Source organism: Vibrio sp. L85, assembly GCF_963871815.1.
GTDB lineage: Bacteria > Pseudomonadota > Gammaproteobacteria > Enterobacterales > Vibrionaceae > Vibrio > Vibrio harveyi.
On the sequence record NZ_CAWMYL010000112.1, the window covers coordinates 1 to 57,671 of the forward strand.

45 protein-coding genes and 1 pseudogene (1 of these 46 running past the window's edge) are annotated in these 57,671 nt (G+C 43.8%); 27 read left to right on the plus strand and 19 right to left on the minus strand.

Going from position 1 to position 57,671, the window contains the following annotated elements:
- On the plus strand, positions 1-4,331 hold a 4,331-nt coding region (locus tag AACR11_RS11415; RefSeq protein ID WP_079324735.1), incomplete at its 5' end, for a beta strand repeat-containing protein.
- 50 nt (positions 4,332-4,381) lie between these two features.
- Here AACR11_RS11415 and AACR11_RS11420 read toward each other — a convergent pair.
- Positions 4,382-5,575 (minus strand): class I SAM-dependent methyltransferase, encoded by a 1,194-nt coding sequence (locus AACR11_RS11420; RefSeq protein ID WP_005446769.1) that lies wholly within the window; start codon positions 5,573-5,575, stop codon positions 4,382-4,384.
- 186 nt (positions 5,576-5,761) lie between these two features.
- Positions 5,762-7,165, minus strand: a complete 1,404-nt coding sequence (locus AACR11_RS11425) for a methyl-accepting chemotaxis protein (RefSeq protein ID WP_005446771.1) — start codon at positions 7,163-7,165, stop codon at positions 5,762-5,764.
- 90 nt (positions 7,166-7,255) lie between these two features.
- Here AACR11_RS11425 and yccX point away from each other — a divergent pair, with 90 nt between their 5' ends.
- Positions 7,256-7,528, plus strand: a complete 273-nt coding sequence (yccX, locus tag AACR11_RS11430) for an acylphosphatase (protein WP_005446772.1) — start codon at positions 7,256-7,258, stop codon at positions 7,526-7,528.
- A 73-nt stretch (positions 7,529-7,601) separates the two neighbouring features.
- On the opposite strand, the gene AACR11_RS11435 is transcribed toward yccX, so the two are convergent.
- The 6 genes from AACR11_RS11435 to AACR11_RS11460 all read right to left on the minus strand — a co-directional run bounded on the left by AACR11_RS11435 (position 7,602) and on the right by AACR11_RS11460 (position 13,488).
- The gene (locus AACR11_RS11435) at positions 7,602-7,931 is read right to left on the minus strand and encodes a TusE/DsrC/DsvC family sulfur relay protein (RefSeq protein ID WP_005446773.1); all 330 of its coding nucleotides are present in this window, start codon (positions 7,929-7,931) and stop codon (positions 7,602-7,604) included.
- Between the two features lie 353 nt (positions 7,932-8,284).
- Complete coding sequence (locus tag AACR11_RS11440; RefSeq protein ID WP_005446774.1) at positions 8,285-8,947, minus strand: Bax inhibitor-1/YccA family protein; 663 nt, start codon at positions 8,945-8,947, stop codon at positions 8,285-8,287.
- Between the two features lie 354 nt (positions 8,948-9,301).
- Positions 9,302-10,051 carry an amino acid ABC transporter ATP-binding protein gene (locus AACR11_RS11445; protein ID WP_005443945.1) on the minus strand — a complete coding sequence of 250 codons (750 nt, stop codon included), beginning with the start codon at positions 10,049-10,051 and terminating at the stop codon, positions 9,302-9,304.
- Between the two features lie 23 nt (positions 10,052-10,074).
- Entirely contained in the window at positions 10,075-11,172 is a 1,098-nt protein-coding gene (locus AACR11_RS11450) for an amino acid ABC transporter permease (protein WP_005443946.1), read from the minus strand.
- 1 nt (position 11,173) lies between these two features.
- Positions 11,174-12,379, minus strand: coding sequence for an amino acid ABC transporter permease (locus tag AACR11_RS11455; protein WP_005446776.1), 1,206 nt, complete (start codon positions 12,377-12,379; stop codon positions 11,174-11,176).
- Between the two features lie 80 nt (positions 12,380-12,459).
- Positions 12,460-13,488 (minus strand): amino acid ABC transporter substrate-binding protein, encoded by a 1,029-nt coding sequence (locus AACR11_RS11460; protein ID WP_079324737.1) that lies wholly within the window; start codon positions 13,486-13,488, stop codon positions 12,460-12,462.
- A 461-nt stretch (positions 13,489-13,949) separates the two neighbouring features.
- On the opposite strand from AACR11_RS11460, the gene AACR11_RS11465 reads away from it, so the two are divergent.
- Positions 13,950-14,870, plus strand: a complete 921-nt coding sequence (locus tag AACR11_RS11465) for a precorrin-2 dehydrogenase/sirohydrochlorin ferrochelatase family protein (RefSeq protein ID WP_005446778.1) — start codon at positions 13,950-13,952, stop codon at positions 14,868-14,870.
- A 157-nt stretch (positions 14,871-15,027) separates the two neighbouring features.
- Here AACR11_RS11465 and AACR11_RS11470 read toward each other — a convergent pair whose 3' ends face one another.
- Both AACR11_RS11470 and AACR11_RS11475 read right to left on the minus strand, forming a co-directional pair.
- Positions 15,028-15,510 (minus strand): YajQ family cyclic di-GMP-binding protein, encoded by a 483-nt coding sequence (locus AACR11_RS11470; protein ID WP_029788161.1) that lies wholly within the window; start codon positions 15,508-15,510, stop codon positions 15,028-15,030.
- A gap of 32 nt (positions 15,511-15,542) precedes the next feature.
- A complete protein-coding gene (locus AACR11_RS11475; protein ID WP_005446791.1) occupies positions 15,543-16,595 on the minus strand; it encodes a 3-deoxy-7-phosphoheptulonate synthase in 1,053 nt (350 codons plus the stop codon).
- 396 nt (positions 16,596-16,991) lie between these two features.
- Between AACR11_RS11475 and AACR11_RS11480 the strand changes: the two genes are divergently transcribed.
- A complete protein-coding gene (locus AACR11_RS11480; RefSeq protein WP_005446793.1) occupies positions 16,992-17,483 on the plus strand; it encodes a DUF4442 domain-containing protein in 492 nt (163 codons plus the stop codon).
- Positions 17,484-17,508: 25 nt separating this feature from the next.
- Here the strand turns inward: AACR11_RS11480 and AACR11_RS11485 are convergent, their stop codons facing one another.
- Positions 17,509-18,861 (minus strand): hypothetical protein, encoded by a 1,353-nt coding sequence (locus AACR11_RS11485; protein ID WP_005446794.1) that lies wholly within the window; start codon positions 18,859-18,861, stop codon positions 17,509-17,511.
- Positions 18,862-19,044: 183 nt separating this feature from the next.
- Between AACR11_RS11485 and AACR11_RS11490 the strand changes: the two genes are divergently transcribed.
- Positions 19,045-19,881 (plus strand): CvfB family protein, encoded by an 837-nt coding sequence (locus tag AACR11_RS11490; protein WP_029788162.1) that lies wholly within the window; start codon positions 19,045-19,047, stop codon positions 19,879-19,881.
- Between the two features lie 616 nt (positions 19,882-20,497).
- Here AACR11_RS11490 and rsmF read toward each other — a convergent pair.
- The 4 genes from rsmF to AACR11_RS11510 form a co-directional block, all read right to left on the minus strand.
- Positions 20,498-21,937 (minus strand): 16S rRNA (cytosine(1407)-C(5))-methyltransferase RsmF, encoded by a 1,440-nt coding sequence (rsmF, locus tag AACR11_RS11495; RefSeq protein WP_079324739.1) that lies wholly within the window; start codon positions 21,935-21,937, stop codon positions 20,498-20,500.
- Positions 21,938-22,071: 134 nt separating this feature from the next.
- The gene (locus AACR11_RS11500; RefSeq protein WP_038898058.1) at positions 22,072-24,726 is read right to left on the minus strand and encodes an MlaD family protein; all 2,655 of its coding nucleotides are present in this window, start codon (positions 24,724-24,726) and stop codon (positions 22,072-22,074) included.
- Positions 24,719-25,966 carry a paraquat-inducible protein A gene (locus tag AACR11_RS11505; RefSeq protein ID WP_026000329.1) on the minus strand — a complete coding sequence of 416 codons (1,248 nt, stop codon included), beginning with the start codon at positions 25,964-25,966 and terminating at the stop codon, positions 24,719-24,721. Before AACR11_RS11505 ends, AACR11_RS11500 begins: the two co-directional genes overlap by 8 nt.
- A 24-nt stretch (positions 25,967-25,990) precedes the next feature.
- Positions 25,991-27,787 carry an ABC transporter ATP-binding protein gene (locus tag AACR11_RS11510; RefSeq protein ID WP_005446800.1) on the minus strand — a complete coding sequence of 599 codons (1,797 nt, stop codon included), beginning with the start codon at positions 27,785-27,787 and terminating at the stop codon, positions 25,991-25,993.
- A gap of 91 nt (positions 27,788-27,878) precedes the next feature.
- Here AACR11_RS11510 and AACR11_RS11515 point away from each other — a divergent pair, with 91 nt between their 5' ends.
- The 14 genes from AACR11_RS11515 (at position 27,879) to rmf (ending at position 49,107) form a co-directional block, all read left to right on the plus strand.
- Positions 27,879-28,352, plus strand: coding sequence for a GAF domain-containing protein (locus AACR11_RS11515; RefSeq protein ID WP_005446801.1), 474 nt, complete (start codon positions 27,879-27,881; stop codon positions 28,350-28,352).
- 98 nt (positions 28,353-28,450) lie between these two features.
- Positions 28,451-29,077 carry an RNA chaperone ProQ gene (gene proQ, locus AACR11_RS11520; protein ID WP_005446802.1) on the plus strand — a complete coding sequence of 209 codons (627 nt, stop codon included), beginning with the start codon at positions 28,451-28,453 and terminating at the stop codon, positions 29,075-29,077.
- A gap of 17 nt (positions 29,078-29,094) precedes the next feature.
- Positions 29,095-31,089 (plus strand): carboxy terminal-processing peptidase, encoded by a 1,995-nt coding sequence (prc, locus tag AACR11_RS11525; RefSeq protein ID WP_005446803.1) that lies wholly within the window; start codon positions 29,095-29,097, stop codon positions 31,087-31,089.
- Positions 31,090-31,298: 209 nt separating this feature from the next.
- Positions 31,299-31,964 carry a hypothetical protein gene (locus tag AACR11_RS11530; protein WP_029788431.1) on the plus strand — a complete coding sequence of 222 codons (666 nt, stop codon included), beginning with the start codon at positions 31,299-31,301 and terminating at the stop codon, positions 31,962-31,964.
- Between the two features lie 232 nt (positions 31,965-32,196).
- Positions 32,197-34,803 carry an aminopeptidase N gene (gene pepN / locus AACR11_RS11535; protein ID WP_029788432.1) on the plus strand — a complete coding sequence of 869 codons (2,607 nt, stop codon included), beginning with the start codon at positions 32,197-32,199 and terminating at the stop codon, positions 34,801-34,803.
- Positions 34,804-34,869: 66 nt separating this feature from the next.
- A complete protein-coding gene (locus AACR11_RS11540) occupies positions 34,870-35,088 on the plus strand; it encodes a DUF2835 domain-containing protein (RefSeq protein ID WP_005446806.1) in 219 nt (72 codons plus the stop codon).
- Between the two features lie 199 nt (positions 35,089-35,287).
- Complete coding sequence (locus tag AACR11_RS11545; RefSeq protein ID WP_029788433.1) at positions 35,288-40,129, plus strand: NAD-glutamate dehydrogenase; 4,842 nt, start codon at positions 35,288-35,290, stop codon at positions 40,127-40,129.
- A 304-nt stretch (positions 40,130-40,433) separates the two neighbouring features.
- Complete coding sequence (pyrD, locus tag AACR11_RS11550; RefSeq protein ID WP_017190185.1) at positions 40,434-41,444, plus strand: quinone-dependent dihydroorotate dehydrogenase; 1,011 nt, start codon at positions 40,434-40,436, stop codon at positions 41,442-41,444.
- Between the two features lie 169 nt (positions 41,445-41,613).
- A complete protein-coding gene (locus AACR11_RS11555) occupies positions 41,614-42,156 on the plus strand; it encodes a cell division protein ZapC (RefSeq protein ID WP_005446810.1) in 543 nt (180 codons plus the stop codon).
- 511 nt (positions 42,157-42,667) lie between these two features.
- The gene (gene rlmKL, locus AACR11_RS11560; protein ID WP_029788435.1) at positions 42,668-44,791 is read left to right on the plus strand and encodes a bifunctional 23S rRNA (guanine(2069)-N(7))-methyltransferase RlmK/23S rRNA (guanine(2445)-N(2))-methyltransferase RlmL; all 2,124 of its coding nucleotides are present in this window, start codon (positions 42,668-42,670) and stop codon (positions 44,789-44,791) included.
- 18 nt (positions 44,792-44,809) lie between these two features.
- Positions 44,810-45,061 carry a glutaredoxin family protein gene (locus AACR11_RS11565; RefSeq protein ID WP_079324741.1) on the plus strand — a complete coding sequence of 84 codons (252 nt, stop codon included), beginning with the start codon at positions 44,810-44,812 and terminating at the stop codon, positions 45,059-45,061.
- Complete coding sequence (locus tag AACR11_RS11570) at positions 45,039-46,958, plus strand: ABC transporter ATP-binding protein (RefSeq protein ID WP_017818127.1); 1,920 nt, start codon at positions 45,039-45,041, stop codon at positions 46,956-46,958. The genes AACR11_RS11565 and AACR11_RS11570 overlap by 23 nt, the downstream gene beginning before the upstream one ends.
- Before the next feature lie 7 nt (positions 46,959-46,965).
- Positions 46,966-48,762 carry a DUF3466 family protein gene (locus tag AACR11_RS11575; RefSeq protein WP_079324743.1) on the plus strand — a complete coding sequence of 599 codons (1,797 nt, stop codon included), beginning with the start codon at positions 46,966-46,968 and terminating at the stop codon, positions 48,760-48,762.
- Positions 48,763-48,933: 171 nt separating this feature from the next.
- On the plus strand, positions 48,934-49,107 hold the full coding sequence (gene rmf, locus AACR11_RS11580) for a ribosome modulation factor (protein ID WP_005446820.1): 174 nt from the start codon (positions 48,934-48,936) through the stop codon (positions 49,105-49,107).
- 171 nt (positions 49,108-49,278) lie between these two features.
- Here the strand turns inward: rmf and fabA are convergent, their stop codons facing one another.
- Both fabA and AACR11_RS11590 read right to left on the minus strand, forming a co-directional pair.
- A complete protein-coding gene (gene fabA / locus AACR11_RS11585; protein WP_005390081.1) occupies positions 49,279-49,797 on the minus strand; it encodes a bifunctional 3-hydroxydecanoyl-ACP dehydratase/trans-2-decenoyl-ACP isomerase in 519 nt (172 codons plus the stop codon).
- Between the two features lie 70 nt (positions 49,798-49,867).
- Entirely contained in the window at positions 49,868-51,508 is a 1,641-nt protein-coding gene (locus AACR11_RS11590; RefSeq protein ID WP_029788438.1) for a S16 family serine protease, read from the minus strand.
- A gap of 211 nt (positions 51,509-51,719) precedes the next feature.
- Between AACR11_RS11590 and matP the strand changes: the two genes are divergently transcribed.
- From matP to AACR11_RS11610, 4 genes are all read left to right on the plus strand, one after another.
- Positions 51,720-52,169, plus strand: coding sequence for a macrodomain Ter protein MatP (matP, locus tag AACR11_RS11595; RefSeq protein ID WP_005446823.1), 450 nt, complete (start codon positions 51,720-51,722; stop codon positions 52,167-52,169).
- A 10-nt stretch (positions 52,170-52,179) separates the two neighbouring features.
- Positions 52,180-52,491 carry a DUF3634 family protein gene (locus AACR11_RS11600; protein WP_005446826.1) on the plus strand — a complete coding sequence of 104 codons (312 nt, stop codon included), beginning with the start codon at positions 52,180-52,182 and terminating at the stop codon, positions 52,489-52,491.
- A gap of 114 nt (positions 52,492-52,605) precedes the next feature.
- Positions 52,606-52,929, plus strand: a complete 324-nt coding sequence (locus AACR11_RS11605) for a hypothetical protein (protein ID WP_079324745.1) — start codon at positions 52,606-52,608, stop codon at positions 52,927-52,929.
- 131 nt (positions 52,930-53,060) lie between these two features.
- Positions 53,061-54,275: an HDOD domain-containing protein gene (locus tag AACR11_RS11610; RefSeq protein WP_009697843.1), complete on the plus strand. Its 1,215-nt coding sequence runs from the start codon at positions 53,061-53,063 to the stop codon at positions 54,273-54,275.
- A 119-nt stretch (positions 54,276-54,394) separates the two neighbouring features.
- Here AACR11_RS11610 and AACR11_RS11615 read toward each other — a convergent pair.
- Both AACR11_RS11615 and AACR11_RS11620 read right to left on the minus strand, forming a co-directional pair.
- Positions 54,395-54,637 (minus strand): annotated as a pseudogene (locus AACR11_RS11615) (ISNCY family transposase); the annotation flags it as partial.
- Positions 54,638-54,786: 149 nt separating this feature from the next.
- On the minus strand, positions 54,787-55,053 hold the full coding sequence (locus AACR11_RS11620) for a helix-turn-helix domain-containing protein (RefSeq protein ID WP_029788441.1): 267 nt from the start codon (positions 55,051-55,053) through the stop codon (positions 54,787-54,789).
- A 142-nt stretch (positions 55,054-55,195) separates the two neighbouring features.
- Here AACR11_RS11620 and AACR11_RS11625 point away from each other — a divergent pair, with 142 nt between their 5' ends.
- The 4 genes in view from AACR11_RS11625 to AACR11_RS11640 are tightly spaced (at most 39 nt apart) and all read left to right on the plus strand, a layout consistent with a single transcriptional unit that may run on beyond the window.
- Positions 55,196-55,387: a hypothetical protein gene (locus AACR11_RS11625; RefSeq protein ID WP_029788442.1), complete on the plus strand. Its 192-nt coding sequence runs from the start codon at positions 55,196-55,198 to the stop codon at positions 55,385-55,387.
- Complete coding sequence (locus AACR11_RS11630) at positions 55,384-55,650, plus strand: hypothetical protein (protein ID WP_029788443.1); 267 nt, start codon at positions 55,384-55,386, stop codon at positions 55,648-55,650. Before AACR11_RS11625 ends, AACR11_RS11630 begins: the two co-directional genes overlap by 4 nt.
- The gene (locus tag AACR11_RS11635) at positions 55,647-56,021 is read left to right on the plus strand and encodes a hypothetical protein (protein ID WP_029788444.1); all 375 of its coding nucleotides are present in this window, start codon (positions 55,647-55,649) and stop codon (positions 56,019-56,021) included. Before AACR11_RS11630 ends, AACR11_RS11635 begins: the two co-directional genes overlap by 4 nt.
- A gap of 39 nt (positions 56,022-56,060) precedes the next feature.
- Positions 56,061-57,671 carry the 5' portion of a replication endonuclease gene (locus AACR11_RS11640; RefSeq protein WP_029788445.1) on the plus strand. It continues 174 nt past the right edge of the window, so the window shows 1,611 of its 1,785 coding nt (coding positions 1-1,611); it begins with the start codon at positions 56,061-56,063; the stop codon falls past the right edge of the window.

Genomic DNA, 57,671 nt, shown 5'->3' on the forward strand with positions numbered 1-57,671 from the left:
AAGCTCCAGTGGAGGTTCAGCTCGACCTTAACCTTGGTGATACCGAAGCCGGTGACCTCGGCACTCTCGAATACAACACTGGCTCAGGTTGGGTAGTCGTTCCTGTTAATGGTGTGGTGAGTGTTCCTGCTGGTATGACTCAGTTCGATGTTCGAATCGCTTCGATTGACGACGAAGTCTACGAAGGTCCAGAGAACTTCACGGTAGATGTGACCGGTCTCGGCCCTGTTCAAGGCACTGACACGGGTACCGCAACCATCGTCGATGACGGTACAGGGCCAGACCCAGATCCGGACGACGACCGCCCAACGGTTTCTATTAGCGATGCTGGCACGATTAACGAAGGTGACACTGCCAACTTCGTTGTCTCGCTCACTAACGAGTCTGAAGCTGCGGTTCAGGTTCAGCTTACTCTTAACACTGGTGACACCGGAGTGGGTGATCTAGGCACGCTTGAATATAATACTGGTTCCGGCTGGGTTGCAGTTCCGAATGATGGTTTAGTCACGGTACCAGCAGGCTCGACTCAATTTGATGTTCGAATTGATACCCTGAACGACGCAGTGTTTGAGCAGGATGAGGACTTCAGTGTTTCTGTTGTAGGCGTTGGTCCTGTATTGGGCTCTGATGTCGGTAATGCAACAATTATCGATAATGATGCACCTCCAGCTATTTCCGACGTTATCGATGCGGTTGTTTCAGAAGAAGGGTTAACCGATGGTATACCTGATTCCACGGGTTCTCCTACCGATACTACAAATGCAGCCAGCTTCTCAGGGTCATTTACAGTTGGAGACCCGGATACAGCGAATGTTTCAGTCGTTCTTTCTGGTCCAAATACACTCACATCAGGTGGAGAGCCTGTGTCTTGGGCATGGAACAGCAATACTCAAACATTGACGGCTTCTACTGCGAGTTTAGCTGTTGTTGCAACTGTTGTTCTCACGGAGCCCGCTGTCTCAGGACAAGGTTCTTGGGATTACAACATCACACTGTTTGAACCACTCGATCATCCGGTGAATGATGTTGAGGATATCATTGACTTTGATTTGCAGATCTCGGTCAGTGATGGTCAAACCACAACGTCTGAAAGCCTCAATGTTATTGTTGAAGATGACCGTCCATCAGTACCAAGTAACGTGCCAGTAGTAGACGTTACAAACTTGGATATCCCCGATGTTATAACTGGACAAGTGAGCTTTACAGGTAATGGTGCAGATTCTTTCAGTAGAACGTTTGGTGACGTTGTTGTAACGGCCGAAGGTTTTATTTCGGATGAATCGGTGACGCTTGGCGCAGCACAAGTCAATCAGTCTTCGGATGGTATTGGGGTTAAAAGCTCAGGTGACAACGGCTTCCCGTTAGATAATGAGGTCGATTACCGTTTTGCTAACAATCAAGGTGTATCTGAAAAACTCATCATAGACTTGGGTGATAAAGTTGCATTTGGTGCGGAAATTGAGTTTGCCAAAATGTTTGGAGGTGAATTAGAAGAAGGGGTCGCATCATTCTATCGAGATGGCGTGCTAATTGCTCAACAAACCTTTACTTCTGATGCTCAAAGTGGTGATTTCGCAGCAAACTTTAGTGTTCAGCAAGGTGGCTTTGATCAGATCATTCTAGAAGCAACGGATAACGGTAATGGACCGAATATTGAAGATAATAGTGATTTTACTGTTAAATCCATTACCTTTATCGGTTCTGATGGTGGTATTCCAATCGCATCCGCAGAGGGAACAATTAGTTCTACATACGGTGCAGATGGTCCGGGCGTAACAGCTTTAACGGGTGCGGAATCAGGTTTACAGACGGCAGGTGGAGACGATATTACAGTCAGCGTCGACGCGCAAAACCCTAATCGTTTAGTTGGTTCAACAGATAATGGTGTTGCGTTCGAAGTGCAGTTTACACCGAGCACAGGCAAGTGGGAGTTCATCCAATATGAGCCACTCAGCGAACCTATTGGTGATGGTGATATTGACTTCGAGTACACAGTAACGGATGCCGATGGAGACAGTGTTACGGGATCATTTGCAGTTAACCCTGCTATCCCACCAACCATTTCTGGTGCAGTAGCACTTAATGTGTCTGAAGAAGGTTTACCTGATGCGAATGCCGACAATGGAGCATTAGCTGGTTTTATTGATACAACAGATTCCACGAATGATACTGGCTCACTTACATTGGGAGCAACTGTGGAATCCGTCACATTGGGCTTACCAACGACGCTAATTTCAAGCGATGGAGATGCATTAGTTTGGACGCTCTCAAACAGCGATAAGACACTTACGGGTTCTGCAAGCGGTCAGCCAATTATTGAGGTGTCGGTTGACGATCTTGGTAATTTATCGACAGAGCTACTAGGAAAAGTCGATCATCCGGATAGTGGTGGCGAAGACGTAATTGATTTAGAAGTTCCAGTGATTGCGTCAAACGCACTTGGTATTACTAGCTCTGCAACTGCTACGGTCGCCATTGAAGATGACTCTCCATTTGCTGAAACGGTTGTTGAAGACGTTAATGCGATGCAAACAACAGGTTCCAACGTTCAGTTGATCCTGGATGTATCAGGATCGATGGGGTGGGATTCAGTTACTGGTTCAAGTTCAAATGTTGTAACTTCGCGTCTTGATGTACTGAAAAGCGCATCGATAGCCTTGTTATTAGAATACCAATTACTTGGAGATACTAAAGTTCAAATCACAACCTTCAGTAGTAATGCAAATGTACTTGGCGAAGATGGTGTTGAATCATCAGATAACAGCTTACCTAATGATTTAACAACAATTTGGATGGATGTTGATCAAGCTATCGCACTGATTAATAGCTTAACTGCAGGTGGCGGTACGGATTACGACGATGCCGTTGCACTTGCTGCCGAAGATGATGTTTGGGGTAATCCTGAGCTACTTGCGGATGCAAACAACCTTAGCTACTTCCTATCGGATGGTAATCCTAGCTCTACCGGGAATCAGATTGATGCAACAGAACAGTCGGATTGGGAAGCGCAGCTAGAGCAATATAACGTAACAGCGCTCGCTTACGGTATTGGTACCGGAGCTGCAACTCAGTTCTTAGAGCCTGTTGCTTATGACGCTAATAATCCAATAGATAAACAAATCGACCCAATTATCGTTCCGGATATTAATAGCCTTCCAGCGATACTCATCCAATCGATCGTAACGCCAATAACTGGTGCTTTAGGTTCGACTGTTATGGGGGGAAGTGCGTCGTTCTTTGGTGCTGATGGCGGCTATGTATCGTCATTTAACTATGGTGGCGCAACGGGTATTACGGTGACGTTTGATGGTACGACTATTACGGTGGATGATGACGCTAACAACACTGGAGCGACAACCATTGTCGATGCAGTTGAAGATACCGTGACGATTGTAGTGGACAGTCAAAACTCTGTAGTTATTGATTTAAACACGGGTGAATACACCTTCTTTGCTTCATCGATTGCGGTTGCTACTCAGTTTGACTTTGATTACGTACTGACTGACGGCGATGGTGATACTACAGCAGAAACCGTTTCATTTGATTTGGAGCCAAACTCTGTTGAAGCTGTAGATGACACAGCATCAACACCTGAAGGGACGCCAATTGTGGTTGATGTACTTTCAAACGATACCAACAGCGACAATGCGGCTACACTAACGTTGGCTGACGCAGTTGTTGATCCAAGTAAAGGTCAAGTACTCGTTGTAGATAATCAGTTGGTATTTATCCCTTCAAATAGTTTGGATGATGGAGATAGTGCAAGAATTTCTTATCGAACTGAGTCATCAAACGGTGATTTTGATATAGGGGCACTTACGGTGTCTGTTACTTCAAGTGTAGGCGCGCCTTCAGGAGTGGGTGGTAATAGTGATGATACTCTTGTTGGTACAGCTAGTGCCGATATCTTACTTGGAGAGGAAGGAGAAGATACTATCTCGGGCAATGCGGGGGAAGATATCATCATAGGAGGTCTAGACGATGATATCCTGACCGGTGGTGCTGATGGTGATGTGTTTGTTTGGACTCAAATGGATAATGCAGTGGATTCAGTCACAGACTTTGATGCGTCGGAAGGCGACAAACTCGAACTTAGAGATTTGTTCGATGATGTTTCTGGTACCGATATGTCGACGCTGCTTGATGATTTTGAGTCTGGTGACTTCTCTGGACAAGTGAATGGTATTACCTTGTCTGTAACGGAAGATTCTGGAGACTCGACCCTAACCATTAATAAAGGGGGGCAGCAGTTAGATATCAACTTCGATGGCGCATCGGCTGCAGATATTGCCAACAGTATCATTACTAATCTTGAGCAATTGAGAGAATAAAAAAACGGAGCGAAAGCTCCGTTTTCTTTTGAATCTAAAATAGCCAGCGATTAAAGGACCTTACACGCAAAGCCTTTTAGGTAGAAACCTTCTGGGTAAGCGGTATCAGTAGGGTGATCCGCTGCTTGTTCGAAACGTTCCACAAATTTTACTTGGCGATTTGCATCTACTGCGGCATCGGCAATAATTTTTTGGAACAGAACTTGGTCCATCAGACCAGAGCAAGAATAGGTAAGTAGCGTGCCACCAGGGTTTAGAATTTGCATGGCCAACATGTTGATGTCCTTGTAGCCACGACACGCGCCATTTAGTTGTGCTTTGCTTTCAGCAAATTTCGGTGGATCCATGATAACAACGTCGAACTTCGTACCTTGGTCACGGTATTCACGTAGCAGTTTGAACACATCGGCGTTTAGGAATACAGCACGTTTCTTAGAGATATCAAACTCATTCAGCTCTGCATTGAATTTTGCTGTGTCGAGAGCAGGTTGTGATACATCGGCGTTAATAACACGTTTTGCGCCACCTTTTAGCGCGTACAGACCAAAACCACCTGTGTACGAGAAACAGTTGAGAACTTCTTTATCTTTCACGTACTTCATCGCTTGTTGACGGCTATCACGTTGATCTAAGTAGAAACCAGTTTTATGACCACCAACGATATCTACGCTGATCTTCACGCCGTTTTCTTCAATTACCACTGATTTTGGTGGCTCTTCACCGTGCAATACGCCGGTTGTTTCTTTAAGACCTTCTTTCTTACGTACCGCGACGTCAGAACGCTCGTAAACGTTACAACCAGGGAAACACTCAACTAACGCGTCAACAATAGCTTGTTTGTTGTATTCTGCACCTGCACTTAGAAGTTGACACACAAAGAAGTTTTGGTAACGGTCGATCGTAACACCTGGCATACCATCAGACTCTGCTGCGATAAGGCGGTAGCCAGTAAGACCGTCGCGGTCGATAACGTCTTCACGAAGAAGCTGAGCGTTGTTGAAGCGCTTAACGAAGAATGCTTTGTTGATCTCTTCTTTTTCAAAGCTCCAAATACGAGCACGAATTTGAGAAGCTGGAGAATATGCCGCTTTAGCTAGCCATTTCCCGTCGTGAGTAAATACATCAACGGTTTCGCCAAGAGCAGGTTCGCCCTCAACTTTACTGATGCCTCGAGAGAAGATCCATGGGTGCTTACGCTTAACCGATTTCTCACGACCTTTAACCAAATAGATAGCAGCTGTCATTTCTTTAGCTCTTGTTGAATTTTGAAAGGGGCGTATTGTCCGGGATGTTGCCCGCAAAAGCAATATCCATCGACAATCCAATCATTTGTAGAGGCTTTAATTATAAACTTGTGAGTGGAATAACGGACGGGTTTTCCAGGCGCAAAAAAGGGCCACCGAAGTGACCCTAGCTATTAGTGTATGTGATTAAGCTTTCAAGCCAGTCAGCAGTGATTCCATAGTGTCACTTTGGGCACGAAGCTGCTCGACATTCTGAGATGTGGTGCTGATCATCGTACATACATTGTTAGCTTGAATGCGGATCTCTTCAACACTCGATGCAATGTTGTCAGCCACTACGCCTTGTTCTTCAGCTGCCGTAGCGATTTGAACACTGCTGTCAGAAATAGTTTGGTTCTTGTCTGCAAGTGAGCCAATCTCTTGATTCACTTCGGCCATTAGAGTTTGACCTTCATTCGCATTGTGAACTGTTACTTCCATCAACTTAGTTAATGATTGACTGTTACGTTGTAGCGCTTCAATCATTGCTTGAATTTCGACGGTTGCTTGTTGAGTCCTGCCAGCAAGAGCACGAACTTCGTCGGCTACGACTGCGAAACCACGGCCTTGTTCACCAGCACGCGCCGCTTCAATGGCTGCGTTAAGCGCAAGAAGGTTCGTTTGTTCAGAGATACCGTTGATGGTTGTTACCACTTCATCAATCTGCGCTGCGTTTGCATCTAACTCTTCTACCGCTTGAGATGCTGATTGGATCTCGGTGGAAAGGTTAGAGATAGAGTGAAGCGTGTTTTCCACTTTCACCTGACCTGATTGAGCGACGCTGCGAGCATCATCAGTTTGAGTGCTTGAGTCATGAGCCAGTGTTGCTACTTCGCGAATGGTTGATGCCATTTCCTCTGTTGCGCTTGCCAGCGAATTCAAGTGCTCTTGTTGCGTGTTAGAGATTTCAGAACTGTTTTGAATAGATAGGTTTAGATCTGAGCTGATTTGCTGCATAAGCGCCACAGACTCCTGAATCGACTGAACCATCTTTTGTTCACGATCGGCAACTTTATCGATCGTAATAGCAATCTCACTAAACTCGTCACGAACAGGGAAAAAGTTCATACGAGCAGTTAAATCACCGTTTGCCAATGTGTTTAGTGCTTTGTTCATTGTGAACATCGCACCACCGATGAACGTCATGATGTAGTAAACGCCCATTGCAATGATAAACAAAGTGATAAGAATAATGCTTACTTGCGTTGTAGATAGTGCTGTCCATAGCGACTGTTCGTGGTTAGCAACGAGACTAAAAGCCCCATTCATAACAGAAACAGCTTCTGGACCTGTACCGAAAGCAATCGTATCTGAACTTGAGATCAGGCTAGCAACTTGAGATTGCGAGAGATTGCCTGCCTCGATAAGACCTTTCATTAACATCAACTCTTCCTGATATAAGTCAGTAATGAGTGAGTCTGCGGCACTGTTCAAAACGAGAGTTAGGATGACTAATGCGATGAGAGGGAGCAAGAAGAGTAGGTAGAACTTTTCTTGAATCTTTAAATGGATGAGATATTTGTCAATCCAACGGAAAGGAATTTCTTTCATAATTATTATAACCATATAAAAACCCACTATCCTTAGTGGGGTAAATAGACGGAAATAATATATCACTCAAATTTAGGGAGCGGTATACGGATGGTACTAAAGTGTGAGAAGTTTCTGATAGTAGGTCACGTACAAGGTGTAGGATTTCGATACCACACATCACATCAAGGCTTGAAACTGGGTTTAACCGGGTACGCGAAGAACTTAAATAATGGGGATGTTGAGGTGATTGCTTGCGGCACCGATGAACAAATCGCGGCGTTTTCTAAGTGGTTGGAAGATGGTCCGCGGACGGCAACGGTTGACAGTGTCACTCAAGAGAGTGTGTCTTATAAGCCTTTCCGCGGATTTAAGATCTTATAGCTCCAAGCGCAATAACTCGATAAGCAACTGCTTCACACGCTGGGCTTGTCGACGTGGCGTTGAGGCGGGCGGTTTATAAGCATTTAGCAGGTTTTGGCAAACCAGCTAGCTTAGTCGCTTGCTTTGCGGGACCTTTCTTGAAAAGTTTGAACAGATACTTGCTGTTTCCTTTCTCTGGACCATGCGCTTTTTCCATCGCTTTAACCAGCATTCTTACAGCTGGTGATGTGTTGAACTCTTCATAGAAATCACGCACGAAGTGAACCACTTCCAAATGCGCCTCTGTCAGTTCAATTTCTTCTTCTTTTGCTAGAAGCTCAATCATGCCTTCTTCCCACTGTGTGTGGTCAAGTAGGTAGCCTTGAGCATCAGTTTCAATTTCTTTGCCGTTATAAACGAACATAGCTCTATTTCCGCTAAGTAACCATTGATAAGTATAGGGTAGCGTAGAGGCTGGCTTGTGCTCAACAAAAGAATCTGTTGAGTCGACTGAGCGAATTAAATTCATACGATTCAAAATATTAAACTGTGGGAGACAATCGTTAAGCTTACACCTTTCGAATTATGCAAGAAAATGTAAACCTATGCAGGTTGTTAGAAAATTCTCGGGGTGAGTATTTCTATTTTTGCATGAGTATTCAATTTGTTGTTTGAGGGGCGGTGTAAAAAGGAAGGTAACATCCACAAGGTAAGATGCAAAGAAAAAGCCCGAAGTACAACTTCGGGCTTTTTGGAGCTTCAATTCAATCTGACGGTTTAGTCGTCGTTCATGATACCTAGAATGCTTAGTAGGCTGATGAAGATGTTGTAGATTGAAACATACAGCGTAATTGTCGCAGAGATGTAGTTTGTTTCGCCGCCACGGATGATGCCTTGAGTAGTCATCAGGATTGCCATGGTAGAGAAAACAATAAACAAGCTGCTCATTGCTAGGTGCAGGATAGTAGATTGGATGAAGATACTCGCAATCATACCCACAACTAGAACAACGAACAGTGACAGCATTAGACCACCCATCATAGATAGGTCACGCTTAGTTGTCAGTGCGTAAGCAGAAGCTGCCATGAATGACAGAGCAGTACCGCCAAGTGCTGTTAGCACAACGTCGCCCATGCCAGCACCGATGTACATGTTTAGAATTGGACCGATGGTGTAACCTAAGAAACCCGTAAATAGGAATGTAAATACAAGACCCATGCTGTTGTTACGGTTCTTTTCAGTCAGGAATAGTAGACCGTAGAAACCGACCAACATTAGGATGATACCTGGACGTGGTAGGTTAAACGCCATCGATACGCCAGCAACCAGTGCTGACCATAGTAGAGTCATAGAAAGTAGTGCATATGTATTACGCAATACTTTGTTGGTTTGTAGAGCACTCTCTTGAGTAGTAGTGCGAGAAAACATAGGACTGTTCATAATCTTCCTCTATAAGGGACTGTCTTATCTTTAATATATAGACATATATGGGCCCGATAGTTCAAAAAATCAAGCCCGCCACATGTACATCTAGAACAAAATAATAATAGAAATAATGTGTTATGTATGTGGCAACTTGTAACACAATATTACCGCCTTGCCTAGCGGAGAAAGGCTTATTATTCAAAGCTCTGAAGACCAGTTCACGCAGAATGTTGTAACGTTGCGCAAATTTACAACGCGTTGAATCAACTGGACTTTCGTAACATGGTCTGTTTGCCAGTATGAGAGTAAAGAAAAAGCGCTGATATTGAGTTCAGCGCTTTGTCGGTTATCTCGGTGTTCAGAATGCGTTTAATGGTGAAGGATCTGAGCCAAGAAGTTCTGTGTACGATCCGATTGCGGGTTCTCAAAGAAATCGACAGGATTGTTTTCTTCGATGATTTCCCCCGCGTCCATAAAGATGACTCGGTCGGCGACTTCTTTTGCAAAGCCCATCTCGTGCGTTACACATAGCATGGTCATGCCTTCTTCCGCCAGTTCTACCATTACATCCAGTACTTCACGCACCATTTCTGGGTCCAGTGCAGAAGTTGGTTCATCAAACAGCATCACTTTAGGGCTCATACACAAAGAGCGAGCAATGGCTACACGTTGCTGCTGACCACCGGAGAGCTGCCCCGGATACTTGTCCGCTTGATCGGGGATCTTAACGCGCTCTAAGTACTGCATTGCGATGGCTTCGGCTTCTTCTTTTGGCATTTTCTTCACCCAGATAGGGGCAAGCGTACAATTCTCCAAAACCGTTAGATGAGGGAAAAGGTTAAAGTGCTGGAAGCACATGCCCACTTCACGACGAACTGCCTCAATGTTTTTCAGGTCTTCTGTAAGTTCAGTACCCGACACATAGATGCTGCCAGCTTGATGCTCTTCCAGACGGTTGATACAGCGAATCATGGTCGATTTACCAGATCCGGATGGTCCACAGATAACGATTTTTTCGCCTTTCTTAACGTCTAGATTGATGTTCTTTAGTACGTGAAACTCACCATACCACTTATTCATGTCCTTCAACTGGATCATATAATCTTGTTGTTGCGTCATAATACGTCCTTGATCTTGATGAGTTATCGTTTGTGACCGGTATGCAATTTGTTTTCAAGCCATATCGAGTAACGTGACATGCCAAAACAAAATACCCAAAACACTAACGCGACAAATACATAACTTTCTGTTGCGAAGCCTAGCCATTCAGGGTCGGTATTCGCAGCTTGTCCAATGCCCAGTACGTCAAACATACCAATAATAAGCACAAGGCTGGTGTCTTTAAAGAGACCGATAAAAGTGTTCACAATAGAAGGGATAGTGATCTTAAGCGCCTGTGGCAAAATGATTAGTCCCATCTTCTTCCAATAGGTAAGACCGAGGGCGTCTGCCGCTTCATATTGTCCTTTCGGGATCGCTTGCAAGCCGCCACGTACCACCTCTGCCATGTAAGCCGCACTGAACATAACCACCCCGATAAGTGCACGGATTAGCTTGTCAGTTTCTGAGCCTTGAGCCAAGAACAGAGGTAACATCACTGATGCCATGAACAGTACAGTAATGAGTGGGACACCACGCCACACTTCGATGTATACAGTACAGATACTGCGGATGATTGGCATATCTGAACGTCGACCCAGGGCAAGCGCAACACCGATTGGAAGGGAGACGACGATACCAACGAGTGCAATGATCAAGGTTACTAGTAGACCACCCCATTTGTGCGTTTCAACCACTTCAAGACCGAATACTCCGCCATAAAGCAAGGCTGCGATAATGAATGGGTAAATGTTTACGAAGAACAACCAAATCCAAATGCGTTTTGGCGTTTTCTCATAAGCAAGTAGCACAGTAAAGATCGCCAATGTGATGTAGAACAGGCGAGGGCGCCAGAGTTCCGCTTCCGGATAGAAGCCATACATGAACTGTTCCCAACGGACGCTAATAAAGACCCAACATGCGCCTTCACGTGTACAGTCGTCTCTCGTTGTGCCAACCCAGTCTGCATTGATAAACGCCCAATCAACAATGTTCCAAAGAGCAGAAAATACGATATAAGCCAGAATCAACGTCACGATGGAGTTGATTGGTCCATTGAATAGATTTTTGCGTAGCCAACCTACGACACCAACAGTGTTTGCTGGCGGCGGGAGATCAGGCTGAAATTGATGTGTACTCATATTATCTCTCCACCAGCGCAACTTTACGGTTATACAAGTTCATTAACGCAGAAGTGATTAAACTCAACGTCAAGTAAACGCCCATGGTCATCGCGATAATTTCGATCGCTTGTCCAGTTTGGTTCAGCGTAGTTCCTGCGAACACAGAAACCAAATCTGGGTAACCAATCGCCATTGCCAGGGAAGAGTTCTTGGTTAGGTTCAGGTATTGGCTAGTAAGGGGAGGGATGATGATACGTAATGCCTGAGGGATCACGACCAGCTTCAGAGTTTTTGTGCGTGGTAAACCAAGCGACATTGCTGCTTCAGTTTGACCATGACTCACAGCGTTAATACCAGAGCGTACAATCTCTGCGATAAACGATGCAGTATAGACGCTTAACGCAAGTAGAAGTGCAGCCAGTTCAGGAATGATACTGATACCACCTCTGAAGTTAAAACCTTTTAATTCTGGGTACTGCAAAGAAATTGGCATGCCAGCAAGGAAGTAAACCACTAAAGGAAGCGCGATTACTAAGCCAAATACGATGCGACCCATCGGAGTTTGTTGACCTGTTAAACGTTGCTTGTTGTTCGCCCATACATTGATCAAAATGCTTGCGATGATACCTATGACTAGTGCCGCGACGACGAAGCTACTACCAGCCTCCATGACAGGTGCAGGGAAATACAGCCCGCGTACATTCAAAAAGATAGCTTCGCCAAGGCTCATACTTTGCCTTGGTGATGGTAGAGCTTGAAGAACCGCGAAATACCAGAAAAAGATTTGCAGAAGTAGTGGGATATTTCGGAAAGTTTCAATATATACCGCTGCTAATCGGCTCACCAACCAGTTTGATGAGAGACGAGCGATACCCATAACAAAACCAATAACGGTTGCTAGGACAATACCTAACACTGAAACCAGCGCCGTATTGAGTAGACCAACGACGAAAGTACGCCCATAAGAAAACGTTTCGTCGTATTCGATAAGAGTCAGACCAATACCAAAGCCTGCTTCTTGATTAAGAAAACCAAAACCTGTTGCGATACCACGGGCATCAAGGTTCGTCAGTGCATTATTAATGATTGTGTAAAAGAAAAATACCAGTGCAGCTACGGCAATGATCTGGAAAATAGCGGAACGAAAAGCTGGATTATAAATCAGGCTCTTACTTCCGCTTGGTTTGGACATCGTACTTGGCGATGTATCATTCGTCGGTTTCATACAGCGATAACCTCAAACCCTTATTTATAGATTCACTCACGAAAAAGGGCGGCATAAACCGCCCTGTGATAATCGTTGTATTAGCGGATTGGTGGTGCGTACATGAAACCGCCCGCATTCCAAAGTGCGTTCACACCACGAGAAATCTTCAGAGGCGAACCTGTACCAACCGTACGCTCAAAGCTTTCGCCGTAGTTACCAACTTGCTTGATCACTTGGTAGCCCCAATCGTCGCGAATGCCTAAACCTTTCCCCTTCGGACCATCTACGCCAAGAATACGTTTGATGTTTGGATCTTTTGACTTCAACATCTCATCGGCATTTTTAGAGGTAATGCCGTATTCTTCTGCGTTCACCATCGCAAACAGAGTCCATTTCGCAATATTGAACCATTGATCGTCACCTTGACGTACAACAGGACCTAGAGGCTCTTTAGAGATGATTTCAGGAAGAACGTTAGCTGAAGAAGGGTCTTTCAAGTTCAGACGTAGCGCATACAAACCAGATTGGTCTGTCGTTAGTACGTCACAACGACCAGCATCAAAACCTTTAGAGGTTTGCGCTGCCGTATCAAATACTACAGGTTTATACGCCATACCTTGGTTACGGAAGTAGTCCGCAAGGTTAAGCTCGGTAGTGGTACCTGACTGCACACAGACTGATGCGCCATCAAGTTCCTTCGCACTTGAAACACCAAGATCTTTCTTAACCATGAAACCTTGACCGTCGTAATAGTTTACGCCAACAAAGTTCAGACCAAGAGCCGTATCACGGTGTAGAGTCCAGGTGGTGTTACGTGAAAGCACATCGATTTCACCCGATTGAAGCGCAGTGAATCGTTCTTTCGCGGTTAGGGGGACATATTTAACTTTTGTTTTATCCCCAAGAACGGCTGCAGCCAGTGCTTGGCAATATTCTACGTCGATACCTTCCCATTCACCTTTTGAGTTAGGGTTTGAGAAACCAGGTAGACCGCTACTTACGCCACAAGTAAGGAAGCCTTGTTTCGTGACTTTGTCCAGAGTAGTGTCTGCTGCTTGAGCTGAGGTAGCCATCATTGCAGTAGAAGCCGCTACGACGGAAGCAAGAACTGTTAGTTTGTTTGCCATTTGTATCCTTCCTGTATGATCCATGTTTAATCAGGAGCGACCTGATACAACGTGTCCAATTCGTTAGTGTTTTCGTCCTACATGATTGATTTTCGAAGAAACGGCAATCGCTAAATCAATCAGTTATAAGCGTAGGAAAGGATTTGCTAATTCTCAAATATATAATTTAAAAAGAGTTTTGGAGAGAAGTCACAAAGCGCCTTGCGATTTAGGATGACGAAATGTTAATTGTTTGTAAATAGCGCAACTAATTGTCAGATTGGTGCATCAGAACAATCGATAAAAGAGTGATTAAAACAGAAGGATAAAAGTTTGTTATTAAAAGTGTCATTAGTGTAGGGTGGCTATGTCAGCCGAAAATTTGAACAAAAATTATTTGTGAAGCCGAAACAAGGTGAAGTGGTTGCCCCATTTTTGGTAGCATGAATTTAGACAGTTATTTGAAGTGATCATGGATTGAAATGCGATATTTTCCTCTGTTCTTAGATTTAGTAAATAAACCAGTATTGGTTGTTGGTGGCGGTGAAGTAGCAAGCCGCAAAGTGGAAGCATTGCTCAAAGCCGGAGCAGACGTCACGATTGTCTCCCCAAGCCTTGTCGACTTTCTTGATAAGCTTGCTCAAGAGCAGCAAGTGCGATGGATTCAACGTTTTTATTCAAGTGACATTGTCACTAACTCATTCATTCAAGTATGGGCGACAACGGATAACCCGGAGCTTAACCATCAAGTGTATAAAGACGCAAAAGAGTTAGGTATTTTAGTAAACGTCGTCGATGACAAACCTTATTGTGATTTCATTACGCCTTCGATGATTAACCGCGGTCGTATTCAAATTGCCATCTCGAGTGGCGGTGCATCTCCAGTATTGATCCGAAACATCCGTGAAAAGCTAGAAGCCATCCTGCCGCAAAATATGGGACTGATGGCAGAGTTCGCCAACTCAAAACGTAACTCTATTAAAGAGGCATTACCAAGTGTCGATTTGCGTCGTAAATTTTGGGAGAACTACTTTTCGCACCCCGAGGTGGAAAATGCACGTGATAACCGTGAGCTGGAAACCATCTATCAAGAAACCATGACTAAGCCATTAGACGAGACAGGAAGCTGCACTTGGATTCAGGTAGGTAAAGACGTTGAAATGCTGCCTATTAAAGCCGTGCGCTACATGCAGCAGGCGGAGTTAGCGCTTCACTCAACCAAATGCGAAGCAAATGTGATGGAGTTAGTAAGAAGAGATGCGGAGCGTGAGGCATTTTCGAGTGCAACAGAGCTCTCAGATATGCTCAGAAAAGCCAAAGAAGAGAAGCTTCGTGTTTGTATCTTCGTTCCTTATGGAACAAGTGAGTTTTCACTTCTGCAAGGGCAAGACTTGGTAATCTAAGCTTTGTTATCTAGATACAAGTTCGTTATCTAAATTAGTTATCAAAAATAGACGCTTAGATTACTCACAACACATACAAAAACGCCGACGAATATCTCGCCGGCGTTTTTTATTCCACTGTTCTCATTCTCTACATTAAGAGAGTAGGAGAGCGCAATTAATCACGGAAGTTGTTGTACTGGAATGGGATACCCATCTCAGCTTCACGGATCGTTGCAATCGCTGCTTGCAGATCGTCACGCTTCTTACCCGTTACGCGCAGTTTGTCGCCTTGGATAGATGCTTGAACTTTAAGCTTCGCGTCTTTGATTAGTTTAACTAGCTTTTTCGCGGTAGGCGTATCGATACCTTGGCGGAACGCAATATTTTGGTGCCAGTTCTTACCAGTCGCTTCTGGATTTTTTGCATCCATAGCGTTCGCATCAATGTTACGCTTCGCCAAGTGGCTACGTAGGATGTCACGCATTTGCTTTAGCTGGAACTCGCCTTCTGCTGACACTTTTACATTTTCTTCTACTAGCTCAAAGCTCGCATTCACATTGCGGAAATCGAAACGAGTAGACAGTTCACGGTTAGCGTTATCAACCGCGTTACGTAGTTCAACGGTATCGATTTCTGAAACAATATCAAACGATGGCATGAAGATTCCTTGATTATCTTGTTATAGGGAAATTACTTACTGGATTTTACTGCGGCTGCCAGCATGTCTAGCATCGTTTCAGTATCATCCCAACCTAGACATGGGTCAGTAATCGACTGACCGTAAGTTAGGTTGTTAATATCAGTCATTGGCTGATTGCCTTCAATAATGAAGCTCTCTGCCATGATACCCGCAATGCGAGTGCTGCCTGATTTAATTTGTTCACAAATGTCTTGTGCAACATCAATTTGTTTACGGTGTTGCTTCTGACAGTTCGCATGACTGAAGTCTACAATCAAACGTTGTGGTAAGTCGAATTCAGCAAGTGCATCACACGCTTGTTTTACAGACGCTTCATCAAAGTTAGGACCTTTCTCACCACCACGAAGAATGATGTGACCATAAGGGTTACCACTAGTGCGGTATACCGTCATACGCCCATTCTTATCTGGAGAGTAGAAATAGTGTGATGCTTTAGACGCACGAATCGCATCAATTGCGATTTTTACGTTACCGTTAGTACCGTTCTTGAAGCCTACTGGACAAGATAAAGCAGAGGCCATCTCACGGTGGATTTGAGACTCAGTCGTACGAGCGCCAATTGCCCCCCACGTAATCAGATCTGCAATGTACTGACCAGTGATCATATCAAGAAACTCAGTAGCTGTAGCAAGACCAAGCTTGTTGATATCCAGTAGCAGTTTACGTGCTTTATGAAGACCCGCTTCAAGTGCGTATGAGCCATCTAGGTTAGGGTCAGTGATAAGACCTTTCCAACCAACAACAGTACGAGGTTTTTCAAAGTAAGTACGCATTACGATAAATAGCTCGTCTTTGTACTTATCTTGGATATTCGCAAGGCGAGTTGCGTAGTCGATTGCCGCTTCAGTGTCGTGCACAGAACACGGACCAACGATAGCAAGGATACGGTCATCCTCACCAGTTAAAATCTTTTCAATTTGACGACGAGATTGAGCGATGCGATCAGCTACATCATCAGTGATTGGATGTACGCTGCCTAGCTCTGCGGGTGTCGGCATTGGACCCAAAGGTTGGGTTCTCAATTCATCTGTTTTTATAGGCATGTTATAGCTTTATTCTCTATTGCGAAGCGGTAAAGATAACGGAATTATAGTTAGGAATAAACCGTTTCACGGGATTCTTATCTGTTAAATACCGAAATGTATGTAATGCTGTGGCTATTCATTAATGATAGTTATGTATAAATGACAAAAACCGCTAAGGAGATCAATACATAGTCGTTTGAATTTATAACTACTTTTTCTATTCGATAACACGTATTTTTGCAAAAAGAAGCTTGGAGGCTAGGTATTCTGGGTGTTTCATATCCAACTTTAGAACTCAATAGAAAGAAACCGTTTGCGAAATTCCGTAGCTAGATCGATTTGTTATTAACAATTCTTTGACATTTTGGTGCTTCATTGATTAACTGGTCAGACTAGTTTGGTAAGGAGACCAAAATGTTATCTGCTGTTCGCCGTGCAAACCTTTATCTCAACTTATTCGGTTTTTCAAAAGTTCCGCTCATTTGGTTATGCCGCCCGAAAATTCTTGCGATCGACGATCAACATGTGGAGGTTAGAATCCCACTGAGAAGAAGAACCAAGAATCATCTTAACAGCATGTATTTTGGCGCGCTTGCCGTTGGTGCTGATGTGGCAGGTGGTTTTCTTGCGATGAGTAAGGCCCAAGAACAAGGGGAGCGCATTTCTCTGGCATTTAAAGGAGTAACGGCTGAGTTTTTAAAACGCCCTGAAGGCGATGTGCATTTTGTATGTCACGATGGTCCTTTGATTGATGAAATGCTTCGTATGACTCTAGAAACAGGTGAACGTATCAATCGAGACGTTAAGATCACCGCATTGTGTCCAAGTATTAATGGTGACGAACCAATGGCGGAGTTTTCCTTGACGCTTTCAATAAAAAAAGCAGCTCAAAAACAAGCTGCTTAATTTCTCAATAACGACTTATGACGTTCTAGTTCAATTCTATTTTCTCAATAGACACAATCTTCGAACGGTTCAAAACCACTTTCCAACGATAGTAAACAGGTTCATCAGTGTGGTTGTCTTCTTTGACAATCACATTGAGCAAGTGGCGTTTCTCAACAGACTCCTTACTCACTTGCCCTTCGTTTAATCGATATACGCGGTTCGAGCTTTTGTCCATTAAACGAATAATCGGGCGTAAACTCATGTTTAATGTCTCACGAGTTTGCTCGTAACCACTTAAGAACAATGATGTCGCCATCTCTGTTTTCGCATGATAGTGAAGGATTTGTTCTTCCCGTTGAACAACTCGTTTTTTACGAATGTTCTGAATACGATCAGGTAGGCTTGAAAGAGAACGGTAATCTAACCATTCCAATTTACGACCCACAACTTTCTTTGTTGTTGGGTCCATGTACTTCTTGCGCCACTTTGGCTTACCTTTGCGGATCCAACGCCACATAGCGTCGCGCAGGTCATCTTTAAAGATTTCACGTAGGGCGTAGATAAACGACATCGCGATGATGAAAGATGCAGAAATCTCTCCTAAGTAATCTCGGGCAAGAATAACGGTACTCGTCACGACTACCATCACCAGACCTGTCGCGATGCCTTTAATCGCTCGTTTGATGTTATTACCCATCGACATCGTTTTTTCACTCAAAACGATAGGGTGTTCAATCAAACGTCTTAACAAACGCATTTTGTTCGATAAACGAGTCACATCTTCAACAACGCTTGCAGAGTTGTAATTGTTTAGCTTTCGGTGCGCTTGCTCTTTCTCACACAGTGTAATCAAGCGTTCCTTGATCGTGCTGTAATCTCCTTCACGAGGCAGGTGAGCCACAAGGGATAGGAATTTTTGCTCTGTGTACCAAGACAAGTAATTATCGATGTTAACGTAGTAGCGCTTAAGGTTTTCCTCATAAGGAATCGAACGGCGAAGACGTTTAAGGATGTCGAGCGTCAGTTCAATGACTTCATCTACTTCTTCTGCCGTGACGCTGTCACTCTCATGTTTATTTAGCGCGGCAACGGCTTTGTCGAGCGCGATAACGTATTGATACGCAAACAAACTCAAACTTACACGGTACTGACGGTTAGATAAGCGTCCACGTTTGGCTAGGCGACTGTGGACCAAAGGAAGCAGTACTTCAGTACTGTAATAAGATCGTTTTTGCGTGATCGAAGTGTAGTAGAACTCAGACTCACTGATGATGTCGGAATTTAAACCTAACTCACCAGGGATGAAAATATAGATATCAAGGTCGAGCGTTTTACTCTTTGCCAACGCATGGCTAATTTTCAAAGTTACCGAGTCTTGTTTGTCGACAGTGACCAAGGAAAGCTCCTGATTTTGCTAAAGCATCCTATACCCATAAGCGCCCGTTAATTGAATTAACTTAAGATCGGACTAGGATAAATTGTTGAACTAACACAGCATAACAGAGAGGTTTGCTTTTCTCTCTGATTTTCTTGTTAGTTTGGGTATAATTCCCTGTAAATTTAAAAAGAGACAAATTCGATGATTAAAATTGGTCAAATTAACAGCTTAGAAGTCATTAAAACGGCTGATTTTGGCGTGTTTCTGGATGGCGAAGACTACGGTTCTGTATTGCTGCCTAATAAGTATGTACCTGAAGGTACAGAACTTGGCGCGCACCTAGATGTATTTCTTTACTTTGATTCAGAAAGTCAGCTAGCTGCGACCATTGATAAACCAATCGCTCAAGTCGGCGAATGGGGACTAATGAAGATCGAAGGCATCAATAAGACTGGTGCGTTCGTAAACTGGGGTATTAAAGAAAAAGACCTTCTTATCCCATTCAGTGAGCAACGCGCTCGCTTTACTGCAGGTCAAAACATCCTAGTTTACGTTTATACAGATAAGGCATCTGGTCGTATTGTAGGTACAACTAAGTTCAATAAATGGCTAGATAAAACGCCGGCTAACTACGAAGTGAATGAGCAAGTTGATCTGATTATCGCAGAGCGTAGCCAACTTGGTTATAAAGCCATCGTGAACGGCGAACACTGGGGCATGATCTTCCCATCGGATGTGTTCGGTAAGCTGTTTATTGGTAAGAAGCTGAAAGGTTACATTAAGCTAGTTCGTGAAGATGGCAAGATTGATCTAGCGCTACAAAAAGTTGGCGTAGCGAAGATGGATGATCTTTCTAGTAAAGTGATTGAGTTACTAGAAAAGAAAGGCGGCTTCTTGCCTCTAAACGATAAATCTTCTCCTGAAGCGATTTTTGAAGCGTTCCGCACCAGTAAAGGTACTTACAAGAAAACCATTGGTGGCTTGTACAAAGCAGGTAAGATCGTTATTGAAAAAGACGGTATCCGTTTAGCCGAGTAAACAGATTCACAACTGATGAAAATAGTGTTGGCTGGTGGACTAGTGAGTTTTTCCTTTTGGGTAATTATACCCAAGTAACCTCGAGATGTTAGGTTCAGCGAGAATGACTTGGTTTGTAGACGCGGCGGCGATTTAAAGATCTAGTCATTCTAAATCAAGAATCGGCAACAAAGTATACAAGCCAAGGCAGCTCGCCCTTTGGGAGCGTGTCATTGACCCGATTGCTGCGTCAAACAACTTGGAAAGAGCTGGCTATTACACTGCGTTGTTTTCCTTACTCTCGAATCAATGACAACGCTCTGAATCCTGCATCTTGAAGTCACTTGGGCATAGCTCATATAGGGAATGCATCAGTCAAAAAAATGGCCCAAACTCGTCCTTATTTTGGGCCTAGGGGAAACGGCTCCTTTATAGAGCCTGCGCTAAACTTTTTGACCAACACATATTGTCGGTTAAACATAGAGAGAAATGCCGTTTCAAAGCGATGCTTTGATACATTCAGTTTAGTACAGGGCACTCGGATCGCTAGTGAACCCAGTTCCAATCATGCTTTAGAACCAAAAAGCCATCGTAAATACGATGGCTTTTCATTTATTTATAGTATTTCACTTTGCTACTAAAATAAGTTCTTATCTCGCACTAATTCACGTGGAAGACCATTTTTAACGCGGTTACTTACCCATTTTCCAAGGCCAATAATCGCGCCTTCGTACTTCACGAGCACTTCGCCTTTACCCGTTTTCATATCTGTTGGAATGTTTTGCGGGCGAACATCGCGACCCATGTACCATTCTCGAGCTTCTTCAATCGTTAACTCAATTGCGTTTTTCTCGTTACCAGTTGCTAGGGCAGTTGCCACTTGATGTTGCCAGCGGTAACCGTTTTTGTGCGCTTCGGCGATTTTAATGCCCATACGCGAAAAGCGTAATTCGCCAATCATAGGTTCTAGCGCGTCAGGGAAAAGCCAAACGTCTTTATCGCGGATCCAAACCGTGCTGTCATCTGGTAGTTCGATGCCCATCGTGTTTTGTAACTGCTTAGCGATTTCTGCTGATTCTTTGTTAGACGCTTTTACAAATGGGAATTTACCCATACGTTTTTTTACTTGTGGCGCTTCTACTGCTGCAAGCTTACGAATTCTAGCTACGAAGAAGCCTTCACAGTCATAAACCTGAGGGAAGATATGTAAGAAGCCTTCTTCTGTTAACGCCGCTTCTGCATTTTCAAACAGATCTTTTAAGCTCTCGAACTGAACTGCGTCACCAAAAGTTTCTTTAAGGTGATGGCAAACCTGTTGGTTCTCTTCGGTACTCAACGTACAGGTTGAATAAACCATCACGCCACCTGGCTTAAGAGCGTGGAAAGCACTTTCAATCAGATCTTTTTGTGTGTCTGCAATTTCAATCACCGACGCTTGCGTCCAGTTCTTCATTGCGTCTTCGTCTTTTCGAATCGTACCTTCACCAGAACATGGCGCATCCAATAGAACCGCGTCAAATTGTTCTGGGAGCCAGCCACCAAACACACGACCATCGAAGTTACTTAGCGCCGCATTTCGCACGCCACAACGCTCTATGTTGGCATGAAGTACTTTTACACGACTCGCGGCGTATTCATTCGCGACCAAAACGCCTTCGTTGTTCATCAACGCAGCAATTTGCGTTGTTTTAGAACCAGGGGCAGCTGCGGTATCGAGAACCGCGTCGTAGGATTCATCATCCATGAACAGGGCAGAGACAGGCATCATTGAGCTTGCTTCTTGAATATAAAATAGCCCTGACATGTGCTCAGCAGTGTTACCTAGTGGGACAACAACCGATTCATCCGCTTCGATCCAAAAACCCGTATCACACCAAGGAACCGGAGAAAGCGTCCAGCCTTTTGATTCTGCACGTTCCAAAAACGCTTCTACGCTGATCTTCAACGTATTAACACGAATACTTTTGCGTAATGGCTTTTGGCACGACGCGATAAAGTCTTCCATGTTGAGGTGAGCAGGGAGAATAGTTTGGATTTTTTCCAGAAAAGCTTCTGGGATGTAAACGTTAGAATGCAAAGTGAAGTCTCGAGTGCAGAATTTGCCGCAAATAATATACGAAAGCGGATCAGAAACGAATAGCCAGCAAGGTTTGAGCAATAAAAAAGAGCAGCGATTGCTGCTCTTTACGTCGATAATTTTCTCTAAAAGCACTATGGTTTTGGAATAGCAGTGCGCCACTGAGTCCAACTCTCTTCTGCTTGAGGGTATAAGTAGAAAGATTGCCCTTGTTTTGCCGCTGGTGGAATTTGTGATTGCTCAGGGGTTGAGAAAGCAATGCCGCCACGAACTAAGCTGTCAAATGTACCTGCTTTGATGTTTGCGCCTCCTAGACCAATAGAGACATCTACGCCTGAGACATTCCAGAACACACTGTTTTGACGAACAAGGTATGCATATGCGGGCTTTATCTCGATTTTTGTTACCACTCGATCAGCAAACTCACCCAAGCTGACACTCGTTACACTGCCTACTTCCATTTGTCGATATAGGATAGGGGTTCCAACTTGAACTGAACCACGTTGCTCACTTTGCAGTGTGAATGACACTCCTTGTTGTGCTTGCTGGCTTTTCGCTAAATCAAACTTGAATTTCGCGGCGCCATTACCAGGTTCAACACTGATGGATTTTGATACTAACGCGCCTAAGTTCTTCACGCCACCCAGCCCAATTTCAGGTTCCGTTAGCCAGAAGTGTGACCCGGTAACGGCGATATTGTCGACATATTCAGGAAGAATGCGCGCGGTGACTTCCACCATTTCACGACGAAAGTTTGGAACGACTAGAGTAACTTCACCGACCTTAACACCTTGATATTTAATTGGCATACCTTTGGTTACTTCTTGACTGCCATCGGTTTCTAACGCGATAACTCGACCAAACTTACGTGCTTGGTTCTGATCGTTGTATAGCTTCCAACGTTGACCCACTTTATTCTCAATGCCCGGAATGGAGTCAAAAGCAATACCACCTTTGATCAAAGTTTTAAGAGGGTGAGCTTTGACGGTGATACCAGCAAGAGAGGCATCAATCTCTACACCAGAACGGTTCCAAAATACCGTCTGTTCACTGAGTAAGTGCGCGTATCGATTTTCAATGGTTGCTTTGACGATCACGCCACCATCGACCAGATTGAAATCAGATACGCTGCCAACTGGCAAATTGCGGTAGAGCAGAGGGCTACCTTTAGAAATCGGTGGTAACTCAGATGCAAAGAGAGTCAGCGTCTTAGAGCCAGATTGATTGTACTGTGCAAGCTCCGCTAGAGAAGCGCTCTGGAACAATTGGTATTCTTTCTGGATTTGTTCTTGTCCTTGGCTAACGAAGCTGATTGAACCAGTGAGAAGCTGCTTAGCTGGAGGTACTGTGACACTCAATCCTGACTCTGTAAGTTCTGCAGAAGCACTGCCTGTCACGTAGAAACGGTTGTTCGATTTTATTAGATGCTTGTACTCATTGTCGATAAGGACATCCATGAACACTTCATGCTTTGCCGCTTGCGCTTGTTTTTCATCAAGCAAACCGACTTTAATGATCGAGCCAACGACAATGCCTTTGTAAAGTACGTTTGCACCGCTGTCTAAGCCAAAGGAGTTATCAGAAACGAGGCGAATTGCAATCGACTTCTGCTGTTGCTGATTAAATACATTCTGGCGAATGGCAGTAAATCGTCGAGATCTTTCACCTTCACCCGGGACGATGGTTAAAAAGTTTCCGCGGACAAGGTTTGCGATATTCTCAACACCAGAAAGGGAAACTTTTGCTTCTTCAAGAACAAAACGTGTGCCAGAAGTCAACATGTCACTGAAAGCAGGTTGGATTGCAGCAGACGCTAAAATCACTTCACGACCTTCAGATAGGCTTAAATCGGTGATTTGTCCTACTTCAATCCCGCGGTACATGATAGGCGCGCCTTCGCCGCTAATTTTGTTGTCATCAGGAAGCGCGATTTTGATTGGAATACCGCGCCCCGCAGTTTTAAGGTCTTTATAAAGACGGAATTCGGTATTCTCTTCAACGGGTTCGCCATCATCTGGCGAGTCAACAGCAATAGCGCCACCAAGTAGGGCGCTCATACTTTCTAGACGAACATCAACACCTTCAAAACCGATGCTTGCACCAATTCCACTTACGTTCCAAAAACGGCTGCGGCTATTAATCAGGTGCTGATACTGCTCTTGTATATTGGCTTGAATGGTTATGGACTTCGCATCATCATTCAGTTGATAGCTGAACACTTCACCAATCGGAATCTTTTTGTAGACGATTTGCGAGCCAATAGAAACGCCGCCCAAGTCTCGGCTTTTCAACTTAATGTTCAGACCTTGAGTGACTCGTAAGTCGGTAGGAGCCGATTCCAAAGCATGAAAAGTGGTTTCAAACTGTTCACCATCACCTGGCTGGATAGAAATGTAGTTACCAGAAACTAACGCATCAAGACCAGACACGCCGGTTAAACTTGCTGTTGGTTTTACTAACCAGAAACGCGTTTTATCGTTCAGCAGTTTCGTCGCTTCAGGGTAGATATCAGCGTCGACATAAATGCTGCCTAAATCTTCAGACAGGTTAATGTCGCGCACCATTCCCACTTCTAAACCTTGATAGCGGATAGTGGTTCGTCCAGCGACCAAACCCGCAGCATCGGAAAAATAGATTTGTACACGCTGTCCTGCGTCATGAATTGATTTCACAACAAGCCAGCCAGCTAAGACCATAGTCAAAATCGGCAACAACCAAAGGGGAGAAATACCTTTACTCCTCTTTACATCTGGCACATATGACGTTTGAGAACTGTTCTGATCACTCATTAATTGACTCTTTTTCTGATTGTGTTGGGGCTTGGTCCCAAATAAGCCTTGGGTCAATGCTCTCCGCCGCAAGCATTGTTAAAACGACCACCAGACCAAACGCAACAGCGCCATAACCCGGTGTGAAGTCGAGAATTTGTCCACGATCGACCAACGTCATCATGATAGAAATAACAAACAAATCCATCACTGACCATTTGCCGATCCATTTTACTGCAAAGTAAACCATCATTCGTTGTCTTCTAAACACCGAACGTTTGAATTTGATACATAACAAGATGTAAGTCAGACCGAGAATCTTAGCCACAGGAACGACGATACTGGCAACAAAAATGATAACCGCGATACCGTACATACCGTTTTTAACTAAGCCTGCCACGCCTGAAAAAATTGTGTCTTCCAAGCGCTTACCGTTTGTCAGCAAAATTGAAATCGGAATCAAGTTGGCAGGGAAGATCGCAATCGTCGCTGCAATTAAATATGCCCACGTTTTTTGGATAGAATTTGGTTTACGGTGGTAAAGCGCGTGATGGCAACGATGGCAGTTTTCGCCTTCAGGTTGCGATAAGTGGCACTCGTGACAATGCACATCTTTGTGTTCGAAGTCGTAACTGTTTTCAGGTTGCCATGCTTCCCAATAACGACGAACACTAATGCGAGAGATCAACAGAACCGTAAAAACTTGTAATAGAACAAGACCAATTAAGCCCGGTCCAACAAAAATATCGGAGTAATCTTGCAGCTTAAAACAAGAGATTGCGATGCTCACAAGGAACACATCCAACATTACCCAATGTTTTAGGTGTTGGATTAACCATAATGAAACGCGAAGCCCTTTAAACCAACGTTTATGTAACGACCAATGTGCCGTTACAACAGAACTGCACACAATAAGTGGGGCAAGAGAACTACAAAAAAGAATGAGGATAGAAAGGAGGACGAAGCCCTCTTGAAATAACGTTATCATTCCAGATGGCAGTGTCGCCGGAATCATCACACCGAATAGCCGAATACTGATGAAGTTAAAAAAGTGCGAAGGTATAAAAAGTAGAATACAAGTAACAGCGATAGCGAGATTACCAGATAGGCTAGGACTACCACCACGATAGAGCTGAGTACCACAACGTGGACAATGTGCATTTTTGCCATTAGGTAGATCGACGATATCGACAGGCAATTCGCAACCTTGGCACAAGCGGACGCTATTCGGTTGCATGGCGTGTTTAGACAGAGAGGTCACAACGACCTCTCTAAACTGAATGGTTTAAGCGTGGGACTGAATGCCACCATATAAGGTTTGATATAAGCCTTCTTGCTCAACGAGCTCACCATGGGTACCTGTTTGCGTCACTCTTCCATCTTCAAGCACATAAATCAAATCTGCTTGCTTCACCGCCGATAAGCGATGGGCGACAATAAGAGTCGTTCGACCGCGTAAGAATTCCGTTAACGCCTTATGCAAAGCCGCTTCAGTTGCGGTGTCCAATGCTGACGTTGCTTCGTCTAGGATAACAAATTGTGGGTTGCTCAGCACCATACGTGCAATCGCTAAGCGTTGACGCTGACCGCCAGATAGGCGAATACCATTACGACCAATTTGAGTATCCAATCCGTGGTTAAGTTGCGAAATCACGTCCTGAAGCTGAGCGACTTCTAGTGCTCGCCATAATGACATTTCATCAAAGTCACCACCAAGGGTCAGATTATGCCTTAAGGTGTCATTAAATAGTATAGGTTGTTGTAAAACCACGGCAATTTTGTCGCGTATTACTTCAAAGCTGATGTCTTCTGTCAACTCATCATTAAAACGGATAGAACCAGAATTCTGACGGTAAACGCCGATCAATAATTGAATCAGGGTTGATTTACCACCACCACTCGCACCCACAAGCGCCACTTTCTTACCAGCAGGAATGTGCAACGAGAGATCATCCAACACCTTGTTTTCATTGTTGTATGAAAAATCAACATGTTCAATTTTTACATCAACCTCTCGATTTTCTTTGAAAGGATTTACTTTCGAAACAGGTCTATGTTCTTCTTCCAATTCGAGTAGATCATTAATTCGCTTAAGTGCCGCTTTTGCGCTGTACCAAGAGAATTGGATACCCAATAGTTCTTGAACAGGAGACAACATAAACCAAAGGTAACCAAACACCGCGAAAATTTGACCAATGGTAAGGTCACTGAACATTACCATTAGCATTGCAACCGCACGGAACAACTCGAAACCGATTAAAAACAGAAGGAAAGAGACACGTCCCGCAGCCTCTGATTGCCATGCATACTTGTCAGCATCGATACGAACTTGGTCAGCGCTACCTTTTAATTGCTGGAGAAACTCTCGCTCTTTATTAGCCGCTCGTAGTTGATAAATGCCGTCAAGAGTTTCGACTAAGCGGTTCTGGAAAATCTCAAATGAATGGTTTTCTTTGCGCTTAAGGTGCTTAACCATACTTCCCAGCTTACGTGAGAAGTAAATGACAATAGGGTTGACGAGAAGAATAAACAGACCCAGACGCCAATCAAGCCAAAGTAGCACGATGGCTGTACCAATCACCGTCAGTAGGCTGATAACAAATTTAGCTAATGTAGAACCAATAAATTTATCAATGGTCTCAATGTCGGTGATAAGGTGAGCGTTGATGCCACCACTGCCTTTTGTTTCGTACTGTCGAATGCTAATACGACCAAGCTTGTCGATCATTTTACTTCGCATTTCAAAGGTGATTGTCTTTGAAACCAAGGTAAATTGTCGGCTTTGAAGAATATTAAACCCTTGGCTTGCTGCCCTCATCAGCACAACCAAGAACAGAGTAAAGAAGATATAACCCGTAGGTGTGTGCCACGCTTCAGGTAAAACCGCGTTCATTGCTGCTAAGCCCGATGCCGGTTTGTCCAATAAGACTTCATCCACCATGAGAGGCATAAGAAGAGGGATTGGAACACTAATCAAGGTCGCAAGTACAGCTATCAAGTTCGCTAGAATCAGCTTGGACTTGTGCTTTTTCACTTGTGTTATCAACCAAGAACGGCTAATAGTGTCGTTTTTCGGATTCATTGTAATTGAGAATAAGTCCTATTAAAAGTAGGGCTGCATTTTAGCGCCATACCAACAGAATGGAAGCCTAAATAAAAAGTAGGAAGTTAATATGAACATAGAACAATACCAAAGACTTACCAAGCAAGCAGTTGCGCTTATCGAATCAGAGAAAGACTACATCGCAAATCTTGCCAACATCAGCTCTCTTCTATTTATGGAACTTGAAGACCTGAATTGGGCGGGTTTTTACCTAACGAAAGGTGATGAGTTGGTGCTCGGCCCTTTCCAAGGTAAGCCTGCTTGTGTTCGTATCCCAATGGGACGAGGCGTCTGTGGTACTGCTGCACAAACTAACAGCGTACAAAGAGTATACGATGTGCATGCATTTGAAGGTCACATTGCTTGTGATGCAGCAAGTAATTCAGAAATTGTTATTCCTTTTACTATCAATGGGGAAGTGGCTGGAGTGTTGGATATTGATAGTCCAAATATCGGTCGATTCAATGAAATTGATGAAGAAGGCCTCACTCATTTTATGGCTGAAGTAGAAAAGCTGCTTAATTCGCACGCTAACGACGCATAAATTCGCCCTCGAGTGTGGTTTTTCCTTGGCATGTCACTATAATACGAGAATATTTTTTCTTAATGCTTCGCGGAAATCCGCTCAAACCAGGAACCCTCATGACTGAAAAGTTAAAAAACAGCAAAGAAGTTATCGCATACATTGCTGAATGTTTCCCTAAGTGCTTTACTTTAGAAGGTGAAGCAAAGCCTCTGAAAATTGGTATTTTTCAAGATCTTGCGGAACGTCTAAATGAAGACGAAAAAGTAAGCAAAACTCAGCTTCGTGCAGCGTTAAGACAGTACACTTCATCATGGCGTTACCTACACGGCGTAAAACCAGGTGCAGTACGTGTTGATCTAGATGGCAACCCATGTGGTGAGCTAGAAGAAGAACACGTAGAACACGCTAAAGCGACACTTGCTGAAAGCAAAGCGAAAGTTCAGGCTCGTCGTAAAGAGCAAGCTCAAAAAGCTCGCGAAGAGGGTAAGGCGAAAGCGAAACCTGCGGCTAAAAAGCCACAACAGCCTCGTCGTGCTAACAAACCAAAAGTACAAAAAGAAAGTAAGCCTGTAGAAACACGCGCGCTAAACGCTGATGAAATCACGATCGGCAACGCAGTTAACGTGAACATGGGCAAAGGAAACATGGCAGCGACCATTGTTGAAGTCAATAAGGATGATGTACGTGTTCAACTTGCTAACGGCCTACAAATGGTTGTGAAAGCGGAGCACTTGCGCGCATAAGGGAGATACTCCTACGCATGAATTGCCGTTCAAAAGTGACACTGATTGCTGCTAGCTTCTGGCTAGCAGCATCAGCTCAGGCTCTAGAAGCCAAACTAAACAAAGATGATTTGCCGGTTCTTGCACCTGAAGTTCAGCATGAAACAGCCAGCAAACGAGTAACTTCTCGATTTACCCGCTCTCATTATAAGCATTTCAATCTAAACGATGATTTCTCCAAAGCGATCTTTGAGCGCTACGTAGAAATGCTTGATTACAATAGAAATATTTTTACTCAAGCCGATATCGACTCTTTCAAAGATTGGTCCGTCAGCCTTGATGATCAGCTTAAAGCTGGTAATAACAAGATTGCATTTGATGTTTATAATCTTTCGATGCAGAAGCGTTTTGATCGTTTTGCCTACGCATTGACTCTACTCGATAAAGAAATCAAGTTTAATACTGATGAGTTTATTGAACTGGATCGTTCTGAAGCCGCATGGCCCAAGGATGAAGCTGAGTTAAATGAATTATGGCGAAAACGCGTTAAGTACGATGCTCTTAACCTTAAAATGACTGGTAAAGAATGGCCAGAAATCAAAGAGGTTCTAGCGAAACGTTACAACAACGCGATGAAACGCATCACGCAAACTCGCAATGAAGACGCTTTCCAACTTTACATGAATGCATTCGCTCGTGAAGTTGATCCACACACTAGCTACCTATCTCCACGAAACGCGGAACAGTTCCAATCAGAGATGAATCTGTCTCTTGAAGGTATTGGGGCTGTGCTTCAAATGACCGACGACTATACAGTGATTCGTTCATTAGTTGCCGGCGGTCCAGCATCTAAGAGTAAACAGCTAGGTGAGGGCGACCGCATTATCGGTGTTGGTCAAGATGGCGAAGAAGTTGTCGATGTGATCGGTTGGCGTCTTGATGATGTCGTTCAACTAATCAAAGGTCCTAAAGGAACCAAAGTTAACCTACAAGTCTTGCCAGAAGGTAAAGATGCGAAGAGTTACGTTGTCACTATTGTGCGTGATAAAGTTCGTTTAGAAGACCGTGCGGTTAAGTCTGAAATCATCGAGAAAGACGGTAAGAAGATTGGGGTTCTTGAGGTTCCTAGTTTTTACGTCGGTCTTTCAAAAGATACCGATAAACTGCTATCTGAATTGAAGGCGAAAAACGTCGACGGTGTTATCGTTGATCTACGCAATAACGGCGGTGGTGCGCTGACTGAAGCAACGGCATTAACAGGGCTCTTCATTAAAGAAGGTCCAGTTGTTCAGGTTCGCGATAGCTATGGTCGCATCAAAGTAAATGCAGATACCGATGGTCAAGTGAGTTACGATGGTCCACTAACAGTGTTGATCAATCGCTACAGTGCTTCAGCGTCTGAAATCTTTGCGGCAGCAATGCAGGATTACAACCGTGCGATTATTCTTGGTGAAAACTCTTTCGGTAAGGGTACCGTTCAACAACATCGCTCATTGAATCATATCTACGATCTTTTCGACAAAGAACTTGGCTACGTACAATACACGATTCAAAAGTTCTACCGCATCGATGGTGGCAGTACTCAGAACCGTGGTGTTGCACCAGACATCGCTTACCCAACTCCAGTCGAGCCAAGCGAAACAGGTGAGAGTGTTGAAGACAACGCATTACCTTGGGATAGCATTGATAAAGCAAAATATCAGACATTCCCAAGCAACGACGCGCTTGTTACCAAACTAACTGAGCTTCACAATAAACGTATTGCTGATGAGATGGAATTCCGTTTCATCAAAGAAGATATTGAGAAGTACCGTAAAGAGAAAGACGATAATTTGTTGTCTCTTAACGAGAAAGTGCGCGAAGACGAATCAGATAAAGCCGAGGCTCTACGCTTAGAGCGCATCAATGAACGTCAAGCAGCAATGGGTAAAAAACCATTCAAAACGCTTGATGATGTGCCAAAAGATTACGAAGCGCCAGACGTTTATCTAGATGAATCAGTTGCTGTTATGGTTGATATGCTGAAAGGCTAAAAATTCAGTCAAAACGACTAATAATTCTCTATATAAAGAGCGAGTCATAGCGACTCGCTCTTTTTTTATGCGTTTATAAAGCGGCGTTTCTATAAAAATAGGTTGTTCCTGCGCTTAATTTGCACCAACAATTTACGTGATGTAGATCAAATATTTCGCGAAAATGAGATCTAGAGCCTAAGCTAAAAGAAAACGATAAGGATACCGTTATGAAATGGTTCATTATTTTACTTAGCTTTTGCTGCTTTAGTGTTTCTAGCGCGGAGACCAACAAGGAAGACGAACTTAGTCACTTTGACACTCCATTCTTGATCGGAGATTGGTATTTGATGAATCCAAACCCTGATGATTCTTCAGAAAACTTTAGAGCGATAAAACTCACCCTTGGCTCGGACTACACGTTCTCTATCGACATTCAGAAAAAAGATTACTCAATCGACCATTGGGAAGGACTCTATAACGCCAATGAGGACACCATCGTTCTTGGGTTGAATACTGATGAGCCGCAAATTTATGCATATCGTAATAACCACAACATCCTAGACTTGAATGGTGTAACCTTCACTAAGGGGTTGTCGAATGCACTTGCAGGTATTTGGTCAAGCTCTCAAGTTGGAGGGGATGGCATGCTTGCAAATAACATCAACCAAATGGACTTAATTCTTCAACCAGACTTTGTATTTATGTTTAGAGTGTCAAATGAAGAAGGTGAAGAGGCAGTGAAACAAGGCGTGTTTTACACAGAGGGTGAGCATCTAGTTCTTTTGTACGAGAACGGAGAGCACGGAACTCGCTATACATTGAACCAAAACGAGCTGACGATTCAAGATTCTAACGGTGATATGTACGCGGTACTTAATCGAGTAACACCATAAATGATTCATCACCATTATTTCACGCAGGGTTATTAATAGTGAAATATTCTGATGTTGATTAAATGTTAAACAGAAAGCGGAGCTAAGACACTAAAAGCTCCGTTTTTTTATAGAAAGACTTGTATTCTGATACCACAACCCCTACAAATAGCTTATATCGTGATACCAGTAAGAGGTGTTTGAGCCTCTAGTCCTGGTATTTTTGTGGTTCTATATACAAGGATTTATGGACATGTCTCAAGCTCCCCAAGCGAAATATCGCAAAGATTATAAAGCGCCATCTCATACAATTACCGATATTGATTTGACGTTTGATCTTTATGACAACGACACGATCGTTACAGCAGTATCAAAAGTAGTTCAAAAGGGTGAATTAACCACATTAGAACTCGATGGTGAAGGGCTAGAGCTACGCTCTGTAAAAGTGAACGGTGAAGACTGGTCTCATCATGAAGTCAAAGAAGCCTCTTTAGTTCTTACCGATCTGCCAGCAGAATTTGATTTAGAAATCGTTACTAAGATCGACCCAGAAGCAAACACCGCACTTGAAGGTCTTTACAAATCAGGTGGTGCGTTCTGTACACAGTGTGAAGCAGAAGGCTTTCGTCGTATTACTTACTACCTAGATCGTCCAGACGTTCTTGCGAAATACACAACAAAAGTGATCGCAGACAAAACCGTGTACCCATTTCTATTAAGCAATGGTAACCGCGTAGCTGAAGGTGAGGCAGAAAATGGTCGTCATTGGGTTCAATGGCAGGACCCACATCCAAAACCTGCTTACTTGTTCGCTTTGGTTGCCGGTGACTTTGATGTACTACGTGATAAATACACAACCACATCAGGTCGTGAAGTAGACCTAGAAATCTTTGTCGACAAAGGCAACCTCGATCGCGCGGGTCATGCAATGACTTCGCTGATCAACTCAATGAAGTGGGACGAAGATCGCTTTGGTCTTGAGTACGATCTTGATATCTACATGATCGTTGCGGTTGATTTTTTCAACATGGGTGCAATGGAAAACAAAGGTTTAAACATCTTCAACTCGAAGTTTGTGCTTGCGAATGAAAAAACCGCGACTGACCGCGAATACCTTGGCATTGAAGCGGTAATCGGTCATGAATACTTCCACAACTGGACGGGTAACCGCGTGACTTGTCGCGATTGGTTCCAACTGAGCTTAAAAGAAGGTCTAACGGTATTCCGTGACCAAGAGTTTTCGTCCGATCTTGGTTCACGCGCAGTAAACCGCATCGACAACGTTCGCATTATCCGTGGTCCTCAGTTTGCGGAAGACTCAAGCCCAATGTCACACCCAATTCGCCCAGATAAAGTTATTGAAATGAATAACTTCTACACGCTAACCGTGTACGAAAAAGGCAGCGAAGTGATCCGCATGTACCACACGTTACTTGGCGAAGAAGGCTTCCAAAAAGGCATGAAGCTTTACTTCGAACGTCATGATGGTACAGCGGCAACGTGTGAAGATTTTGTTTCTGCGATGGAAGACGCAACGGGCGTTGATCTTAAACAATTCCGCTTATGGTATAGCCAATCGGGTACACCAACACTCCGCGTAAACAGCGAATATAACGCTGAAGCAAAAACTTACGCGTTAACGGTTGAGCAATTTACTGAAGCAACGCACGACCAAGCAGAAAAGCAAGCGCTACATATTCCATTCGATATTGAACTATACGCACAAAATGGTGATGTGATTCCACTGGTTATCAACGGTGAATCCGTACACAACGTTTTGGACGTGAAGCAAGACAAGCAGACTTTCGTATTCGAAAACGTTGCAGAACAACCAGTACCATCATTGCTTCGTGAGTTCTCTGCACCGGTTAAATTGGAATACGATTACAGCGATGATGAACTGATTTTCTTGATGAAGCAAGCAACGAACGATTTTGCTCGTTGGGATGCAAGCCAAATGCTGCTCGCGAAATACATTCGTCAAAACGTAACTAACGTTCAAGCGGGTGGTGAGGTTAATCTATCAGAAGACTTAATCGATGCATTCCGTGGCGTGTTACTTGATGCAAACCTTGAACCTGCGTTTATTGCTCAAGTGCTTTCTCTGCCTTCCATCAACGAAATCACTGGTTGGTACAAGCAGATTGATATCGATGCGGTAGATACGGTACTGAATAGCATTACAGCGTCACTTTCTAAAGAACTAGAAGATGAACTGAGTGCTACTTATCACGCATTGAACCAAACAGAATACAGCATTGACCATGCAGCGATTGGCAAACGCGCTCTGCGCAACCAGTGCTTGCAGTTCTTGGCTTACACTGAAAAGGGTAACGAGCTAGCAAAAGCGCAGTATGAATCATCAAACAATATGACCGACACAATTGCGGCGATGAATGCAGCAAACAGTGCACAACTTGAATGTCGTGAAGCGTTAATGGCGGATTACAGCGACAAGTGGAAGCACGATGGTCTGGTTATGGACAAATGGTTTGTTCTTCAGGGCAGCAACCCGATTGAGAACGCACTTGAGAAAGTAAAAGAAACCATGAGCCACGAAGCGTTTAGCTTGAAGAACCCGAACCGCACGCGCAGTTTGATTGGTTCGTTCTTGAACGCAAACCCAGTACGTTTCCATGATAAATCTGGTTCTGGCTACCAATTTGCTGGTGAGATCCTTCGTCAGTTGAACGATAGTAACCCACAAGTGGCGTCCCGCATGATCGATCCTCTATTGAAATTCCGTAAATACGATGAAGGTCGTCAAGCGCTTATTCGTGTAGAGCTTGAAAAGCTTAAAGCGATGGACAATCTAGCGAAAGACTTATTCGAAAAAGTGACTAAAGCACTAGACGAATAATCGACAAAAGAATAGGGTGGTCATTACGATCACCCTAGTTTTTTGTTCTGACAACAATCCATTTTCATGAACCAGTATTACTTCTCTCTCAACATCTCTTATCAAACATTTCTTTCACACTACTCTGGTGCCGCAAGTTCTGTACAAGTCATTACTGACAATGGTTTGAGAGTGCAACTAGATGCATCAAAATTTCGACCGTTTCTTAGTCAATTAGGCATTAGAGGTCGTTTTAGACTCACAACTGACCAAAATAATAAGTTTCTAAAGTTAGAAACTCTGTGATGCCTGATATTCCTAGTGAGTTAAACAGGAATCTTAGTCACATAATCAAACATTTCACCTCCTACCACTGCGAATTTTTGTTAAACATTTGTAATTATGCTTTTACAATAAGTGCATGCATTACCTATGCTTAGTTTCGAGGCTAAAACCCGAAGTTAAGTCCCCCTACAAAACAACAATTCTAATGTGGAGTGTGAATATGACCGCGCGTGAAAATGTAGTGCCGGTTCTGCTTGAAAAGGTATACCAACTAATTCAAGACAAACTCGAGCTTTCTCACCAACCGCTTGTAACTAAACTTGCTCAACACTTATTTAGTAACATTGCTGATGATGACTTGATTCAGCGAAACGAATCCGACCTATATGGTGCCGTTGTTAGCCTGTGGCATCATGTCAATGAAAAGAAACCAGAAGACATTTCTGTCAGGGTATTCAACCCAACTGTCAGCCGCCAAGGTTGGCAATCAACACACACTATTGTTGAAATTGTTGTTCCGGACAGCCCGTTTTTGGTGGATTCCATCAAGATGGCGTTAACGCGACTTGACCTTGTTTCTCACTTGATGCTCAACAACCCAACGCAACTAGAACGCGATAAAAAAGGGCAAGTGACGGACGTTAATGGCGAGGGTGGTGTTCTTCAATCTCTGTTCCATATCGAAGTTGACCGCTTAACCAGTAAAGGTGAAATGCAAGAGCTGAAAAATGAGCTACTGACCATTTTGTCTGACACGCGTTTAGTGGTTGATGATTGGAAACAAATGGTTGATAAACTTAAGATCGTTACTGATGATCTTGAAAAGAACAAAGATCGAGTTTCGATGAAGACTGATCGTTTAGATGAGACGATCGAATACCTACGTTGGTTAGGGGATCATAACTTCACCTTCATGGGTTACAAAGAGTATGATCTTGTTAGCGTCAATGGTGACACTGAGCTGCAACCTGTTAAAGAGAAAGGTCTTGGTCTCTTTGCCGATGACAATCGCATTCGTAGCATCAAGCTTTCTGAACTGTCCGACTCTGCGCGCCTAGAAGCGAAAAAGCCTTACGCATTGATCATCACTAAGGGCAATCAAGCATCTCGTATTCACCGCCCAGCTTACACTGACTACATTGGCGTTAAGAAATTCGATAAGAACGGCAAAGTGATTGGTGAGCACCGTTTCACAGGTCTTTACACTTCTGCTGTATACAACCAAGCCGTACAAAGTATTCCTCTGATCCGCGAGAAAGTGGATCGTATTCTAGAAGCGAGTGGTTACCGTAACGGATCGTACTCGTACAAAGCCCTCCACAACATTCTAGAAAACTACCCACGTGACGAATTACTTCAAGCTCGTGAAGAAGAGTTATTAGAAGTGGGGATGGGCGTCGTTCAAATGCAAGATCGTGACTTGTTACGTCTATTTGTTCGTAAAGACCCATTTGGTCGATTCTTCAGCTGTATGGTTTACGTGACAAAAGATCGATACAACACAGAGCTTCGTCGTCAAACGCAACGCATTCTTAAGCAGTACTTTGGCTGTGAACAAGAGGTTGAATTCACAACCTTCTTCTCAGAAAGCCCGTTGGCGAGAACCCATTACATTGTTCGTGTAGACAATAACAACATTGATGTAGACGTGAAAAAGATTGAGCAGAACTTAATGGAAGTATCGACTTCATGGGACGACCGCCTAAAAGAGTCTATCATTGCTAACTTTGGTGAAAGCAAAGGTCTTCCGCTTTCGAAAGAGTACATGAGCGCATTCCCACGTTCATATAAAGAAGACATGATGCCAGGTTCTGCGGTTGCAGATATCGAACGTCTAGAAGCGTTAAGCGACGACAACAAACTCGGCATGCTGTTCTATCGTCCGCAAGAAGAAGCGGCTGAATCGAAAGCAGTTCGCTTGAAGCTATACCACCGCGACGAGCCAATTCACCTATCCGATGTGATGCCAATGTTGGAAAACCTAGGGTTACGTGTGATCGGCGAATCGCCTTATGAGATCGAAACCAACAATGGTCAAACGTTCTGGATCCTTGATTTCTCAATGCTGCATAAGAGCGACAAGACCGTTGATCTTCGTGAAGCTCGCGATCGTTTCCAACAAGCATTCGCAGCGATTTGGGCTGGTAATCTAGAGAGTGATGGCTTCAACCGCTTGGTACTAGGCGCTTCACTGTCTGGTCGTGAAATCTCAATTCTTCGTGCATACGCGCGCTATATGCGCCAGGTTGGTTTCCCATTCAGCCAACAATACATAGAAGATACCCTTAGCCATTACCCAGATTTGGCAACGGGTCTAGTAAACTTGTTTGCCAAACGATTCGATCCAAAACACAAAGGCAGCGAGAAAGGTCAGAACGATCTTATCAAGAAAATAACCGAGCAACTGGATCGCGTTGAAAGCCTAGATGATGATCGTATCATCCGTCGCTACATGGAAATGATCACGGCAACGCTACGTACTAACTACTACCAATTGGACGAAAATAAGCAGCCTAAACCTTGGTTATCATTGAAGATGAAGCCAAGCGAAATCCCTGATATTCCTCAGCCAGTGCCTGCGTTTGAGATCTTCGTTTACGCACCTGATATTGAAGGTGTACACCTACGTGGCGGTAAAGTCGCGCGTGGTGGTTTGCGTTGGTCGGATCGTCAAGAGGACTTCCGTACTGAAATTCTTGGTCTGGTTAAAGCACAGCAAGTTAAGAACACGGTTATTGTTCCTGTGGGTGCAAAAGGTGGCTTCGTATGTAAACGTCAGCCAACTCTAACTAACCGTGATGAAATCTTCGCTGAAGGTCAACGTTGTTACAAACGCTTCATTCGCGCGCTTCTCGATGTGTCCGATAACATCATCGAAGGCGAAGTTATTCCGCCGAAGAGTGTAGTGCGTCACGATGAAGACGACCCATACTTAGTTGTTGCCGCCGATAAAGGTACAGCGACATTCTCTGATTTGGCGAACTCTGTATCGGATGAGTACAACTTCTGGCTAGGTGACGCGTTTGCATCAGGTGGTTCTAACGGTTATGACCACAAAGCAATGGGTATCACTGCGAAAGGTGGTTGGGAATCGGTGAAACGCCACTTCCGAGAAATGGGCATCAACTGTCAAACCACTGACTTCACAGCAATTGGCGTGGGTGATATGGCAGGGGACGTATTTGGTAACGGTATGCTGCTATCTAAGCATATTCGTCTACAAGCTGCATTTAACCATATGCACATCTTCATTGATCCAAATCCGGATTCAGCCACCAGCTGGGAAGAGCGTAATCGCTTGTTCAATCTCCCACGATCAAGCTGGGAAGATTACAACGCCGAGTTGATCTCGCAGGGCGGTGGTATTTTCTCTCGTCGCTCTAAATCGATCCAACTAACGCCAGAAATCCAAAAAATGCTGGGCACGAAGAAAGCGTCTCTAGCGCCAAACGATCTGATTAAGATGATCCTGCAAATGGAAGTGGATCTGCTTTGGAATGGTGGTATCGGTACGTATGTTAAAGCTTCTAGCGAGACACACACTGATGTTGGCGACCGTGCAAATGACGTACTCCGTATCGATGGACGTGATTTAAAAGCGAAAGTGGTTGGTGAAGGCGGTAACTTAGGTATGACTCAGCTTGGTCGTATCGAATACGCAAGCACAGGCGGTCGTGTAAATACGGACTTTGTGGATAACGTTGGTGGCGTAGACTGTTCGGACAACGAAGTGAACATTAAGATCTTCTTGAATGGTTTAGTATCGAATGGCGATCTAACGGTTAAACAACGCAACCAGATTCTTGAATCGATGGAAGACGAAGTGGGCGAAATCGTATTGGACGATGCATACCGTCAATCTGAGTCTATTTCGGTGACTGAACAGCAAGGTGTTGGCATCGTTAAAGAGCAAATCCGCTTTATCCATACAATGGAGAAAGCAGGGTACTTGGATCGTGCTCTTGAGTACATTCCAGACGATGAAACCTTGATTGAGCGAGAGAAACAAGGTCTTGGTCTGACACGTCCTGAACTTTCAGTACTCGTAGCTTACGGTAAGATGGTTCTGAAAGAACAATTGGTTGCTGACGAAATTGCAAATGATGAATTCCATGGAAAACAGTTAGTTGCTTATTTCCCAAGTGAGTTACGCCGTAACTACAAAGATCAGATGGTAAACCACCCGCTGCGTGCTGAAATCATCGCAACAGCGCTGGCAAACCAAATGGTTAATGAAATGGGCTGTAACTTCGTGACTCGTCTTCAAGAAGAGACGGGCGCGAGTGTCGTTGATATTGCGAACGCTTACAGTGCAACACGTGAGATCTTCGAACTGGAAGATATTCTTAAGCAAACTCGTGCACTCGATAACGTTGCAACTGCAGAAGCACAGTATGAGATCATGTTTTATGTACGTCGCGCATTGCGCCGTATCTCTCGTTGGTTACTTCGCAATCGCAGCGGTAAGAGCACAGTAACTGAGTTAGTTGCGCTATATAAAGGCGATGTTCACACTATTACTGAAACGCTAGACACCATGCTAGTTGCATCAGAAGTGGAAGAGCATAACGAACTTGCTCAGAAATGGATTGAGCGCGGAGTAGAGGAGAAACTGGCACACCATGTAGCTCGTCTCTCTAGCCTACAGTCTGCACTGGATATTTCAACAGTAGCAAGCGAAACGGGTAAAACGGTTGAACAAGCCTCGAAGCTTTACTTTAATCTAGGTGACCGTTTATCACTTCACTGGTTCTTGAAACAGATCAATAGCCAAGCGGTTGATAATAACTGGCAAGCTCTTGCCCGTGCAGCATTCCGTGAGGATCTTGATTGGCAACAACGTCAATTGACTGCTCAAGTTCTAACTTGCGGCTGCTCAACAGAAGATCTAGACGTGATGCAAGCACTCGAAGATTGGATGACAACGAATGAATTGTCATTACATCGTTGGGAGAGCATCTTGAATGAATTCAAAGTTGGTTCCGTTCATGAGTTCGCTAAGTTCTCTGTTGCACTTCGCGAGTTGGTTCTACTTAACCTGAACTGTTCTTCGAACGAATAGGGTAAGTGACTTTAGCAAAAGCCTCGCAATCGCGGGGCTTTTTTATGTTCAAATCATTATAACTCCACACAACAAGTGACGCCGTAACGTGCGATTTGAGTTTTCCTGGCATGAAATCGTTTGCTTTTAAATAAAAAGCTAGCAATTTTGTATAGAGAATAGAGTGCTAATCAACTGTTTTTATGAACAAAATTAAAATGAGACATACTATTTTGCTGAATTCACTCATTTTCATTGAATTGCACTGAAAAACAGTAAATAATATTGACCCGTTTACACGGGGCTTTTTTCTTTCGGAGGCACAATGCTTTACCGTCTAGCCAGAACTGGCTTTTTCCAACTTGATGCCGAAAAGGCACATGATCTTGCAATCAAAAACTTCCAACGCTTTAACGGCACTCCTCTCGATCTTTTCTATCGTCAACAATTACCAAATCGTCCAGTAGAATGCATGGGGCTTACATTCCGTAACCCAGTGGGTCTTGCTGCTGGTTTGGACAAAAACGGCGAATGTATCGAAGCGTTTGACGCTATGGGCTTTGGTTTTGTCGAAGTTGGTACTGTTACGCCTCGTCCGCAACCAGGTAACGACAAGCCACGTTTGTTCCGCCTAGTTGAAGCGGAAGGTATCATCAACCGTATGGGCTTTAACAACCTAGGTGTGGATCATCTGGTTGAGAATGTGAAAAAGGCAAAATACAACTGCATTCTTGGTATCAACATTGGTAAAAATAAAGATACACCAATTGAGAAAGGGGCAGAGGACTACCTGATTTGTATGGAAAAAGTGTACGAGTATGCCGGTTACATCGCCGTGAACATCTCGTCACCAAATACACCAGGGCTTCGTTCACTTCAGTACGGTGAAGCGCTAGACGAATTGCTATCTGAACTCAAAGAGAAGCAAGCAGAACTTGCAGAAAAGCACGGTAAGTACGTACCACTTGCGCTAAAAATTGCACCGGATTTGAGCGATGACGAAATCAGCCAGATCTGTGAGTCGCTAATTAAGAATAACATCGACGGTGTGATTGCAACAAACACAACGCTTGATCGCACAGTCGTTGAAGGCATGAAACATGCGAACGAAGCGGGTGGTCTAAGCGGACGTCCGGTTCAATCACGTTCAACAGAAGTTGTTCGTAAACTTCATGAAGAGCTTGGCGATAAACTTCCGATAATCGGTGTGGGCGGTGTTGACTCATACGTAGCAGCGAAAGAGAAAATGATGGCAGGTGCACAACTTGTTCAAGTTTACACTGGTTTCATATACCACGGACCAGGTCTCGTACGCGATATTGTTAAAAATCTATAAGAGCAATCGCTAAATCGTTGAGAAATCGACGCTTGTTACTAAAGAAAGAGGAATTCGTTTCCTCTTTTTTTTTGCCCGTTCGTTTGTAAAATTTAAAAATCATGAGTAGGTAATTAAGCGTCTTACCTCTTATTACTGATTAACTAGTCACAAACAAGAGAACGGAATAATGCTTAAACCCAGCGACAAATGGAATTGGTATTTTGACGAGCAGAAAGCTTGCCTAATGCTGGATTTGGGGGAGGAGATGATTTTCCAAACCAATCTATGCCGTAAGCTGTTGGTCAATTGTGCCTTCTCAAACAATGAATTCACTGTTGATGACGCAAGCGCGTTTCAAACGTACAACGAACGAATCCGTTGTCTCGACATCAACGAATACCGTCAAGCCGAACTTACGCTCTATTGCGTAGCTGCAAAACGCTTTCATAAACCTGTTCAACCGAAGAGCTGGTTCTTCGACGCCCAATGCGATGGACATGAGCCAGAAGAAGGGGATATGGTCTTCCTAACAAATCGATATTCAGAAGGCGTATTCATCGTTCTAGAACCAGGTGAAACATCAAGCCTATGTGCTTACGTAGGGCAGGATGAATTTCTACTTGATGGCAACAAAGTACTGCCATTTGGGCAACCAATTAAAGTAATGCACGATCGCATGGTGTGTGCCAATCACTTATTCACGATGGCACCAATGGCGATGGTGGGTTAATTTCCTTTTGATTTTTCTTTATTTTCGTTCCTTTGTTTGCATTAATCGACCTCATTAGGTCGATTTTTTTTGCCTAGAATTTTCTGAATATCTCCTCTTGTGCACGCCAAATACATGCCTAGGTGAGGGCTATTTTGTATCTCAGATATGAAGTAGCTCACTTTTATTCCACTTTTTTCATTTTAGCGTTTCCTTAATTTAGGCAACCAGACGCCTAATATTTCACCTTTTGTTCCCCTATACGCTCATTTTGTAAGTTAATTACACGCAAAATGAGTGGTTGGTATAGACCAAGGATGGTGTAAATAAGTATTCACTCTCGTTATGATGCTTGTCTTTACTAGAAAGTGATAAAGAGACGTATTTTGTTTGTAGATGTGCTGTGTTTTGATTTTCAACAGATGAGATTGGCGACTGTTTGAGCTAATAAAGTAAAAATGCCTTTAAAAACGAGGCATTGATCGTAAAGTCAGGTATAATCAAAGCCATTTTTTATCGACGAAAGAACACTATGAATCAATATCTCGCGGTAACTTCAAACGGCATGGAAAACTTGCTTGTTGAAGAACTGACTAAACTAGGCATTGAAAACGCCAAACCAGTACAGGCAGGCGTTAAATTTAAGGCGACGAATGAACAGATTTACCGTTGCTGTTTGTGGAGCCGCTTGGCGTCTCGATTTGTACGTGTTTTATCGGAATTTACCTGTAACGACGACATGGACCTTTACCTGTCGACGTCTTCCATTAACTGGGTAAACCAGTTCCATAGTTCAAAGCGCTTTGTGGTCGACTTCAATGGTACGAACCGTGAAATCCGCAACAGCCAATACGGTGCAATGAAAGTAAAAGACGGCATCGTAGATTGCTTTGAGAAAAAAGGACTTCCTCGTCCAAACATTAACAAAGAACGCCCTGATATCCGCGTTCATGTTCGTCTGCACAAAGACAAAGCCATTCTTGGTGTGGATATGGTGGGTAGTGGTCTTCATCAACGTGGCTACCGTCCAGAATCAGGTCGAGCTCCATTACGTGAGACGCTTGCAGCAGCAATCGTAATGCGTTGTGGCTGGGATGGTTCACAACCGCTTTTAGACCCAATGTGTGGTTCTGGTACGTTGCTGATTGAAGCAGCGATGATGGCAGCCAATATGGCACCAGGCGTTAAGCGCAAACAGTGGGGCTTTGAAGCGCTAGAAGATTTTGAACCAGAGCTTTGGGCAGAGATTAAATCAGAGGCAAATGTACAAGCTCGACGCGGTGTCAAAAAAGTTGACGCTAAGTTTTTCGGCTTCGATAACGACCCGAAAGTATTGAAGGTTGCACGAGACAACGCTCGTAGAGCTGGTGTTGAAGAGTTGATTGAATTTGCACAAGGCGATGCAGCAACCATTACTCGTCCGGCTGGTTTCGAATCTGGCGTTATCGTTTCTAACCCGCCTTATGGTGAGCGTCTTGGCACTGAACCTGGTCTGATCGCGCTATACACAGCATTTGGTGGTCAGCTAAAAGCAGAATTTGGCGGTTGTAAAGCGTCTATCTTCTCAAGTTCAGACGAGCTACTAAGTTGTCTTCGTATGCGTGCGGACAAACAGTTCAAATTGAACAATGGTGCGTTACCTTGTCACCAAAAGAACTACAGCATTGCAGAGCGCAGCATTGATGAAGTGAAAGGCGCGGACACTAATGTTCAAATTGCACCAGACTTCTCAAACCGTTTGAAGAAAAACATTGGCAAGATTGGTAAGTGGGCTCGTAAAGAGAAACTTGACTGTTACCGTATCTACGATGCGGATCTTCCTGAATACAATGTAGCGATCGACGTGTACGGCGATCAAATTGTGATTCAAGAATACGCAGCACCTAAGAATATCCCTGAAGAAAAAGCCAAGCGCCGTCTAACGGACATCATCCGTGCAACGATTCAGGTAACAGGTGTAGAAGCGAATAACGTAGTACTTAAAGTTCGTGAGAAGCAAAAGGGTCGTAGCCAGTACCAAAAATTAGGTCAAGTTTCAGAGACGCTTGAAGTGAACGAGTACGGAGTGAAGCTGATCGTAAACCTTCATGACTACCTAGACACGGGCTTGTTCTTGGATCATAAGATAACTCGTCGTCGTCTTGGCGAAATGGCACAGGGTAAAGATTTCCTTAACTTGTTTGCTTACACTGGCAGTGCAACAGTGCACGCTGCAGTTGGTGGAGCGCGTTCTACAACTACGGTAGATATGTCTAACACGTACCTCAACTGGGCGAAAGACAACATGCAGCTAAACGGTTGTGTTGGTCGCCAGCATCGTTTTGAGCAAGCTGACTGTCTCCAGTGGCTTGAGAACGCCAAAGGTGAATACGATCTTATCTTTATTGACCCACCGACGTTCTCTAACTCTAAACGCATGGAAACGTCGTTCGATGTGCAACGTGACCACATTAAGCTAATGACGAACCTTAAGCGTCTGTTGCGTGCTGGCGGTACGATTGTTTTCTCGAACAACAAACGTCACTTCAAGATGGACGAAGCAGGGCTTGCAGAACTGGGCTTAAAAGCGCAGAACATTTCTTCTCAAACTCTGCCATTGGATTTTTCTCGTAACAAACAGATTCACAACTGCTGGTTGGTTACTCACGCAGAATAGGGACCGAACAGTAAAAGGATGTTTAACGTGCTAACGCTTTACAGCACTGAAGGATGCCATCTCTGCGAGATGGCGTTTGACCTCGTTAGTCAGATTGGTCTCGCCGAACAAACACACATCGTCGACATAGCGTTCGACGATGCTCTCTTTTCTCGTTACGGCGTAACAATTCCCGTATTAAAATATCAAGATTCTGAGTTGAACTGGCCGTTTGACTTAGAAAAACTCAAACATTGGTTGGATAATAATGGCATTACTTACCATTCATAACGCACAACTTGCATTTGGCGACCACCCATTACTAGACAAAGCAGAGTTCGCTCTTCAAGAAAATGAACGCGTTTGTTTAGTTGGTCGCAACGGTGCAGGTAAGTCTACGTTAATGAAAGTGCTTGCTGGCGACATTTTGTTGGACGATGGCAAGATTCAAATCACCCAAGACGTCGTTGTTTCTCGACTTGAACAAGATCCACCACGCAATCAAGAAGGCACAGTTTACGAATACGTATCTGGTGGTTTAGCTGAAATCGGTGAGCAGTTGAAGATCTATCATGATCTTCTCGATCTTGTCGCTCAGGACCCAAGTGAAAAGAACATTAATCGTCTTGCTAAGATTCAAGAACAGTTGGATCACCTTAACGCTTGGCGCTTTGATGATCGTGTTAAGAATGTACTTGGCGCGCTAAAGCTAAGCCCTGAAACCAAACTGACTGATCTATCGGGTGGTTGGCAACGTAAAGCCGCTCTCGCTCGGGCACTTGTTTGTGACCCTGATGTATTGCTTCTTGATGAGCCAACTAACCACCTTGATGTAACGACCATCGAATGGTTAGAGAACTTTCTAAAGGACTTCAAAGGCTCGATCATCTTCATTTCCCACGACCGTGCATTCATCAAATCGATGGCGACACGCATTGTTGACCTCGATCGCGGACAACTCGCTTCTTTCCCTGGTGATTATGACCAATACTTAAATGACAAAGAAGAGATGCTTCGTGTCGAAGAAATGCAAAATGCAGAGTTCGACAAAAAGCTAGCTCAGGAAGAAGTGTGGATTCGCCAAGGCATTAAAGCACGCCGTACACGCAACGAAGGTCGTGTTCGTGCCCTTAAAAAGCTTCGTGAAGAACGTCGTGACAGACGTGAGGTTCAAGGTAAAGTTAACCTTAACATCGACGATGCTTCGCGCTCAGGTAAGATCGTATTTGAAGCTGAGAATGTCTCTTTTGCTTTTGAAGGCAAAAAAATCGTTGATAACTTTAGCTTCAACATTATGCGTGGTGATCGAATCGCACTGATTGGTCCTAACGGCTGTGGTAAAAGTACCGTTCTCAAGTTGCTATTAGGGCAATTATCAGCGCAAGGTGGTCGTCTTCATTGTGGAACAAAGCTCGAAGTGGCTTACTTCGATCAGTACCGCGAAATTCTTGATCCTGAAAAGACGGTTATTGATAACTTAGCAGATGGTAAGCAAGAAGTGATGGTTGGAGGGCGTCAGCGTCACGCATTGAGCTACCTACAAGATTTCTTGTTTGCACCAAAACGTGCTCGCACGCCAGTAAAAGCCTTGTCTGGAGGCGAAAAAAACCGTTTGTTGCTGGCTCGTATCTTGTTGAAACCTAACAACTTGCTTATTCTTGACGAACCTACCAACGATTTGGACATCGAAACGTTGGAACTTTTAGAAGAAATGCTTGCCAATTATCAGGGTACGTTACTGTTAGTGAGCCACGACCGTGAGTTCGTAGACAATACGGTGACGACCAGTTGGATTTTTGAAGGTAACGGCATAATCGAAGAGTTTGTTGGTGGTTACCACGACGCAAAACAGCAGCGTGATCAAGTTCTTGCTTCGCGCAGTCAGGTTGAAAAAGCAGCGAAGAAAGAGAAAGTGGTTGAGGAAACTCCCAAAACTACGCAACCTAAGAACAATTCGAAGAAGTTATCGTATAAGCTGCAAAGAGAATTAGAGGCTCTTCCAGCTAAACTAGAACAATTAGAGGCGGATATTGAGACTCTACAAGAACAAGTGAACGACCCAGAGTTCTTCACTAAACCTGTAGAACAGACTCAACCGGTATTGGAACAGCTCGCTGCGGTAGAGCAGGAGTTGGAAATCGCGTTCGAGAGATGGGAAGAACTCGAAGCAATGCAACAGGATAGTTAAGAATTCGATGAATTGTAGTAACAAATTCAAATTAACCGCCATCGCTATGATGGTGGGTACGGCAATGAATGCTAATGCAGCCCTGTATCAAGTCCTTGAAGTTGATCCTCAGATTAATGGAAATAGTGTTGATACAGAAACAGCTCGAACATCATACGGAGTTGCAATTCAACAAGGCGACGTTCCGTATGCGCTTGGTTGTTTTGATGAAGGAGCTAAATCCGGCTGTAAACCGGTAAATTCCCCCGAGTCTGAACATTTCAAACTAGCGCTTGAAACACGAGTAACCCCAATCTCAACAGGGCAAGAAGTCGACGGTGTTAGCTACCGCGAAGAAGTGCCATTTGCTTTGGATTCTGGTTTCTATTACGTACAAGAGTATGACGATTTTGAAAGATACTGTTTCAACGAACGTCGTTACTCAACGTGTGAATCTTGGGCATCCGTGCATTGGACTCCGTGGAATAAAGAAGCATTTACCAGAGACTTTACTTCAAACGCGCTTGCGTATGTCGAGGGAAATACCGCCAATACAATCGATTCTGCAGCGTATACCAATAAGTACAACAATGTCATCAACAGTCTGACTGCTGAAGGGAAGCCTGTAGGCAATCAAAGTGTTATCAGTACAACCGATCCAACTGTTTTAGAAACAAGAAATACGGTTGTTGCACCAGGAACTAGTCCTAACTTTGACACAAGCGACGCAGTTCCAAAGCTTCTAGAAAGCAGGGCTTGGAAAACAAATGGAACATTTACTGTAGGTAGCGTTTCGAGATTTGCCAACAATGATAATGGCGACCACTCTACGTCTAAAGCTGCCATTTGGGACTCGACAGGCTCTACCTTCGAGTTAAATTGGCCAAGTGGACAAGCTCAAGAAGATGAACGCTTGGCGCAAGGTAGCATGCGAGATCTTGTTGTAAAAGATTCAACTGTTTATGGTGTTGGGTACAACACCTATGACAGTGACAACAACTACATGAACGCAACAGTCTTCGTAGGAACGTTGGCAAAAGAAGGCTCAGTCGTTGATTCTACATGGGTAAATAAAGAAGTTGATGGTGCCCAACAAAGAATCAGTGGTGATACGGTTCATACCAACTCACGTCTAACTGACGTAAATGCAAATTTTGTTGCGATTGGTGAAGCCAAACGTTCGGGGGCTTACTTAATGCCAACAGGGTCTGCACCAAATCGTCTCTTTGTTGTTGACGATGTGACTAAGAGCTCAGTAAGTGCCTTCTACCCAACTTCTGGTATATTCTTTAGCGGTGCTGGCGGTCAAATGGGTGGCATCAGCTCATACAATGAGATTGTTGGTCAATTAGACGCTGAGAAGACTCGTGAAGAAGAGGGTAAACCTCGCCGTAAACGTGGATTTATCTATCCATATGCTCAAGGTGGAACAGTTAGTGAGCGTGCTAAAGAAATCTTCGATGGCAAAGCATGGTTCCTCGACGATCTCACCAACGGTGCAAACGATCAGAGCGCAAGCGCCAGAGATATTTCTGACAGCAACAACGAGTTCCGTATCATTAGCGCTTCAGATATCAACGATGCCGGCGTTATCTCAGCGACAGCAATGAAGTGTGCAGGCGGTTATGACACAACAGCTCACAACTCTTTCTGTAGTAACGGTGAAGAGAAAATCGTTGCTGTTAAGCTTAAGCCGATTCCAGGTGCAACTAAAGCTAATATTCAACCACGCAGTGTTGAAGAGGAAGCTGCGGAACGCCAAGGCGCTGGTCTAGGATGGCTGGCTTTGACCATGCTGGGTCTATTCGGGTTCCGTAGAAAATAGTCAGTAATTTTTAAATCAAGCAGAGGCTCACAGAAATGAGCCTCTGCTTTTTTTATGCCTTGAGAAAATGCGCAATTTGATCGATTCTTGTAGATGGAGTCATAAAAACTCCATCAAAGTTTCACAATAACAGTAGTACGTTTGTAAATGGACCTGTATGAGGAATTAACTATGAAGAGACAAAAGCGTGATCGCCTAGAACGAGCTCAATCTCAAGGCTATAAAGCTGGGTTGAATGGAAGGTCTCAAGAGGCTTGCCCATATCAACAAATTGATGCTCGGTCGTATTGGTTAGGTGGTTGGCGTGATGCCAGAGATGAAAGACAATCTGGTCTCTACAAATAAACTCTCCACATACAAACAGAAGGATTTGAAAGGGCTCGTTAAGAGCCTTTTCTGCGTTTAAAGCGGATGTTTTTAAATGTAGCAATTTACGCGTGTGTCTAAACTAAATGCCATAAGATAAAGAAAAGGCTCCTTTGATAGGAGCCTTGATAAATACTTCAGAGTAGGAGATTAGAAGCTTGAAGTGTCTTGGAACAAACCCACTTTCAGATCTTTTGCTACGTAGATTTCTTTACCATCTACACATACACGACCATCAGCTAGACCCATTACTAATTTGCGGTTAACAACGCGCTTCATGTGGATCTCGTACGTTACTTTTTTCGCTGTTGGTAGGATTTGACCCGTAAACTTCACTTCGCCAACACCCAGAGCTCGACCTTTGCCTTTACCGCCAACCCAGCCTAGGAAGAAACCAACAAGCTGCCACATAGCATCAAGACCAAGACAACCAGGCATTACTGGGTCACCAGGGAAGTGACAGTCAAAAAACCAAAGATCTGGAGTAATGTCCAATTCTGCGAGGATCAAACCTTTACCAAAATCGCCTTCAGTCTCAGACATTTTAGTAACACGATCCATCATTAGCATGTTTGGCGCAGGAAGCTGAGGGTAACCTGGTCCAAATAGCTCACCTTGGCTAGAAGCGAGAAGATCGTCACGGTTGTAAGAATCACGTTTGTTTTGCATTATCAATTACTCCAATTTTTGATAGCTGCATCTTAGTGAACACGTGTACGCTAAACAACTCCGATCAGTACTAGACAAACCAGTTTTTGATGCGCTCCACAATTCCTTCTGGATGCTCATGTCTTTCAAAGTTTTCAATACGTTCGGCAATTTTACCAATGATGCTGTCTTCTTCACCGCGAAATGGTTTAGACATAAGAATGGGAATCGCTTCATCAACAGTAGAAACTGACCAAATATGGAACTCACCATTCTTAATGCTTTCTATGACATCTTTATGTAACGCGAGATGTTTTAGGTTAGATTTAGGCATAATCACACCTTGCTCTCCCGTAAAGCCTTGGTGTTTACATACTTGGTAGAAGCCCTCAATCTTTTCATTCAAGCCTCCAACGGCTTGCACGCGACCAAATTGATCCACTGCACCAGTAACCGCGATCTGTTGATTTACTGGAGATTCTGACAAGGCACTCACCAAACAACATAGCTCTGCTAAGGAGGCACTGTCTCCGTCGACTTCGCTGTATGATTGCTCGAATACAATCGAAGCGGAGTATGGTAGTGGTTCATCAAGATTCAGTGCTGAACTCACAAACGCTTGCATGATCATCATGCCCTTAGCATGTAGGTTGCCGCCAAGTTCTGCTTTGCGTTCGACGTCTGAAATATCACCATCACCAAAGTGAATAACACAAGAAATACGCGCAGGTTCCCCATAGGAGACAGGGTGTCCGGCCATATCAATCACTGTAAGACCATTAATTTGCCCAACCTGTTCGCCGGTCGTCTCAATGATCACTTGTCCATCAAGAATATCGTCCACAGCACGTTGTGGTAGGTAAGATTCACGGTAATATTTATCATCAATAGCACGATCAATATCGTCAAACTCGATACTCGATGAGTTTGAATACTGGCCAGCAAGACCTAACAGCTGGTTGTGCCACAGTACACCGAGAGGCAGATAGTGTTGATCTTCTGTATAGCGCATGCCGGCAAGAATTAATCTTCGGAAGGCTTCGTTACTCAATGCAGGGTGTTGGTATTCATGGCAAATCCAATTGACCAAACCAACGTATTTACTTAGGTTTTCTTGAGATAAGTGGATATCTTCTTCAACCTCAGTATACATCGTCAGACCTGTAGAAAAGTCTTCATCGACATATTCGATTTCCGCTAACTGGTTTCGATCGCCTGTAATGATCAGCTTTACATCGTAGTCTTGTGGTGCAAAAGGCGATGACGCAATTCGATTTGGTGTAAGGTTAATCGGAGCAAAGCTTCCACCTTGAACTGCTGCTTTAATGCTTGGCCAGCGCGCAGCGTTTGCAAGCACTAAGTTGGCAGGAACAACAAGATAACCGCCATCTGCTTTAGACAGTAAGCCAGACTCAAATGTCGTTTGACCATCTTGATTCACGCTGTAACGATCAAATAACTCTTTGGCATCGAGTGACTCAACTGTCACAACAGGCGCTGACGACTTATTCTTCAATACTTCGCTGACGAAACCACGATAAAGCGCATTATCAGTGCAATTCACTAATAAAATACGGGTTAATCCTCGAACACGAGTAAATCGGTCAATGGTCGCCTCAAGCCTAGGCTGAAGATCAATAAAGGGCTTAATCGGTAGAGAAGTGGCTTTACTTAAAATCTCTTCGTACTGCTCGAAAGAAGGGGTGACATCTTGCCAGTTAACTTGGTTCATTCAAATTCATCATAATTTAGTCTTGCAAGCATTATAGCGAAACGACGATCAACTCCCTAGCGACAATTTGACCAATCCAAAAATTCTGCAAATTCAGTTGATTAAACCTTCGACAAATGAGTGATCAACATCGATACTTTTATGAGTTTTAATTGCCGAATCTGCACACTTGGGTTACGCTGTCACCATAAGTGTATTGAGGGTCAGAAGGATGAAATATCAACAGCTTGAAAATTTAGAATGTGGTTGGAAATGGAAGTATCTCATCAAAAAGTGGAAGGATGGTGAAGCCGTTACCCGATACATCGATACGAGCGAAGCCGATGCCGCAATTGCCGAACTTCGTAAACTTGAGCATGAGCCAACCCAAGTTCTTACTTGGATTGAAAACCACATGTCAGAAGAGCTTGATAATAAGCTGAAGCAAGCGATCCGTGCTAAGCGTAAACGTCACTTCAATGCAGAACAAGTCCACACGAAGAAAAAGTCCATCGATCTAGATTATCGAGTGTGGGAAAAACTCTCCAATCGAGCGAACGAGCTAGGTTGTACGTTATCCGATGCTATTGAGTATTTGTTATCAGAGGCATCTCGAAGTGAAAAAGCCAGTATGAAGGTATCGTCGCTGAAAGAAGACTTGAGTAAATTGCTTTCTAGCTAAGGAGTATCAAATGCTTTACGTAATATTGATTGCTGCTGTTGTCATTTTTTGGCTTATCGCCGTAGATAGACCTGTCCTAAAAGTTAAGTTTGAACAAGGGCAAATATCGAAGGTGAAAGGTCACATACCGCCTTCTTTTAAACACAACCTGCAAGACATCGCTGAGCATTCTCCGTTTGATGGCGAAATGAAAGTCTATAACCAACGTACAGGTATGCGCTTAACCTTTTCCAAAGACGTGCCGAAAAAAGTTCAACAACGCATTAGAAACGTTTTTCCTCACCAAGGCTTTAAGTCGACCAAAGGTAAAAAGCGAGCTTAAGAAAACTATCAATTACTTATTCGTGTTAAACGGGACGCATTTAATGTGTCCCATTTTTATATTAGCAAAGTCAGTGAGTTAGAGTTTCACTTTTACGAATCGAAAGGGAACATTATGCGATACACTGTCACGTTTTTGTGCTTTTTATTTGGAATTTCTGTTGCTATAGCTGACGACTCAGAAATCAATCCTGTAGCGAAAAAAATCAAAGCGGAGCTGCAGAAGAAAACTGATAGAGCATTTGATGGTTACCACGGATATTGTGACTTGATGATTGAAATGGAACACAAAGGCAAGAATGCAACGATCAAGAGAGTTAAAGGAAATGGTGATAAACGCGTATGTCAGTTCACCAAATCAAATGTGAAAATTGGCAAACGTTATCGTTATAAATTCTCTGAAAAGTATATACGACTACACATAACAACGGGCAATTAGCATTCACTAATAATATTTCGATAATTAGCATTCATTTATAAGTGGAATTAATATCACATTCCATTTACTGCGTGTGTCTTTATAGATAAACTTGCCGACAGGAAAATAAAAACAACGTTAGGAATATCAGTTTGTTGCTCACGCAAAAAAATTACACACCAGAAGCAATGGACATCGCGGTCAAAGTATCGAAAGAAGTCGAACTTAGACATGCCAAGTGGCTAGCTAGTATGAACCACCAAGTGGATCAGTCACAAGTGGATAAGCTCCTCAGTTTACAGGGGCGTTATTGTGACGATGTGATCTTTAGTGAAGAAGACAGAATCACGCGCAACCAAAGAATACTTCTCATGTGCGAACAAGAGCGAGTAAAAGAAAAACGCCAAATCGTGGAAGACAAGCAGAAAACACTGCAAAAAGTCATCAGCGATGTATCGAAAGTCGCCGATCGAATGTTAATGAAGAAGCTTGAAACGCTTCCAATTGATAAATTATCGAGCAATATACCCGCATTTGAGTTATTCGCATCGTTTGCCTATTCTCCATCTCTAAGCTTTTCAAAACTGACAGACTTGGCTAACAATAGCCATCAGCTAAGCTCAACGATTATAGATCTGATTGAGAACTCAAGACTGCGTGAGCGAGGGAGTGCGGCTAAAACTAGTTCAGATGCAAGAGTCGCGATTGGGCGCCTTGGAATTGAAAATTGCCGTAAGCTATTCCCGGTTTTAATGGCGCGCCCAATGATGAGATGGTCAGATAATAATACTAAAATCCTGACTCCCAAGTTTTGGCAACAATTGGTTTTGACTGCCAACGTCACCAAAATGCGATTGGAATCGGCAGATGTTCAAGATTCCGATTGTGGTGTTTTGATCGGAACGCTTCGTAGCTTAGGTAGCATCGTATTGATTAATCACTTCACAGATACGTTTGAAGACGCACTCATTGAAGTCATGCTGAACTATAGAAAAACGAACAGGAAAGATGAGTATTATGCCTGTGCCGATGTCCGACCAAATTCCGCTTTCTTGCCTAAAGTCATTGTCGATATGGAAGCTCTGGTGACTAAAAGACTTTTAGAAAACTTTCACTGGTCGAAGAATGTAGAACATATAAAAGTTGCTGTTCTTGAAGACATCGAAAGCAAACCCATCTTAGAGCGCAGTGTCTATGGAGCAGCTTTAGCGCAGGCTAGGGCATATGCAATCTATGATAACTTATCGAGAAGTGAAGTGTTTGCAGAAAAGCACAAACCATTTTGGTTTGCTAACGTCCAGATATCAGGGGAAGCATTGTCATCAATTAGAATGAGTGCTCCAGGAAAGATGACTCTTATGATGTAAAAGAGTCACAGTGTCACAAAAAAACTCAAAGCGACTGTAACAAGTCGCTTTTTTAATGTCATAAGAAAATGAATAAACAAGTGACACCTCAGTATTGTTGAAGAACACAAGGTTACGACGTCACTAATGCTTAACTGTAAGTTCATCAAACGTCCAGTCACATCATCGATAAAGACTAATAGACAGCATTTGTCAGATCGTCCTTCAAACCAATCGTGGTAAGAGCCATCAATTTGAACGAGCTCGCCTAAACAATCACGTCGGTAGCGAGGTTGGTAAACTTTAGGCTTGCGTTGCGAATGCGGTGTCCATAAACCATCTGCAATCATCCAACTTCGCAAGGTCTCGTTAGATACTGGAAGACTATGAACTTAAACGCATCCTTAGCTGGTTGTAAGCAAAGCTTAGTGACTACGAACTAAAGAGACATTTTAACTTTGGTAAATAGTGACATTACAACTTTGCGCCTACAAAATCAGTGCGCATTATGTATAAAAGGGTTAATCGGGGGTTAGGCTGGCGTGCGTGACTGTAAGGCATTGATTAGGCGAGGGTTTACGGTCTTTTCATCAAGCAAACCGTACACAACATCTTGATCATCGAGTTCTAACAAATCGGCGATTTTAAACGCCAATTCCCAATCAAGAACACTGCGCCCATTGCGGTAGTTGCTAATTCTACTAGTGCCAACATCCAAAAGTTTAGCCAACTGATAGTCAGAGGTAAGCTCTAACTGGGTTTTCAGTTGGTCTAAAAGCACATTTGTATAATTAGTCATGTTCCCGCATCCCTTCGCTGTATTGTTAAATTTTAGTGGATAGTATTGCGTCTTTCATTACCGCAAGCGACTTGCGCGGCTAAAAAGATTTCCTTAACGTTATTTTTGAGACAGGAAATCAATAGCTTGCGGAGGCTAAAACATGGAACGTATCGTTACCAACCCAATTCACTTACCTTGCCCAGATATGGCAGGGTGCATAAATCCTGACCCAAATAAAACGGCAAACTCGTTGCGTAAAGTTGCAGAGCTTCGCCAAAAATTCGCCGAGCATTTCCCGAAAAAAACTCAAACCTACATTCCAACACGTTTTCGTCAGGGAGTAGTAGCATGAATATTAGTATCTGGAAATCTCGCCGCAACAAAAACCAGCTCGTTGCATCGCAAAGCAACGGAATTCATATCTACTTCGATAGTTTCGAACTAGAAGAAATTGAAGCGTCACTTTGGCTTTACCAAGGCAGTACTTTGGTCGCTTGCTTTGAAGCAAACAGCAATACACTTTCACGCCTTCGTCAAGTGGCGAAACATATGGCAACGTTAGGCGCGCAAAATCATGGTGAACCACTAACTCAAGTTGAGGTGGTTGCATCATGAAACTAGCAAAGCAAGAAACAGTAAAGAATAACTACAAAGGTTTGTCTCAAGCTTATCGTTCGGGCGATATCATCAATATTGCTCGCTACTATGGGAAACTTAGGTTTCTAATCGGTGAGTGTCGAGCTACAAATATAGCCTTCCAGTTAAAGGCAGCAAAGCTAGAGCTTGAGTCTCGCCAGTGGGTTGTAGTTTACCCATCAAGTTTTGGGGCTTTTGCTCATTTGACCACATCAAGATATGGAAAAATGCGCCTTTATCAAGCCATAGAACGCAATAATGCACTTGTTGCCGAGCGCATGAAACTCAAGTCTAAAAAAATCCGCAAGCAAGATGAAGCGCCCCAAGTGGGCGCGGATTCTTCCCTTTAATCAGGGGGATTCGTGGATACAAAAGCCATAGAAATCAAAATGGCGGCTAAGACAGTCGCCAATGATGCCATTCATCAAAACACTTTTACTCGTCGATTTTTCCCACGTTTGCCCGCTATCGTTCGCAACGATGTAAGGCGCAAAGTGGAAGCAAGAACCCAGCGTAAAAACGCCACAAAAGAGAACGTTCGAAAGACGGCAAGTGATGCCGTTAAGTTTGGCTTGAAGTGTGCTAAGCACATTGAGAACCGCTTTTCCTTTGTGGACTGTCGCAAAGGGGCACGTAGTGAGCCTCTAACCCATAACATTCTGATGCGTGACGACGCGCTCACCAAGTTTGCGGAGAAGTACGCAGATAAGTGTGCCGATATTTTATCGACACTAGATGCCGAGAGTTACGCCTCATTCAGTGATGCCTTAACCGCTGTTTACACTGAACAAAAGGCTCTGTTAAACACGATTCACCTGAAAACGCCTTATGTAAATTTCAATACTGACGATGAGGAAGCGCTTGAGCAGATGCTCACGGCGGCAGTCCTTAAAATGCAGTCAGATAAGTGGGTTGAACGTCGTTTGCTTCGCTTACGTGGTGATTACATCGAGTATGCGCAAATCGCGTTAAGCCGTGTTGGTGACAAAGGACACCAAAGCAAATACGTATCTGAGATTTCATTTGGCAACTGGAAGCGTAAGCAGCGCGAATCCGAGCAGTACATGAAATCAATGAGTGTCTACAACGAGGAAACGGGCGAGCACTTTGCATTGGAAGACGTAGCAAAGCGCACAATCGCCAATCCAGAGAATCGCCGCATTGAAATGATGGTGCGTTCACGTGGGTTTGAGGAACTGGCTGAGGAACTCGAATACACGGCGCTGTTTATCACTTGGACACTACCAAGCCGCTATCACCGCAATTCACCAAAATGGGATGGAGCAAGCGTTAAAGATGGTCACGCCGAACTTATGCGCCAATGGTCAATTGCTCGTGCAAAGCTGGCAAAAGCCGAGGTGAATTACTTTGGTTTTCGTGTAGCCGAACCACACAAAGACGCAACCAGCCACGCACACTATTTCTTGTTTTGTTCGCCAAAGGACAAGGCGACCATCACCAACGTATTGCGTGGTGAAGCCATTAACCCAGACCGCGAAGAACTTGGAACAGATACATCACCACGCTTTGACGTGAAAGAAGCTGACCCAAGCAAGGGCGGTGCAACGGCTTACATCGCTAAGTACGTATCGAAGAACATCAACGGCAAACACATGCCAGAAACCGAAGCCGAGGAAAGCGCATTTAAAGTGCGCGCTTGGGCGTCGGTGCACCGTATTCGTCAGTTTCAACAATTTGGTGGCGAACCTGTTTCATTGTGGCGCAGTTTGCGCAGAGCAACACCTGAACAAACCCAAAAAGATGAGCAGCTAGAAGAACTGAGACAAGCGGCAGATTCATCGAAATGGGCACTGTTTTGCAAGTTGGCAAGCGGTGCAAAGCTTGCCTACAAAGAAAACAAAAATGACTACGGCGAAGCTATCAAAAAAATCGTTGGTTTTGAGTGGTTTGGTCAAGTGATTGAAACTGCCAGCGAGTGCTATTCGCTCGTAAAAACGAAAGACGTAAAGCATCTTTTAAAAAGTCGCGGAGCGACGTCT

Bases quoted from the DNA above. Each gene is read 5' to 3' on its own strand.
- AACR11_RS11465 (WP_005446778.1), top strand. From the start codon at position 13,950: ATGCGATATTTTCCTCTGTTCTTAGATTTAGTAAATAAACCAGTATTG.
- AACR11_RS11445 (WP_005443945.1), bottom strand. From the start codon at position 10,051: ATGACGCAACAACAAGATTATATGATCCAGTTGAAGGACATGAATAAG.
- AACR11_RS11440 (WP_005446774.1), bottom strand. From the start codon at position 8,947: ATGAACAGTCCTATGTTTTCTCGCACTACTACTCAAGAGAGTGCTCTA.
- AACR11_RS11420 (WP_005446769.1), bottom strand. From the start codon at position 5,575: ATGACAGCTGCTATCTATTTGGTTAAAGGTCGTGAGAAATCGGTTAAG.
- AACR11_RS11470 (WP_029788161.1), bottom strand. From the start codon at position 15,510: ATGCCATCGTTTGATATTGTTTCAGAAATCGATACCGTTGAACTACGT.
- AACR11_RS11600 (WP_005446826.1), top strand. From the start codon at position 52,180: ATGCTTTACGTAATATTGATTGCTGCTGTTGTCATTTTTTGGCTTATC.
- AACR11_RS11590 (WP_029788438.1), bottom strand. From the start codon at position 51,508: ATGAACCAAGTTAACTGGCAAGATGTCACCCCTTCTTTCGAGCAGTAC.
- AACR11_RS11530 (WP_029788431.1), top strand. From the start codon at position 31,299: ATGAAATGGTTCATTATTTTACTTAGCTTTTGCTGCTTTAGTGTTTCT.
- AACR11_RS11605 (WP_079324745.1), top strand. From the start codon at position 52,606: ATGCGATACACTGTCACGTTTTTGTGCTTTTTATTTGGAATTTCTGTT.
- AACR11_RS11515 (WP_005446801.1), top strand. From the start codon at position 27,879: ATGAACATAGAACAATACCAAAGACTTACCAAGCAAGCAGTTGCGCTT.
- prc (WP_005446803.1), top strand. From the start codon at position 29,095: ATGAATTGCCGTTCAAAAGTGACACTGATTGCTGCTAGCTTCTGGCTA.
- pepN (WP_029788432.1), top strand. From the start codon at position 32,197: ATGTCTCAAGCTCCCCAAGCGAAATATCGCAAAGATTATAAAGCGCCA.
- AACR11_RS11545 (WP_029788433.1), top strand. From the start codon at position 35,288: ATGACCGCGCGTGAAAATGTAGTGCCGGTTCTGCTTGAAAAGGTATAC.
- AACR11_RS11565 (WP_079324741.1), top strand. From the start codon at position 44,810: ATGTTTAACGTGCTAACGCTTTACAGCACTGAAGGATGCCATCTCTGC.
- AACR11_RS11435 (WP_005446773.1), bottom strand. From the start codon at position 7,931: ATGTTCGTTTATAACGGCAAAGAAATTGAAACTGATGCTCAAGGCTAC.
- matP (WP_005446823.1), top strand. From the start codon at position 51,720: ATGAAATATCAACAGCTTGAAAATTTAGAATGTGGTTGGAAATGGAAG.
- AACR11_RS11620 (WP_029788441.1), bottom strand. From the start codon at position 55,053: ATGACTAATTATACAAATGTGCTTTTAGACCAACTGAAAACCCAGTTA.
- AACR11_RS11455 (WP_005446776.1), bottom strand. From the start codon at position 12,379: ATGAAACCGACGAATGATACATCGCCAAGTACGATGTCCAAACCAAGC.
- AACR11_RS11635 (WP_029788444.1), top strand. From the start codon at position 55,647: ATGAAACTAGCAAAGCAAGAAACAGTAAAGAATAACTACAAAGGTTTG.
- AACR11_RS11460 (WP_079324737.1), bottom strand. From the start codon at position 13,488: ATGGCAAACAAACTAACAGTTCTTGCTTCCGTCGTAGCGGCTTCTACT.
- AACR11_RS11475 (WP_005446791.1), bottom strand. From the start codon at position 16,595: ATGCCTATAAAAACAGATGAATTGAGAACCCAACCTTTGGGTCCAATG.
- AACR11_RS11630 (WP_029788443.1), top strand. From the start codon at position 55,384: ATGAATATTAGTATCTGGAAATCTCGCCGCAACAAAAACCAGCTCGTT.
- AACR11_RS11480 (WP_005446793.1), top strand. From the start codon at position 16,992: ATGTTATCTGCTGTTCGCCGTGCAAACCTTTATCTCAACTTATTCGGT.
- AACR11_RS11450 (WP_005443946.1), bottom strand. From the start codon at position 11,172: ATGAGTACACATCAATTTCAGCCTGATCTCCCGCCGCCAGCAAACACT.
- AACR11_RS11570 (WP_017818127.1), top strand. From the start codon at position 45,039: ATGGCATTACTTACCATTCATAACGCACAACTTGCATTTGGCGACCAC.
- AACR11_RS11625 (WP_029788442.1), top strand. From the start codon at position 55,196: ATGGAACGTATCGTTACCAACCCAATTCACTTACCTTGCCCAGATATG.
- AACR11_RS11490 (WP_029788162.1), top strand. From the start codon at position 19,045: ATGATTAAAATTGGTCAAATTAACAGCTTAGAAGTCATTAAAACGGCT.
- rmf (WP_005446820.1), top strand. From the start codon at position 48,934: ATGAAGAGACAAAAGCGTGATCGCCTAGAACGAGCTCAATCTCAAGGC.
- yccX (WP_005446772.1), top strand. From the start codon at position 7,256: ATGGTACTAAAGTGTGAGAAGTTTCTGATAGTAGGTCACGTACAAGGT.
- rlmKL (WP_029788435.1), top strand. From the start codon at position 42,668: ATGAATCAATATCTCGCGGTAACTTCAAACGGCATGGAAAACTTGCTT.
- AACR11_RS11500 (WP_038898058.1), bottom strand. From the start codon at position 24,726: ATGAGTGATCAGAACAGTTCTCAAACGTCATATGTGCCAGATGTAAAG.
- AACR11_RS11425 (WP_005446771.1), bottom strand. From the start codon at position 7,165: ATGAAAGAAATTCCTTTCCGTTGGATTGACAAATATCTCATCCATTTA.
- AACR11_RS11555 (WP_005446810.1), top strand. From the start codon at position 41,614: ATGCTTAAACCCAGCGACAAATGGAATTGGTATTTTGACGAGCAGAAA.
- pyrD (WP_017190185.1), top strand. From the start codon at position 40,434: ATGCTTTACCGTCTAGCCAGAACTGGCTTTTTCCAACTTGATGCCGAA.
- AACR11_RS11540 (WP_005446806.1), top strand. From the start codon at position 34,870: ATGAACCAGTATTACTTCTCTCTCAACATCTCTTATCAAACATTTCTT.
- AACR11_RS11575 (WP_079324743.1), top strand. From the start codon at position 46,966: ATGAATTGTAGTAACAAATTCAAATTAACCGCCATCGCTATGATGGTG.
- proQ (WP_005446802.1), top strand. From the start codon at position 28,451: ATGACTGAAAAGTTAAAAAACAGCAAAGAAGTTATCGCATACATTGCT.
- AACR11_RS11510 (WP_005446800.1), bottom strand. From the start codon at position 27,787: ATGAATCCGAAAAACGACACTATTAGCCGTTCTTGGTTGATAACACAA.
- fabA (WP_005390081.1), bottom strand. From the start codon at position 49,797: ATGCAAAACAAACGTGATTCTTACAACCGTGACGATCTTCTCGCTTCT.